This is a genomic window from Streptomyces shenzhenensis (genome assembly GCF_003688995.1).
GTDB lineage: Bacteria > Actinomycetota > Actinomycetes > Streptomycetales > Streptomycetaceae > Streptomyces > Streptomyces shenzhenensis_A.
In genome coordinates, this window is the sequence record NZ_PENI01000001.1 from 515345 (window position 1) to 571849 (window position 56505).

Genomic DNA, 56505 nt, shown 5'->3' on the forward strand with positions numbered 1-56505 from the left:
CGTAGAGCGCCTCGCTCAGCGTGCCGGGAAGCACGGCACCCTCGGGAAGTTCGGCCTCGGACTCTCTGGACATCAGTTGGTTCACCCTCTGAAGGGTAGGCCGACCGACCGGTCAACTGCCCCTCGATCAACAAAACTTCAGCCCGTCAGGCGAAGATATTCTGACCACTGGGCGCATAGCTGTCGACAAAGGTGGGTAAACTCGCCCGTCCGCCGACCGTGTCGATCATGAACCCGGTGGTTTCTCCCTCCACGGATACCACGTCCGGCCTCCGCCGGGCCGGGAACGTCCACCCACCGAAACCTCCGCCCCGGGCGCCGCGGCGCCGGTAGCCTGCGCCTACGTGACCGACTCCACCCCGGATTTCCTTCAGGCCACCCGTTCCGCCTACGACACCATCGCCCGGGACTACACGGCCCACGTGCCGGACGGGCTCGGGGAGAGCCCGCTGGATGTGGCCCAGCTCACCGCCTTCGCCGAGCTGGTGCGGGCGAACGGCCCCGCCCCGGTCGCCGACCTCGGCAGCGGCCCCGGATACGTCACCGCGCGGCTGCACGCGCTGGGCGTGCCGGTGTTCGGGATCGACGTCTCCCCGCGCATGGTCGCGCTCGCCCGGGCGGCGCACCCCGGCATCCGCTTCCACGTCGGCTCGATGACACGCCTGGACCTGCCGGACGAGACCCTCGGCGGCGCGCTCGCGCTCTACTCGACCATCCATGTGCCCGACGACCACCTGCCGGCCGTGTTCGCGGAGGTCCACCGCACGCTGGTGCCCGGCGGCCAGGTGCTGCTGGGCTTCCAGTCGGGCGCGGCGGACGGCCGTACGCGGCTCACCGAGCGGTACGGCCACGAGATCTCACTCGATTACCACTGGCGCACCCCGGAGACCGTCTGCGGTCTGCTCACCGCCGCCGGGCTGGAGCCCCGCGCCCGCCTCGTACGCGAGCCCGAGGCCGAGCAGAGACTCCCCCGGGCGTTCGTCCTCGCCCGCAAGCCGGCACCTGCGTAGCCCGCACGCTCCGTCCGGCTCAGCGCACCGGGAAGCCGAAGGAGCGGCCCTGTTCCTTGAGCCGGGGGAGGATCCGGCGCAGGGCGTCGACGGTCTGGGAGCGGTCACCGCCCGCGTCGTGGAAGAGGAGTGTCGGCCCGTTGGGCAGTTCCCGCTCGACGGTGGCGACGATGGCGTCCGCGCCCGGCCGCTCGAAGTCCTTGGTGTCCACGTTCCAGCCGAGCGGGCGCATGCCCCGGGAGGCGGCCAGTTTGCGGCTGTAGGGGGTGAAGGCTCCGCCGGGTGCCCGGTAGTACATCGGCCGTACGCCCCCGGACGCCTCGGTGATCATGCGTTCGGCGTCGAGCATCTGCTGCGACTGGTACGCCTGGGGCTTGGTGTCCATGGTGGTGTCGTGCGACACCGTGTGGTCGCACAGCCGGTGACCGGCCGCCACCACCTTCTTCACGAGGTCCGGGTGGGCCTGTGCCTGCGTCCCCACCATGCAGAACGTGGCCTTCGCCCCGTACTCCCGCAGCACGTCCAGCATCTGAGGGGTCCACACGGGGTCGGGGCCGTCGTCGATGGTGATGTTGACGCCGTTCTCCCCCTTGTCCGAGGAGTGCGCGATGGTCACGTCCACCGGCGTGACCTCGCTGACCGGTGCGGCCGACGCGGCGGCATGCGGTGACGGGCTGCCGACGGCTCCGGCCTGCGCGGTCCACACCGAGGCACCGGCGGCCAGCACCGTCACCCCGAACGCCGCGCCGACCATCTTGCCGTACCAACCCCGCTTGGCGCCGTGCCGTGTCATCCCCGCCCCGCTCTCCCGCAGTTCCTCGCCGGTCCTGGTCGCCTCCGGCCACATGACAGGACGAGGGGCGGTGGCCAGGGGATGCGTCTGTTACCGAGCGCGGACACTTCCGGGGGAGTTCGCGGACAACTCGACCGGGCTGAGCGGCTCTTAGGGCACCGTCGCCGTACAAACTGGGGTCACCTGTGGTGGGGCGGGCCGGTGCGTGGGGCGTCTCCCCATGGCGCGGTCCAGGACAGCCGCGAGCGCGGGCGATCTCGGGCCGGAGCAGTTTCGTGCCACCGGGCGTTCTTCTCCCGGTGGCGGGCTGCCAATGGCGGCGTGTTCACGATCAGGCGGGTGAGACGCCGGGTGCGATCGTCGTGGGCTTCGTACTGCTCGATCAGCAGATCGAGCGCGCGCCGCGTGGCGACCCAGGCCGCGTCACGCAGGCGCTCACCGGACTCGACGCCGATAGTGACGAACCCGGTGCGGCCGGCGCCGCCGGTTCACGGCAGCCCTCACGGTGATTTCTGCCTCCGGGACTGCATGTACACGGCCCTCGCATGGGCACAGGCCACGGCGACCGAGGCGAAGCCCGGAGGCGCCAGCTCGGCACAGCCGGGATGCGCCCAGTACGCCCAGCCCGGCCCGCTGGCGGCCTCCTCATGACCGAGGTGGACGGCGGCGCCCAGGCCGGTGGTCGTCTCCTCGCAGACACGGCACATGTGAACGATCACTGCCCTCCGGCACGGCGGGCCGGCACGAGTACGGCTTTCGCCTGCGGCCCCGGGCCGAGCAGCAGGGCCGCCGTGGCCCGCATCGTGGCAACGTCCGGCGGGGTTTGTTCCTGCCCTGCCGCGGCAGGCGGGCGGGCTGTAGCTTTCACGTGTCGGCGCTCCCTCAAAGCGTTGGCCACGGTCGCGGGGGTCCGGCATTTCCGGAAGCTCCATCGAATCGTTCGGGGCAGAACCGGGAGAGGAGCCGCGCAGGGGGCCAGGGAGGGGCCACACTCGAAGGGAGAGGGGGCCGACGGATGAAGGATGCACGGCGACGGCAGTTCGGGGCGTACTTGGCACGGCTGAGGCACGATGCTCATAAGAGTCAGAGGCAGCTTGCCGCCATGCTGTGCATCGTCTCGGACACGCAGTCACTCACGCGGAACGACGTCTCCCGATGGGAGCGCGGAGGACGCATTCCGGATTCCTGGCTCCCGTTCATCGCGGAAGTCCTGGGAGCTCCTGCCGTAGAGCTGGAACGGGCCGCTGCCTACGCCCGAGGTGAGTTGGAAGCAACTCCGTTCGGGGCCGCCGTGGTCCTCGCGGAGCTGATCCCGCCCGGTGATGCACTCACACCACTGCCCACCCCGATCGGCCGCCGCGTCGGCGGCGATGACGTGGCACGCCTCGCCGCCCGCGTGCACGGCTTCCGGCTCGCTGACGACGTACTGGCCGGGGGCGACCTCTTGGCGCCCGTATTCCGGGAACTCAATGCGGCAATGCGGCTGTACCGCGAGAGCACACACACGGAAGCCGTCGCCGGCGCACTGCTGACCCAGGTCGGCGAACTGGCCCAGATCGCTGGATGGATCGCCAGCGACGCCGGGCAGCACGCACAGGCTGAGCGCGCGTATCGCATCGGGATCGAAGCGGCACGGCAGGCGGATGATCCCCCGCTGGTGGCGAACCTCGCAGGAAGCCTTGCCTACCAACTCAGCAATACCGGACACGAGCGCGCCGGGCTTGATCTCGCCCGTGCTGCCGTGGACGAAGCCGGGCGGGACGCCCCCGCCAAGACGCGTGCGTTGTTCTTTGACCGCGTGGCGTGGGCTCATACGCGCGCCGGAGAGGCGCAGCCCGCCATGCAGGCACTCGGGCAGGCGCACGACGCACTCGCAGAAGCCGACGACAGGGCGCCTCAGTGGGCGTACTGGGTGAGCAGGGAAGAGCTTGAGGTGATGGACGCCCGGGTCTTCACCGAACTGCACCGTCCGTTGCGCGCGGTTCCGTTGTTGGCCGACGTTCTGAGTCGGTACGACGCCACGCACGCACGAGAGGTCGTCTTGTACCGCTCATGGCTTGCCGTGGCCCTTGCCGACGCCAACGAACCGGAGCAGGCAGCCGAGGAAGCCCGACGTGTCGTCTCCGCGTCGGTGAACATGTCGAGCGACCGCACCGCGTCACGGGCTCGTGTCGTACTTCATCGGCTCCGGGATTTTGCGGGAGTGCCCGAGGTTCGCAACTTGCTTCACGATCACGGACATCTGCTCAGCGCATAGGGGCGGCTGCGGCGCGGCCGTTGCTGTCTGAGCGGAACTTCCCGCTGTGCAAGGCCTATCCGGCAGCCGCCACCTCGTGTGCGGTGTCCGCGAGCCATGACGGGGCGTCCCGGTCGATGGCGCGCAGCGTGGACCGCAGGCGGACGCGGGTCCGGGACGACGTGACCGCGCGCAAGATCGGTTCGAGCCGCAGCAGCGGCGCTTCGGCCTCCCGCCACACTCGGAGCTGCACCAGAGCGGTCAGCTCCGCAAGCACGTTGCCGAACTCCCGGCGGCCCCCGTCGCGAGAGGCCGCCGAACTGCGCCGGAGGTGCGGCAGCGCCGCGCGCGGGTCTCCGAGGCTCAGCAGCGTTTCCCCGGTGTGCAGGCCCACTTCGGTGGTGTCGATCCACCACGTGAATGCGGGGTCGTTGGCCTGTATCGAGTCCTGGAGCCCCCCTGTGGCCCGCTCCAGGGCGGAAAGGGCGCGCGTCCGGTCTCCGGCCTGCGCGAGGCTGCGCGCGCGCCGTACGCGGGCCATGAGCGCCACGCGGCCGGGCACCTCGCGGCCGGTCAGCATCTCGTCCGTGATCGCCATCGCCTCACCGGCACGGCCGGTGTGCACGTCGATCATGGCGATCAGGTCCAGGATGAACCACTCCAGCGGGCCGTCCCCGGCAAGACGGGCCAGGGTGTGCGCCTCCGCGAGCGTGGCGCGTGCCTCGCGGAACCGGGCGGCGTCGTGGAGCAGCCACCCGGCCACTTCCCCGATCTCCGCCACCTGGGCGAGGTGCTGCTTGTCCTCACCCGTGATCCGGCCCCGTTCGGCCTCCCACACCCGCACGGCGGCGTCCGCCACGTGATCCCCGCCGTGGCGGTTGTCGTGGGCGAGCAGCCACCCCACGGCGTCCTGCACGTAGGTGTCCGGCTCCCGGTCCGGGCACCCTGGCTGCTCTGCTTCCCCCCGGGCCCGCGCGGCTCCCCGCTCCAGGCCGTCCAGCGGCACCCCGAGCACCTGCGCGAGTGGCGGTAACCACGCATCCGGGATGCGCCCGCCGCGCTCCCACCGGGAGACTTCGTTGCGCGTCAGTGTGGCGATACCGGCGGTGACGCACAGCCGGAGCGCCAGCGAGCGCTGCGAGAGGCCCGCGCTCTTGCGCAGACCCGCCAGGTGAGCGCCGAACTGGGCGCGTCTCGCTTGGTCGTTCATGCAGTGCCTCCCAGCTACCACGCTACCCGCGCCGGCCCCTCCCCTGGCCCCCTGAACGGCCCCTCCCCCCGAACAGGAACACCGGTTACCTGAACGCACAGCGCCCCGGCGACCGTGCGACCGGCCCCGGGGCTTGGCCGATCTGAAAGAGCAGACCGACATGCGGCAACTCACAACCTGGGCTCGGTCTACAGGGCACCCCGGGTACAGCGAGACCCTGCCGAGAGAACCCGAGAGCGCCGCCACCGCCCGTCGCCTGGTCCGCGCCTCCCTCTCTGTCTGGGAGTTGGACGAGCTGGCCGACGACACGGCCGTCATCGTCTCCGAGCTGGTGGCCAACGCGGTCCAGCACGCCCGGCGGGAGTCCATTCGGATCACGATCGAGCGGCCCGGCGCGGCGCTGGTGCGCATCGGCGTCGTGGACTTCTCCAGGGTGCGGCCGAAGCGCAGGATGCCGGGCCCCGGGGACGTGAACGGGCGCGGCCTGGCACTCGTGGACGAACTGGCGCAGGACTGGGGTACCGAGCTGCTGCCGTGGGGCAAGCGGGTCTGGGCAGAGCTGCACGGGAAGGACGAGGGATGAGCACGCGCGCAGTGATCCGGCACGAGACGCGCACCACACCTTCCGTGAGGTCATCTCAAGGCTTGTCGGACGTTCGCCACTCGTTGACGGCACCCCGTCGTGCGGGAGTTCTCCGTGCGGGTCGGGGTAGGGAAGCAGGGCCCGGTTGTACGGTTCTCGTCGGCCGGAGGGCCGGGACGGCGCCGGGGAAGGGAGGGCGAGCCATGACGCTGGAGCGGGCTGCTGCGGGCACGGTGGAGGCGGTCGTCGGGTACGACGGCCGGCTGCTGCTGGTGCGACGGCCGGACGGCTGGGGGCTGCCCTCGGGCACCCCCGAACCGGCCGAGACGGCCGAGGCCACCGCGGCGCGCGTCGTCCACGAACTGACCGGTTACCTCGTGGACGGCTCCCAGACGCTGGAGCCGGAGGACACGGTGTCGGCCGTGGTGTGCCAGTTGCTGGCCGAGGCCCCGTCGGACGGCGCCCGTCTCCCACCGGAAGAGATCCGCTGGACCCCCTTCACAGACACCGCGGACGCCGCCCTCTCCGCGGTTGTCCGCAACTACCTGGCCGGACACACACCCGTGTGACGACTCCGGGCACGACGGTGGGCAGTCGCGCGGCCTCACGGGATCAACGTGCCCCTTCGACCTGGAGCGCTTCGCCGACCTGGGCGCCGCCCTGATGTACGCGGGTAGCGCCGTCCCGCAACTGGACACCGTCGTACGGGACGGCCCCACGGCACGGTCTTCATCGGATCCGAAGCGTAACTGGGCGTATTCCGAGGGCATTTCCATAGAGCGGAGCCAGTGTCACTCGACCCTGACCGGTCGCGTGATCTCATCCACAAGCTGGCCAGAGAACTGTGAGGCGTTCGGTGATCGCTCCCGACAATTGGCGGAAGTCTTCCTACAGCGGCAGCGGCGACGGCAACGCCTGTGTGGAGATAGCCCAGACACCCTTCAGCACCTCGGTGCGCGACTCCAAGACCCCCACCAGAGCCGCCCTCACCTTCCCCGCCCGCGCCTTCAGGGCATTCATCGAGGACTTGAAGGAACATCCCCACCGCTGACCTGCGTGGAAGTCGCCGACCTGGACACCCACATGGCCGTCCGCGACTCCAAGACACCCGCCCGAGCCGTCCTCACCTTCCCCACCCCCGCCTTCGCCGCCTTCGTCGAGGGCTTGAAGGCCGTCGCTGACCCCCGTGAAGCAACCACACCTCACCTGGGCCTGGCCAGCGCCGCGAGTTCCGCGTTGGCGCGTTCCCTGACCAGGGTGAGGACGCGGCCCGCGGCGGCCAGGTCCTCGGCGGGGATCCCGCCCCAGATGCGGGCGGTGATGGGCGCGGTCTCCGCGCTGACCGCGGGGACCAGTTCGCGCCCCGCGTCCGTGGGGCGAAGATGCGCGCCGTCCGCGACGAGCAGCTGCTTGGCGAGCAGTTCGTCGAGCGTGGCGCGGATGTCGGCCGGATCGGCCTTGAGGGCGACCCGGACCTGGGCGATGAGATCGTCCGGCGTCTGCGGGGCGTCGGCGGTGACGGCGGCGCGCAACGCCATCTGCTGCTGAAATGTGACGCCGTGCCGGGCCAGGACGTGCTCCAGGACGCCGCGGGCGGCGTAGTGGGCCAGGCCGAGGGCGCGGGCGTCGGCGAGCGGTGCGGCGGTGGATGCGGTGGAAGTCATGGCGTTGTCCCCTGAGTGCTCTCGTCGTTCGGTACGGATGGCGCGAGAGGTGCGTCGAGCAGGGTCGTCAGCTCGTCGGTGAACGCGCGTGCCCGCGGGGCGTCGAGGCCGCCGAGCGGCTCCAGCAGTTGCTGAAGCAGTTCCTGGACCACCGCGATGGCCTGCCGCGTGACGGTCCGGCCCCGTTCGGTGAGGGCGAGCTGTACGGCGCGCGGGTCACGGGGATCGCGGGTGCGCTCGATGAGACCGGCCGACTCCAGGGCGCGCGCCAGCTTGGAGACGTACAGCGCCTCCAGGCCGGTGTGGTCGGCGAGCCGGCGCTGACTGGGCCGTTCCCCGGCGCGCTGCATGCCGTACAGGGACGCGACCACTGAGTACTGGGCGTGGGTCAGGCCCAGCGGAGCCACCGCGCGATCGACCGCGACGCGCCACTTGTTGGCGAGCCGCCACACCAGAAATCCGGGCGTGGGACCCGGCGAACCCTTGCTCATGCCAAATAGAGTACATAGCTACTATGTACATGGCTACTATTTTGCGACAGTGCCGGAAGGCGGCCTGCGTACGCGACCACCTGGACGGCGCACCCGGGCATGACGACTCCGGGCACGCCCCATGCCTCAGGCCAGGGCCACCGCTGTCAGGCGGTGGATGTCTTTTGCTGTGTCTGTCACGCCGGACAGGAAGCCCTGGGCCCGGGGGGAGGCGTGGTCCGTGAGCCAGGTGGGGTCGATGTCGCAGACGGCGATGCGGACACCGGTGCCGGCCAGCGCCAGCGGGAGGGTGTGGACCACCGTGGACGGGAAGCTCAGGACCGTGCGGCCGATCGGGCCGCGCCGGGCGATCAGCTCCAGCGGGAGGTCGGGCCGGACGATCTCCAGGCCGGTCTCCGCGGCGAGCCGGTGCAGCTTCTCCGTGCTCTCGCGGCGGTGCGCGAAGTAGCGGGCGGCACCGTGCGCCTTGGCGAGGCCCCGCACGGCCTCCAGGTAGCGGTCGCCGTCCACGACGCCGGTCTCCACCAGTGACGTCCCGACCATGTCGGCGCCCTTGGTGATGCGCGGCGGGCCGAACCGGGACCGGGTCCAGCCGAAGTCGTTGGTGGTGACCGCGACCCCGTCCGGGATCTCCTCGACCGGCATGGACGAGAACACCTCCACCCGGCGGCCGGCCCGCGGCGTCAGCCGGCGCCGGGCCGAGGAGGAGACCGGCGCGAACAGCAGGTCGCGCGGCCCGGGCCGGCCGCCCTTGCGGTGCCAGCGCACCAGCCGCTCGCCGCGCGCGAGCTGGGCGACAAACTCCATCGTCGCGGTGCCGTCGTCGACGACCACGAGGTCCCGGGCCCGGGTGATGGTCAGCAGCAGCTGTACGTAACGGGAGAACGGGTCCCCCATGACGATCCGGTCCGCCCGGCGCAGCGCCCCGGCGAGCCCGCCGATGGTCTGGAAGGGCGCGGTCGTACCGCCCCGCGCCTCCTCCCAGCGCACCTCGTACCCCTCGTCCCGGGCCAGGTCCGCCATGCGCCGCAGTTGTCCGCGGGTCATCGGGTCGGTCGGGGACAGCACGACGACCGTCAGTTCCGCGGCGGCCTGTGGCGCGGAGCCGTCCACGGTGCGCCGTGCCTGGGGCGGCACGGCCGGGATGGGCGCCGGCGCGCCCGCGCCGGACGCCGGTGCCCCGGGCACTCCGCGCAGGGCATGGGTGTGCGCCCACTCCAGTACGTTCAGCAGTTGTACCGGGCTCTCCACGAAGGCGAGGGTGCGAAGGCTGGGGCCGGCGTTACCGGCGCGGCGGTTCATCGACGTACGACCGTCCCGTGAGGCGTTCGGCTGGGAACCAAGGCGGACTCGGGCGGGGTCAGACCGTGACCGGCTCGCCGGCCGCAGCGGCGATCTCCGCCTCGGCCACGGCACCGGCGACCCGGCGCAGCTTCTTCATGGGGCCGAGCTCGGAGTCGTAGACCTTCTTGACACCGTCGCCGAGCGACGCCTCGATGATCCGGATGTCGCGCACCAGGCGCACGAGGCCCTGCGGCTCCACCGAGGCGGCCTGGTCCGAACCCCACATGGCGCGGTCCAGGGTGATGTGGCGCTCGACGAACGTGGCGCCGAGGGCGACGGCGGCCAGCGTGGTCTGCAGACCGGTCTCGTGGCCGGAGTAGCCGATCGGGACGTTCGGGTACTCCTGCTGCAGCGTGTTGATCACGCGCAGGTTCAGCTCCTCGGCCTTGGCCGGGTAGGTGGAGGTGGCGTGGCAGAGCAGGATGTTGTCGCTGCCGAGGACCTCGACGGCGTGCCGGATCTGCTTCGGGGTCGACATACCGGTGGAGAGGATGACCGTGCGGCCGGTGGCGCGCAGGGCGCGCAGCAGCTCGTCGTCCGTGAGGGAGGCGGAGGCGACCTTGTGGGCCGGGACGTCGAACTTCTCCAGGAAGGCGACCGCCTCGGTGTCCCACGGGGACGCGAACCAGTCGATGCCCTTCTCCTTGCAGTACTCGTCGATCTTGCGGTAGTCGTCCTCACCGAACTCGACGCGGTGGCGGTAGTCGATGTAGGTCATCCGGCCCCAGGGCGTGTCGCGCTCGATGTCCCACTGGTCGCGCGGGGTGCAGATCTCCGGGGTGCGCTTCTGGAACTTGACGGCGTCGCAGCCGGCCTCGGCGGCGACGTCGATCAGCTTGAAGGCGTTGTCGAGGTCACCGTTGTGGTTGATGCCGATCTCGCCGGTGATGTAGACGGGGCGGCCGGGGCCGGCCTCACGCGAACCGAAGCTACGGATGCGGGAGTTGGTGCTCATCAGGGGATGTCCTTACTTGGTGAGGGAATCGAGAGAGGGGCCGAGGATCCAGCTGGCGATCTCTCGGATGGCGCCGTCACCGCCGGCGACGGTGGTGACCGCGCGTGCGGCGCCGCGCACGACGTCGTGGGCGCTCGCGACCGCCACGGGCCAGCCCACGAGGGCGAAGCACGGGAGGTCATTGACGTCGTTGCCGACGTAGAGCACGCGCTCGGGCGCGATGCCCTGCTCCTCGCACCACTGCTTGAGGGCGAGGTCCTTCCGGTCGATGCCGTGCAGCACCGGGATCTGCAGCTTCCGGGCTCGGGCCGCGACGACCGGGTTCTGCTCCGTGGACAGGATCAGCATCTTCAGGCCGCTCCTGCGGAGCGCGGCGATGCCGAGTCCGTCCCCGCGGTGCACGGTGACGAATTCCCGTCCGTCGGCGTCGATCTGCACCCGGTCGTCGGTCTGGGTGCCGTCGAAGTCGAGGACGACCGCGTCGATGTCCTCGGCCGCGGGGAGGTGGGCGGGGGAATCCGCGGCAGAGGTGCCGACGGGGGTCCCCCCTGCTTGAGCGGAGTCGAAATCCTGGGGGAGCTCCGCGTCGAAGAGCGGGGCGAGGGCCCGGGCGCGGGCAAGGTCGTGCGGGTCGTCGATCTCCAGCACCCGGGCCGGGTCGGTGCGGACCAGTTCGGTGTGGCCGAAGAAGCGGTGCCGGTGCTCGCGGAACCCGGCGGCGTCCATGGCGTACGCGGCGCCGGTCTCCAGCAGGTCTTGGGGGCGGTCCTGGCGGCGCGGGCGGAACGACTTGTCGTGGTTGACGCCGTAACCGCCCTCGGTGGCGGTGGAGTGGGTGACGCGGGTGGCCCCGCCGGCCGTCTGCTCGCGGGCGGGCTCCACGGCGACCGGGTCGTCGCCCGCGTCCCGCCAGATGAAGCCGTGGAAGGGGGCCACCGTCACCGCGGTGTCGGCGCCGTTCTCGACGACGGCCGCCGCGACCCCGTCCACGTCCTCGCGGAACAGGAACGGGCTGGTGCACTGTACGAGCAGGACGACGTCCACGGCGGTGCCGTGCAGCGCCTCGTGGGCGTCCATCGCGTGCAGCACGGCGGCCTCGGAGGTGGCGGTGTCGCCGGCGATGGCGGCGGGCCGCAGCACGACCTCGGCGCCGGCCTGCCGGGCGGCCGCCGCGATGGCCTGGTCGTCGGTGGACACGACGACGTCGGTGACCAACCGGGAGGACCGGCACGCGTGCACCGCGCGGGCCACCAGCGGTACCCCGCCGACGGGCGCGAGGTTCTTGGCGGGCACGCCCTTGGAGCCGCCGCGCGCGGGGATCACGGCGAGCACGCGGCGCACCGAAGTACCCTGGCCCGCTGGGGAGTTGGACATGGGCTCTCCTCCTTGACGCGGGATCCGGTCGCTCACAGCTCTCCCATTCGTCGGATCACAGGTGCCACCCGCTGGACGCCGTGGCGGTAGGCGCCGCGCGCCGCCCGGCGCACGATCTGGCGGACCGGGCCCGGCGCCTTGTCGGCGGCGGGCGCGCCGGGCAGCGGGGTGCCGTCCGGGCCGAGGTGGTGGCGGGCGAGGATCCCCGGCAGATAGCCGGGCGCGGTCTCGCTCGTGTAGTAGGGGTTCAGCGGCGGCAGTCCGCCGGGCCGGTCCAGCAGCCGGGTGATGCGGTGCCGGGCGGCGTCGAAGGCCGTGTCGTAGGTGCCGTCGGCGGCGACGCCCTGCCGGGCCACCCACTCGGGCTCGGGCTCGGGACGGTGGCCGGCGTCCAGCTGGTCCCAGGAGGCGAGGCAGCCGGAGCCGACGAAGTGGTGGTTGCCGAGCATCTCGCGGACCCCGAGGTCGGTCAGGACGACCGTGGGGATGCGGCGGTGCAGTGACTCCAGCGCGGCCGTCGAGCTGATGGTGACCAGCAGGTCGGTGCGGTCGAGGACCTCGCCCATGTGCCCGTACACCAGGCGGAAGTTGGCGGGCAGTTCACGGCTCTGCGCCAGCTTCTGGTAGGGCAGTTCCTCGATGTGCGTGGTGTGCTCGCCCGGCCGGGAGCGCAGCTTCAGCAGCACCTCGCGGTCGGGGAACGCCCGCGCGTGCCGGATCAGCCGGTCGAGCAGGTACGTACGGTCCTTGCGGCTCACCGGGACCGAGGGCTGGGCCGCGAACACGACGGTGTAGGGCCTGCCGTCCGGCTCCGTGGCGGGCGCGGGCTCGCCGGCGTAGGGCGTGCCGCCGAGGAACGGCAGCGCCACCTCGGTCACGCAGGAGGCGTCGGCGCCCACGCCCTCGTACACGGCACGGAAGCGGTCCGCGTCCTGACGGGAGTTGGCGAGGACGAGGTCGGCGCCGTGCCGCAGCAGCAGGCCGTCGGCGAGCTTCTCGTAGACGACGCCGACATAGCCGGTGACGACGACGGGCCGCTCGGCGCGGTCCGCCCAGACCCGCCGCAGGCCGTGCAGCATGGCCTGCACGCCGCCGCCCACGAGGGCGAGGACGAGGACGTCGTACGACTTGTCGTTCATGGCGCGCAGGAACTCGACGGCGGTCACCTCGCGCAGGGAGTCGGCGTGCACGCCGACCTCACGCAGCTGGCGGGCGGTGGGGGTGGCGCGACCTCGCAGCAGATAGCCGTCGAGGCGGATGCCCGACCCGGTGGGCTCGGCGGCGCCGCCCGCGATGCGGCTCGCGGTGAGGGCGCCCCATTTCCACCGGGTGTCGGAATCCGCGAGCACGGCGACCCGCAGGGACTTCGTTGCACTTACTGGCACGCCGAAGACGCTAGGAAGCCATTCCTAGGTTCCGCCCAACCCGAATACAACAAACGGTTAACAGCACATCGACGGATGGCGAATCAGGCCGGGAACCGGCGGGAAAAAGTCCCGGTTCACGGCTTCGACACACGTCGTTCACCTGATATCAAGGCGGCGGTCAAGACGAATCACGGGCCTCGTCCTAACGTCCCCTGTGTGGTCAAGCTCTCCGTCATCGTGCCGTTCTACAACGTCCAGCAATACGTGCCGGACACGCTCAGAAGCCTGCGTGCGAACGCCCGTGAGGACTTCGAATTCATTCTCGTCGACGACTGCTCCACCGACGGGACGCCAGAGATCCTCGCGCGCGCGGAGCGCGAACTGCCAGGCGCGGTACATGTCAGACACGAGAAGAACGGGGGTCTGGCGACCGCGCGCAACACCGGCATCGACCGGGCCCGCGGCACGTATCTGACGTTCCTGGACGGCGACGACTGGCTCGCCCCCGGCTACTACCCCCGGCTCGTCGCCACCATGGACGAACTGGGCTGCGACTTCCTGCGTACCGACCATGTGCAGTGCACGGCGCGGGCGCGCACGGTGCACCGGGTACCGCACGGCCGGCGCAACGTGGTGCTGCGCCCGCGCGACGCCATCCTGCCCACCCACCGGACCACGTCCGTCGACTACGCCTACGCCTGGGCGGGCGTGTACCACCGTCGGCTGGTCGACCGCGGCCTGCTGCACTTCACCGACGGGCTGCGCACGGCCGAGGACCGGCCGTGGATCTGGAAGCTGCACCGGGAGGCGGAGTCGTTCGCGGTGACCAGCCTGCTCGGCGTCTTCTACCGGCGCGGGGTGGCCTCGTCGCTGACGCAGATCGGGGACGCCCGGCAGCTCGACTTCATCCGCGCGTTCGACCAGGTGATCGAGGACACGGCCCAGGACGCCGAGGCGGCGGCGCTGCTGCCGAAGGCCGTGCGCACCTACTGCGCCATCATTTCCCATCATCTCGGTTCCATCGAAAGGTTCGAGGCTCCCGTGGCCCGGAAACTGAAGGTAATGAGCGCGGCCGCACTGCGGCGGATGCCGCAGGACCTGCTCGACGACGCGCTGGCCTCGATGGACGCCGAGCGGGCCACCCGACTGCGCCGGCTGCGCCGCCGTTCCGCGTCGGGCGCGGAGGTGGCGGCGTGACCACGCAGATCTTCATGGTGTCGACGCTGTACGGCACCGCGACGCTGGCCGCCGCCCTGGACGCGGGCTGCTTCACGGCGGCCGACCGGCGCATCCTGCTGGTGGCCAACAACGCGGCGACGCCGGAGACGACACCGGCCGTGGACGAGATGCCCGGGTTCGAGCTGCTGCGCGGCCGGTTCGACGACGTGCTGTCGTGGAACGAGGCCATCTCCCCCTTCCATCCCGCGGGCTGGGCGCCGCGCCTGGAGGACCTCCCCCTGTGGGAGCGGTATCTGCGGCTGGCCTGGCGGCTGGGGGACGACGATGTGGCCTTCGCCATGGAGTCGATCCAGGTCAATCCGTCGCTCGGCGTGGCGCAGATCTTCACCGACGCTCCGGTCACCGTCTACGCGGACGGGCTGATGAGCTACGGCCCCACCCGCTCCAAGATCGACCCGCTGGTCGGCACGCGCGTGGAGCGGCTGCTCCACCTCGACCTGGTGCCCGGGCTGAAGCCGCTGCTGCTGAGCGAGTTCGACGTCCCGCCGGAGCTGGTGCCGACCGCGGCGTTCACCAAGGTGCTGGCGGAACTGACAGAACTGGCAGCCACCAGCGCCGGACTGCCGGATGTCGAGGAGCCCGCCCTCCTGCTGGGCCAGTACCTGTCGGCGCTGGGCATCCTCTCCGCGGACGAGGAGGAGCACCTGCACGTCCGGATGCTGAAGGGCGCCGCCGGCCTCGGTCACACCCGGATGGTGTTCAAGCCGCATCCCACGGCACCGGCCCGGTTCGCCCGCACCCTGGAGCAGGAGGCCGAGAAGCTGGGCGTGGAGCTCACGGTCCTGGACACGCCGGTCCTGGCCGAGGTGCTGTACCAGCGGATGCGCCCGGCTCTGGTCGTCGGCTGCTTCTCCACGGCCCTGTTCACCGCGTCCGCGCTGTACGGCCTGCCGGTGGCCCGCGTGGGCACCGACACCCTGCTGGACCGGCTGACGCCGTACGAGAACAGCAACCGCGTCCCCGTCACCATCGTGGACGCGCTGCTGCCGGAACCGTCCGACGCCTCGGCGGTCACCGAGGGGCGGCGCGGCATGGACGCCGACGCGCTGGGCCGGCTGGTGCGGGCCGTCGGCTTCGCGATGCAGCCCAAGGTGCTGCCCGAGCTGCGGCCGGCGGCCGAGGAATATCTGCGCGGCAGCCTGAACGCCCATACCTGGCGGTACTTCAAGAGGCGGCGGCTCACCTCCCTGGGGCTGCCCGGTGGCATCCCGGAACGCCTGTCGTTCCTGCCGCGGAACGCCACCGCGCGCAAGATGGTGCGACGGGCGCGGGCGATCCGGCGCTCGATCAAACGATGAGGTGATCCCGCCACCGCAGCGGGCGGGCGGCGGCCGCACGGCCGTGCCGTCCTGCGGTGCACCGCACCCTCGCCGATCACCCGCGCGAGGGCAATTGTTCATCCGGCGTCCATCGAAGCGATGCCTGCGAAGCGTCGTGCTGGTGGACATTCGGCCTCCGATCTGAGAACGGTGGAATGCATGACGAACCCCCTGGCGGGGCTGTTCAGGGCACGGCGGAAAGAGGCCGCCACACCCGCCCTGTACGCCCGTGGCATGCGCCTGTGCGGTGAGCACCTCGCGGCACGGGGCGACACGTCCACTCCCCGGCAGGCCCGGCTCGACCAGGCGATCGGAGCCTTCGCGGCCTCCCTCGACAATCCGTCGGCCGATTCCTTCGACGCGCTGCTCCGGGTCGGCGAGCACGCGCTGAAGGCCGACGGCGACAGCGGACTGGGCCTCGCGCTGGCCGTCGCGGACACCTCGACCCGGATCAGGCAGCGGTCCAAGGGAGCCTGGCGGCTGCGCGGCCTGGCCCTGGACGGGCTCGGCCGCGACCCCGAGGCGCTGGAGAGCTACGAGCGCTACCTCTCGCTGCTGCAGAACACCGACGCGGCGGCGGAGGTCGCCCGCAGGGTCGACACCCTGCGGCGCCGACGGGCGTGCCTCGAAGCGGCCGCCGCGCTCTTCCCCGAGGACGGCTCCGCACTGCGCGGCCTGCCCGGACGGCCCACCGCGGCCGTCGAGCCGGAGTTCGCCGCCTACGTGCGGGCCCAGGTGGCCCGGCACGGCGCGGGCGATCCCGCCGTACGGCGGCTGGTGGCGCTGTACAGCGGCTACCGGCGGCTCGTCGAGCGGTCCGGGATGTCCGACCCGTTGCTCGGCGGCAGCACGCCGATCGGCGTCGGCGACCTGCGGGGCCTCGTCGCGGGGCGGACGGTGTGCCTGGTCTCGGACACCGGGGCGCTCGCCGGGAGCACGCTGGGCGCCGAGATCGACCGCTACGACCTGGTCGTGCGCTGCGACACGTTCCGAGTCCGCGCGGCGGACACCGGCGAGCGCACCGGCCTGCACGCCGTCTCGCTGCGGGGCGACACCCCGTGGGAGGGACCCGCCTGGACGCAGTCGGCCGGTGTCCGGCTCGTGTTCGGGGACCCGGCCGGGAACTGGCGCCGCGCCGTGCGGCAGCGGCTGGTGCCCGGGGCGCAGGAGCACATCGGCGACGCCTCCCTGCGCCGGCCCCTGGACGACCCGGCCCTGCTGGGCGAGGACGGCTGGGGCACGGGCACCACCACCGCCTTCACCGTGCTGAGGCTCCTGGACTTCCTGGACGTCAGCCCCCGCCTGGATCTCATCGGCTTCAGCGGACCCGGCCGGCTGCGGCCGCCGGAGGCCGAGTGGGTCATGGACCGCGCCACGCACGTCGACGACAGCAAGATGAGGATCGCCCTGCGATGACCGACTCCGCCCCGGACGACCGGAGCTCCATAACCGGCAAGCGCCGGATCGCCTTCGCCGTCCACACCGACGAGGACCGCCTGCCGGCCCTCTGCGTGCTGATCCGCAGCCTGGTGCTGACCAACCCGGAGGTGTGCGAGGACGTCGTGGTCCTGCACCCCGGGCTGGCCGACGCGTCGTTCGACGCGCTGCGCCGGCTCCACCCGCGCGTCGTCACCCGCCGGGCGGAGAGCAGCATGGACGTCCTCCGCCTGGAGGGCTACGACACGGTCGTCGCGCTCAGCCCGGCCATGGTCGTCCTGGGCGACCTCGGCGAGCTGTTGCGGATGCGCCACGGTGTCGGGGTCGTCCCGCAGCTGCTGAGGGACGGTGAGGGCGGTCAGCGGCGCGCCGTGCTGCCGGACGGTGTCATGGTCGTCCAGCGGGCCGACGTGGACGACACCGTGCAGGCCCGGCTCACCGCCGTCACCGGCCGCGGCTCCGCCGCCGCCCTCGACGGCGTCCTGACCCCGGTCGACGCGCGGTTCGACTTCCTCACCAGCCGGCTCCACGGCGACGTACCGGTGCCCGCGCAGGTCGCCGTTCTGCACTTCACCGGCCCGTTCGACGAGCCGGGGTACGGTCCGGCCACCGCGGCCCGGCACCGGTTCGAGATGAGCGACGACGAGTTCCGGGCCGCCTACTGCGACCTGCCCGGCGGCAAGCACCCCGAGCTCCTGGCGCACTGCGCGCCGCCCCTGCTCGACGTGCGTCCCTCCCTCGGTCTGGCCCGCACGGTCGCCGACGTCCACCGCCGGCAGGGCCGCTACGCGGAGGCCGTCGACGCGCTCGCCCCGGTCGTCGCGGACCGGCTGGACGCGCCGCGCTGCCAGGAGACGCTCGGTGTCTGCCTGATGGCCCTGTCGCGCTACGACGAGGCCGAGGCGCATCTGCTGCTGGCGGCCGCGTCACCCGATGTCGCCCCGCGCGCCTTCGCCCAGCTCGCCCGCCTGGCCTGGCTGTGCGGCCGGGAGGAGGACGCGCACGCCTACGCCCGTGACGGCCTGGAGGCCGACCCCACCGACGCCGGGTGCCACAGCTGGTACGTCCGTACCCGTCCGCAGGGGCCGACGCCGCAGGAGCCGACCGGGGCGGCGGAGCAACTGGCGCATGTGGCGCTGTTCGCCGAGGGCCAGGAGAACGCGGGGGACAAGGTCCTGCCCGAGGCCGTGCGGATGTGCTTCGACACCGACACGGGCCCGCGCCGCTGGTACCAGCAGCCGGTGCACCGGCTGGTCGACGAGGCGGCGCTCGAGCAGCTGAACGCGCGGCGCGGGGTGATCGTGGGCGGCGGCGGGCTGTTCCTGCCGGACACCTCCCCCAACGGCAACAGCCACTGGCAGTGGAACGTCCCGGACGACGTCCTGGCCCGGCTCACCGCGCCGCTCGCGGTGTTCGCGGTCGGCTACAACGTGTTCGACGGTCAGCTCTACCGCCGTCAGCGGTTCGCCGAGAGCCTGCGGATCCTCGTGGAACGGTCGGCGTTCTTCGGGCTGCGCAACCACGGCTCGATCGAGCGGGTCCGCGAGCTGCTCCCCGCCGAGCTGCGCGACCGGGTGCGCTACCAGCCCTGCCCGACCACGGTGGCGCGGCACCTCGTCCCGGGCTGGTCCGACCCGGCGGAGCGGGCCGACACCGTCCTGGTCAACTGCGCGTACGACCGCGCGGGGCTGCGGTTCGGCCATGACTACGGCCATTTCCTCGCCCAGCTGGCCGGCACCCTGCGGGAGCTGCGGGACCGGGCGGACGTGCGGTACGCGGCCCATATGCCCGCCGACGAGAAGTTCGTGCACGACCTGCGCCGGAAGCACGGCCTCAGCCTGCCCGTCGAGCGGTTGTACGACCTGTCGAACGACGAGACCCGCGAGCTGTACCGCCGCTCACGACTGGTGATCGGGATGCGCGGGCACGCGGGGATGATCCCGTTCGGCTGCGGAACCCCGATCCTCAGCCTCGTCTCCCATCCGAAGCTCGCCTACTTCCTGTCCGACATCGACCGTCAGGAGTGGGGGCTGTCCGTGCACGACCGGGAGCTGGGCCCGCGGCTGGCCGAGCGCGCGGCCGCGATCCTCGACGACCACGCAGCCGCCGTGGCGGACGTACACAGCGCGCAGGACATGCTGTGGAAGACCACCCAGGCGAACCTCGACGAACTCCGGACCACCTTCGGCAGGGCGTAGGACACCAAGTCTTCACCTCGACGGCGAACGGAATTAACTCATCCGCATCCCGGTCGACACCGGTCTCACCAGGGTGGGTACTTAGCCTGTCCACAGCCAGTTCCGAACTTCACTCCTCGAATGGGAGAGGCCCGCGTGCCCAAACTGTCCGTCGTCGTCCCCATGCACAATGTGGGAGCCTTCGCCAATAGCACGCTGCGAAGTCTCGCCAACAACGCGGACCCCGACTTCGAGTTCCTTCTCGTCGACGACTGCTCCACGGACTCCACACCGTGGATCATCGACCGCTGGGCGGAGCGGCTGCCCAACGCCAAGGTGATCCGGCACGAGAAGAACGTGGGCATTGCACAGGCACGCAACAGCGGTATCGACGTGGCGGCCGGCGAGTACATCGCGTTCCTCGACGGCGACGACTGGTACGGACCGGGCCACCTGACCGAACTGGTCTCCGCGATCGAGGAGCTGGGCTGCGACTTCGCCCGCACCGACCATGTCCAGGCGACCGGCACCAAGCGGGTCCTGCGGCGTCCGCCGGCTCCCGAGCGCAACACCGTGATGGATCCGCGCGACGGAATAGCCCCGCCCCACATGGAGACGATGGTCGACTATCCCTTCGTCTGGGCGGGGATCTACCACCGGCGCCTGTTCGACGACGGCGGGATGCGGTTCGTGACCGAACTCCGCACGGCCGAGGACCGGTTGTGGATCTGGCGCCTGCATCTGAAGGCCAAGTCGTACGCGTCCCTCGGACTGCACGGGGTGTTCTACCGGCGGGGAGTCACGACCTCGCTCACCCAGGTCAAGGACGCCCGCCAGCTGGACTTCATCCCGGCCTACGACATGCTGCTGCAGGACGTGCTGGACGACCCGGAGACCGAACGTTTCCTCCCCAAGGCCGTACGGACCTACTGCGCCATGATCGCCTTCCATATCGGCAAGGTGAACGAGTACGAGCCCTCGGCGGCCAAGCGGCTCCGGCACGAGGCACGGGCCGCGCTCCTGCGCATGCCCGAGCAGGTGCTGGAGGAGACCCTCGCCACCATCGACAGCACTCGGAGCAGGTTGCTCAGACGCCTGCGCGACGGGCGGAAGGCTGCCTGATCCATGTACCGCAAAACCCAGATCTTCCAGGTCTCGACCCTGTACGGGGCGGCCACCCTGGCCGCGGCGCTCGACGCGGACCTGTTCGGACCGCACGACGGGGTCCGGCGCATCCTGCTCGTCTCCAACAACGCCGCGATACCGGAGACCGCGCTGCGCCTCGACGAGATGTACGGATACGAGCGCATCGCCCGCCGGTTCGACTCGGTGGTCAGCTGGAACGAGACCATCCGCCCCTACCACCCCAGTGTCTGGGGCCCGCGCAGCGAGGACACGGCGATCTGGCAGCGGGCGTTCCGGCTCGCCTGGGGCCTGGGCGCACGGGAACCGGTCGAGGTGGCGGTCGAGTCGATCCAGGTCAACCCGGGCCGTGCGCTGGCGGCGGTCTTCTCGGAAAGCGCCGTCCACGTGTACGCCGACGGTCTCATGAGCTACGGACCGACCCGGGAGCGGCTGCCCCTGACCATCGGGCAGCGCATCCGGCGGCTGCTGCACCTGGACCTGATCCCCGGCCTGCGGCCGATGCTGCTGTCGGAGTTCGACGTCCGGCCCGAGATCGTCCCGGACGGGGCGTTCCGCGGTGTGCTCGACGAGATCGCGCGGGACGCCGCGGACGACCCGCGGCTGGCGTCCGTCCTGGAAGAGAAGCCGACGGCGGTGCTCCTCGGCCAGTACCTGGCGGCGATCAACATCCTGAGCCCGGAGGAGGAGGAAGACCTCCACGTCCGCATGCTCACCGGGGCGGCGCGCGCCGGGCACCGGTCCGTGGTCTTCAAGCCCCACCCCACGGCCCCCGCCAGCTACTCGGCGGCGCTGAGCAAGGCGGCGGAGGATGCGGGCGTCCGGCTCACCGTGCTGAACTCGCCGCTGCTGGCGGAGACCCTGTACCAGCACTGCGCTCCCGGACTCGTCGTCGGCTGTTTCTCCACGGCGATGACCACCGCCTCCGCCTACTACGACGTGCCCGTCGCCCGGGTCGGAACCGCGCTGGTGATGCGGCGTCTCAAGCCGTACCCGAACAGCAACCGCGTGCCGCTGGCCATCGTCGACCATCTGGTGCCCGACCTGGAGCGCGGGCAGAGCCCCGCCCTCGTCGGTACGGCACCCGAGACGCTGTCGCCCCTGGTCCGCGCCATGGGTTTCTGCATGCAGCCCGAGATGTACGCGGACCTGCGGGAGCCGACGGTCGCCTGGCTGCAGAGCCATGCGGCCGACAGCCCCGACTACTACTTCCCCGAACTGCGCCTTGCCGAGCTGGGCCTTCCCGGCCACCCGCGGGCACGTGCGAAGGTCAGGGTGCACCAGGCCAAGAAGGTGGTGCGCAAGGCGGTACGGCGCGGCGCCCGGGGGTGACCGCACAGGTCCACCGCGGGTGAAGTGCCCATGAAAGCGGGGGCGCTCGGTCAGCCGTATTCCGGCGCCGGCGCCCCGGCAGCAGAACTCAATCGGTATCTCGGGATCCAACGACAGACCTCCGGCGCGGGAGACACCAGCCCGTCCCCAGCCGCGAGCCGTATCAGTTCCACTCGACGTCCGACGAATTGAGGTCTCCGGTCATGAACAGCAGTTCCCTGCTCACCAGTTCAGCCTCCCGGCGCTTGCTGCGCCCGATAGCCGATCTCATCGACCAGCGCATCGAGCGGCGGATCCGCTCGTCGGCGGCCCGGGACGCCGCGGAGCGGGAGAAGCTCCGTGACGCCGTCGAGTCGATGAAGCGCCGGCAGCTCACCGTCGACCTGCTGCTCGACGAGCGTGGCCGCGGCCTCTCCCGGATCGTGAGCCCCGGTCCCCTGAACCGCCTGCAGTCGGAAGTCGCGGAGCTGGCCGGGAACAAGGAGGCCGCCGTCCGCAATGTCGCCACCGCGTTCCGGCTGCTGGTCGCGCTGGAGTCGCTGGGGGTCGGCCGGATCGCCGGCGGCACCATGAACATCTGCGGCAAGCTCGGGACGATTCCCCTGCTGGACCCGCCGAACGACGAGATCCTCGAGATCGGCACGCTCTACGGCATGTTCTCCGCGGGGCTGATCCGGATGATGGAGCGCGACGGCCGCAGCCCGAGCGTGACCATCGTCGACCCGTTCGCCGGCGTGCAGGTCCAGCCCGGCAACCCCGAGCGCCCCGACCCCTCAGGCGCGCCGGTCGACGAACGCGCCGTCCGCACCAACCTCGCCCTGGCCGGCCCGGCGGGCGTGGCGGCCCGGATCCAGCGGGGCTACTCCGAGGACCCCGGCACCCGCGCGGCCGTCTCGGACCGCCGCTACGGCGTGATCGTCGTCGACGGCGACCACTCGGCCGAGGGCGTCGCCAAGGATCTCGCCTGGGCGGAGGAGATCGCCGCTCCGGGCGCGATCATCGTCCTCGACGACTTCGGCGACCCCAAGTGGCCGGGCATCAAGGAGGCGTTGGACAAGCACCTCACGGGCGACACCCGCTTCACCTACCTCGGCAAGGCGTCGCTCTCGGCGTTCCTGCGGGCCTCCTGACGGCCGTCGGTCCTGTCCTCGCACCGCCCCTCGAACGTACGCCGCCCGTTTGCCCGTTGATTCGCCCAGGTGCGGGGTGCGCGCTCCGTCATCCCGGGGACAGCCATACGGCGAACCGAGATGTGCCGCGCCCATCGGGTAGGCGTGCAAGACCATGGCGTTCCCCTCTCCCTCTCTCGCCTCGTCCGGCCCCGTTCCCCTCACCCCCGCCCCCGCCCGCACGCCCCGGCCCGACCGCGCCGATCCCGGCGGTCGCCGGGATCGGCTGGCCGCCCTGGACGGGCTGCGGCTGCTGGCCGCGCTGATGGTCTGCCTGTACCACTTCGCCGGTCGCGGCGGCGACATCTCCCGGTCCTGGGGCCGGTCGCCGTCCCGGATCTTCCCGGATCTGTCCCAGGCGGCCGTCTACGGCTGTCTCGGCGTGCAGTTCTTCTTCGTCATCAGCGGCTTCGTGATCTGCATGAGCAGCTGGGGCCGCAGCCCGGGGGACTTCTTCCGGTCCCGCGTCGCCCGTCTCTACCCGGCGTACTGGGCGGCCGTGCTCCTGGTCGCCGGTGCCGCCTTCGTCCTGCCCACCGTCCTGCAGCCGCTGCGGCTCGACCAGATCCTGGTCAACCTGACGATGTTCCAGATGCCGACGGGCGTGCCCCGGGTGCTGGGCGTGTGCTGGACGCTGTGGGCCGAGGTCCGCTTCTACGCCCTGTTCGCGCTGTGCGTGGTGCTGCGGGGCGTCACCTACCGCCGGCTGGTGCTGTTCTGCTGCGTGTGGACGCTGGCCGCGGTGGTCTGCAAGGGCGCGGGCAACGAGCTGACCGCTCAGCTGGTCATGCCGGAGCACGCGCCGTTCTTCGTCGGCGGGCTCGCGCTGTACCTGATCCACCGCTGCGGCGGGAACCCGACCCTGTGGGGCATCGTGTGCGTCTCCTGGCTGCTCGGCCAGGAGACCGTGACGACCGGGCTGTGGCGTCCGGGCGCCGTCGGCGACTTCCACCGCAACCCGTACCTGATCCTGCTGCTGCTCACGCTCGGCTTCGCCGCGGTGGCGGCCGTGGCGCTGGGCTGGACGCGATGGGCCTCGTGGCCCTGGCTGACCACGGCCGGCGCTCTGACGTACCCCTTCTATCTGGTCCATGAGCACCTGGGCTGGTGTGTCATCCGGGTCCTGCACCGCGGCCTCGGCCTGCCGCCGTGGCCGACGCTCGCGGTCACGGTGCTCGGGATGCTGGGCCTCGCCTGGCTGATCCACCGCTGTGTGGAGCGCCCCCTCGGACCACGGCTCAAGAAGGGGGGCACCGCCCGCAGCGACGCTCGACCGCTGCCGTACCGCACCTCGCTGCCCGTGATCACGAGCGCCGGCCCCTCCTGACCGTGGGCGGCCGGGTCCGGGGCGCGCGCCCGGCTAACTGCTCGCCAGGGACAGCTTCACCGCGAAGCCGAGGAACAGCGCACCCGCTGCCGAGGTCGCCGTCGCCGAGAGCCGCTTGCGGCGGCGGAAGGCGGCCGACAGCTTCGTGCCACCGAATATCAGGGCGCTGAGGTAGAGGAAGCTGGCCAGCTGGGCGAAGGCGCCGAGGACAACAAAGGACAGGGCCGGGTAGGCGTAGCCCGGGTCGACGAACTGGACGAAGAAGGCGACGAAGAACAGGATCGCCTTCGGGTTGAACAGGCTGACGACCAGGGCGCGGCGGAACGGCCGCTCCCCGGCGGCCGGGGCCGGCGCCGTCTCCGCCGCTGCCTGTTCCCGCCGGGCCCGCCACATGCCCCACGCGGCCCGCAGCATGCCGACCGCCAGCCAGGTCAGATAGCCGGCGCCCGCGTACTTCACGATGCCGAAGAGCACGGCGTTCGCCTTGAGCAGCGAGGCGACCCCCGCCGCGGACAGCGTCATCAGCACGGTGTCCCCGCACCACACCCCGGCCGCGGCGGTGTACCCCGCCCGGATCCCGCGGCGGGCGGCCACCGAGAGCACGTACAGGGAGTTGGGGCCGGGCAGCAGGACGATCAGGACAAGGCCCGCCAGATAGGTGGGGAGGTCGATGACACCGAACATGAAAAGGAGTGTCGCACGGAGGTACGACATTTCCTCCCCCCGGTCGGCCGCCGGTCCGGCATGGCTCAAAAGGTGTCCGACGGGACGTAGGTGCCCCACACCTCCCGCAGCGCGCCGCACACCTCGCCGACCGTCGCCCGGGCCCGCAGCGCCTCCTTCATCGGGTACAGGACGTTGTCCTCGCCCTCGGCCGCCTTCCGCAGCGCGGCCAGCGCCGAGTCCACCGCGCCGCGGTCCCGCCCGGCCCGGAGCGCCGCGAGCCGCTCGGCCTGCCGCGCCTCGATGGCGGGGTCGACGCGGAGTGGTTCGTAGGGTTCCTCCTCGTCGAGCTGGAACCGGTTGACGCCGACGACGACCCGGTCGCCGGCATCGGTCTCCTGGGCGATGCGGTAGGCGTTGCGTTCGATCTCGCCCTTCTGGAAGCCGCGTTCGATGGCCGCGACCGCGCCGCCCAGGTCCTCGACCTTCCGCATCAGGTCCAGGGTGGCGGCCTCCAGGTCGTCGGTGAGCCGCTCGACGGCGTACGAGCCGGCGAGGGGGTCGACGGTCGCGGTCACGTCCGTCTCGTAGGCCAGTACCTGCTGGGTGCGCAGGGCCAGGCGGGCGGACTTGTCGGTGGGCAGGGCGATGGCCTCGTCGAAGGCGTTGGTGTGCAGCGACTGGGTGCCGCCCAGCACGGCGGCCAGTGCCTGGACGGCGACCCGGACCAGGTTGACCTCCGGCTGCTGCGCGGTCAGCTGCACCCCGGCCGTCTGGGTGTGGAAGCGCAGCATCCACGACCGGGGGTCCCGGGCGCCGAAGTCCTCCTTCATCACCCGCGCCCAGATCCGCCGCGCGGCCCGGAACTTGGCGGCCTCCTCCAGCAGCGTGGTCCGGGCGACGAAGAAGAACGACAGGCGTGGCGCGAAGTCGTCGACGTCCATGCCGGACGCGACCGCGGCCCGTACGTACTCGATGCCGTCGGCCAGCGTGAAGGCGATCTCCTGCGCGGGTGAGGCGCCGGCCTCGGCCATGTGGTAGCCGGAGATCGAGATGGTGTTCCACTTCGGCAGCCCGGCCCGGCAGTAGCGGAAGATGTCCGCGGTAAGCCGCAGCGACGGCTTGGGCGGGAAGATGTACGTGCCCCGCGCGATGTACTCCTTGAGCACGTCGTTCTGGACCGTGCCGGTCAGCCGGTCGGCGCTGACCCCCTGTTCCTCGGCCACCAGCTGGTACAGCAGCAACAGCAGGGCCGCCGGGGCGTTGATCGTCATCGAGGTGGAGACCTCGTCCAGCGGGATCCCGCCGAACAGGACCCGCATGTCGTCGATCGAGTCGATGGCCACCCCGACCTTGCCGACCTCGCCGTGCGCGATCGGCGCGTCGGAGTCGTGGCCCATCTGGGTGGGCAGGTCGAAGGCGACGGACAGGCCCGTGGTGCCGTGCGCGATCAGCTGCCGGTAGCGGGCGTTGGACTCGGCCGCCGTGCCGAAGCCGGCGTACTGGCGCATCGTCCAGGGACGCCCGGTGTACATCGTCGGGTATACGCCCCGGGTGAACGGGTACGCGCCGGGTTCGCCCAGCTCGACGGCCGGGTCCCAGCCCGCCTGAGCGGCGGGCCCGTAGACCGGCTCGATGGGCAGTCCGGACTCCGACTCACGCGCCATGGGGTGCCTCCGCGGTACGTCGCCTACTCCCCACCATGCCTCCTAGTTCGACGGCGGTCACCCGGGGAAACATCCCAGGCATGAGGCTCAGGGGGATCGAACGGATCGCTGGGCGGCCCGCCGCCGCGCTCGCCTCGGCCGCCGCGCTCACCGTGCTCGCCGCGCTCTGCGGGTGCACCGTGCAGCCCGCGGACGCGGACGGGAAGAACCGCTCGCCGGTGCACATCCGGCTGCCCGGCACCCGGCCGGCCGACCGGCCCGCGCCCGGCGGCGGCCCGACGACGGCCCGGCCCGCGCCCGCGGCGCCCCGCGTCCTGTGGTCCCGCGGCGACACCGGACCGGAGGTGCGCGAACTGCAGGCCCGGCTGCGCCAGGTCGCCTGGCTCCTCGACGGTCCGACGGGGACGTACGACGACCTGACGGAGGAGGCGGTCAAGGGCTTCCAGGGCAAGCGCGGGCTGTCGCGGACCGGGCGGACGGACACGGTCACCTGGCAGCGGCTGCTCGGCATGACGCACCGGCCGGGCACCTGGGACCTGTATCTGATGGGCGGTCAGCCGGCCGCCGCGCCCGACCCGCGCTGTCTGACCGGCCGGGTGCTGTGCATCGACAAGACCAGCAGGACACTGCGCTGGATGATCGACGGGCGCACGGTGTCGACGATGGCGGTGCGGTTCGGCTCGCAGTACACCCCGACCCGCGAGGGTGTGTTCCACATCTACTGGAAGTCACGGCACCATGTGTCGACGCTCTACGACTCCCCCATGCCGTACGCCATGTTCTTCAGCGGCGGCCAAGCGGTGCACTACTCGTACGACTTCGCGGCCCGGGGCTACGCGGGCGGCTCGCACGGCTGTGTCAACGTGCGTGACGAGGCGGCCGTCGCGTCGCTGTTCGCGCAGGTGCGGACGGGCGACAAGGTCGTCGTCTCCTGGTGAGGCGCCCCTCGCCGGGGCGGCTCCGCTCGCCGGAGACGGGGCGCGGGCGGGACCGGGGGAACGGATCCCGCCCGCGCCGAGGTGCACGAGCCCTGGGTACGGGGGGAACCCCGGCTCGGTGCGACGGCCGATGACCAGTCGGCTCGTTCTGTACTGCGTCACCGTCGCCGAAAGTGTCACACCCGGCTCGCCGGCCCGTTCCCGCGCCGCGAAGACGCAGGTCGAAGCGGAGGGCCGGGGCTGGGTCAGAGCGCGGTGTACGTCGGGCTCGGCGAGGAGCCCGGGGACCGGGCGGGGCTGCCGGACCGCTGCGGGGCGAAAGCGGACGGGACGGACACGGCGCCGCCGTCCTGACGGTGGTCGTTGCCGCGGCCCCGGTCCGAGTCACCGTCGTCGTCACCGCGGTGGCGGCCGTGGTTGCCGTGGTGACCGTGACCGGCCCGGTCACCCTGGTCGTCCTGATCGCCCTGATCGTCCTGGCCGGCCTTGTCCCCGCTGCCGCCGTTACCGCCGTTACCGCCGTCGCCGTCGCCTCCGTTCGCTTTTCCGCCCGCGGCACCCCGGGTGCCGCCCGTGCTCGCCAGGACGCCCTTGCAGTACGTCCATACGCGCGTGGGGCCGCCCGCCGCCTGCTCCAGGAGGCGCTCGCGGCCGCGGCCGAGTTCCTTGCCGTCCCGGAGGTCACGGCAGGCCGCGGATGCGCCCGGCCACGGCCCGGGGGCGCGCCCGCGGGAGCCGGTGGAACCGGTGGCGCCGCCCGGGGCCGGATCGGTGCCGGTCCGCTCGTGCGCGGAGCCGGTGGCGGGACCGCCGCTCGCGGGGGCGCTCGGCGCCGGCGGGCCCGACGTACCGCCCTGTGCGGCGTCCGCGGAGGGTGAGGCGAGCGGGAGTTCGGGGGTCCCGGCGGCGGTGACGGAGGCGGCGGGCCCGGGAACGTTGTCACCGAAGGGCACCGGGAGGACTCCGGTGCCTGCGGCCACCGCGACTCCGCCGACCGTGCCCACGGCCAGCGCGGCGGCGAGCGCCAGCCGCGCGGGGCGGGCCCAGCGGGGACGGCCGCGGGCGGGGGCCGGACGGCCGCCGAGGCGGACAAGGCCCGCGTCGGACGGCCGGGACGCCGCCCCGGTGCGTCGCGCCTGCGAACCGTCGCCGTGCGCCACGGCGGTCTGCTCGGCAGCGGCCTCGCGGGCCTTGCGGAAGGCCGCCAGCGCACCCTCCTCACCGGGGAGTTCGACCCCGGCCGGGGTGGCCTCGACGGACAGCGCGCCCAGTGTCCTGGCGAGTCGTTCGGCCTGACCGCGGGCGGACGCGTCGACGGCTTCGAGTGACTCACCGCGCAGCAGACGTTCCGCCGTTTCCCGGTTCAGCCACTTGTACTGCTCGTCGGCCATCACATGTCCTTCTGCGTCCGCGAACGCGTATGCGTCACAGTGGCGGACGTCACGGCACGGCCACGCGGTTCTCGCTGGGCCGGCAGGCCGCCGAGCCCGTCGGCCGATTCCGGATCCTCGGCGAGCAGCTCGGCGAGCCGTTTCAGACCGCGGTGCGCGGCGGTGCGGACGGCGCCCGCCCGCTTGCCGAGCGTCTCGGCGGCGGTCTTGGCGTCGAGTCCGACGACCACGCGCAGCACGACCGCCTCGGCCTGGTCCTGCGGGAGCCGCGCGATGAGCGAGAGGGCGCTGTCGGTGGCCAGGGCCTCGATGGCCTCGCCCGCGGTGTCGGACTCGGCGGCCCGGGCGGTCAGTTCGGTCTCGTCGCCGCCTATCACGGGGCGGCGGCCCCGCATGCGTATGTGGTCGAGGGCGCGGTTGCGGGCGATACGGGCGGCCCAGCCGCGGAAGCGGTCCGCGTCACCGCTGAAGCGTTCGAGGTCGCGGGCTATCTGCAGCCAGGCCTCGGACGCGACGTCCTCGGCGTCCGGATCCCCGACCAGCGTCCGTACGTACCCCAGCAGCCGCGGATGCACCGCGCGGTAGACGGTCCGGAACGCGGTCTCGTCCCCGTCCTGTGCCGCGCGCACCGCGGCGGTCAACTCCGCGTCGTCCCCCAGCACCCGTGGTGCCCTTCCTCGCGCCTGAGCCGGCGCCGCTCGCGCGGACCGGGTGCGCGCCGTCGTGGTTCCTCAATCGGTGGTTGCGGTGTTCGAGGCCGCTGATGGTTGCGGTGGTCATGCGCCCGCCGCGCCTCGGCGCGAAAGGCACGTTACGGCTTGAAACCGCTCCCGTCCATGTCCGTACAAGATGCAACTAACTCGTGACGCGGAGCGGTGTGACAGAAAAAGCACCCATGACGCTGAAGGAAGTACGGGCCGCCGCGCGGCCCGTGCCGCGCGACGGCCGGGGCCTCTCCTGTGGGGGGTGGCGGCCCCGGCCGTTGCCTCGGCAAGGAACGCCCGGGCGGGCCGGATCACCGCCCGGCCCCGGGCTCCTCGGCCGCCGTCGTCGCCGCGGCCAGCCGGCCGGCGCAGTACGCCGCCACCTTCTCCGCACCGCCCGCTGCCGTCACGAGCCGCTGCCAGGCCGTCGAGTTCAGCGCCTTGCCCCGGTCCTTGACCTGCTCGTACGCGCGGCAGTGGGCGAGGGTGTCCTTGGCCGTGGCCGGGCGGTCCGGACGGGCGTGGGCCGCCGCGGACTCCGTGGCCGCCGGGTCCGTGGGAGCGGGGCTCGCGGGTGCCTGACTCGTGGCGGGCCGGGGACCGGACGGCTCCGGGGCCGGTACGGAGGCCGGCCGTTCAGAGGTGTCCGCCGTCGGGTGCGGGGCCGGCTGCTCGTCGCCGCGGTGCGCCGGTGCCCCGGCCGAGGCGATCGCCGCGACGGCGAGGCCGCCCAGCGTGACGCTCGCGAGGAAAGCGGACAGCGAGGCCGTCACCGAGAACCGGGCGCGGCGCGGCGCGCGGGGCCGCCAGTCGTCCCGGCGCCGGGTGCGCGCCCGGTGCGCCCCCGCGTCCCTCGCGGCGCGGAACGCGGCGACGGCCCGCCGCTCGGCCTCCGGGTCGAGGCCGGCGCCGTCCGGCCGGAGCGCGGTGCCGAACCGCGCCTCCAGGGCTGTGCCGGGGTCCGCCGGCCGCGGGCCGGGCACCGGGCCGCCGGGGTGCGCGCGCCGACGGCCGGGCGGCCCGTCGTCGCTGTGCCGTTCACCCATGTCCGTTCCCCGTCCTGGCCCGGTCCGCCGGCTCCACCGACTTCATACGTGCCGCGCCCGCCGCCGTTCATGTCGAATCCCCCAGCGTGCCCGGGCCCTCATCCGTCACACCGCCGTCCGCACCGTGGACCGCCGGTAACCCGCCGTCCAGTTGCCGGGCGAGGCGTTTCAGTCCGCGGTACGCGGCCGTGCGCACCGCGCCGGGCCGCTTGCCGAGGACGCGCGCGGCGGCGGGGCCGTCGAGACCGACGACGACCCGCAGCAGCACGGCCTCGGCCTGGTCGCGCGGCAGCCCCCGGACCAGGGCGAGGGCGCGTTCGGTGGAGAGGGCCTCCAGCGCCTGGTCGTACGTGCTGTGCGGCCCGGGCAGCTCCAGCACGTCCTGTTCAAGACCCGTGGCCCGGGGCCGCACCCGCTGCCTGCGCAGATGGTCGAGGGCCCGGTGCCGGGCGATGGTCGCGGTCCAGCCGCGGAACCCGGCGCCGTCGCCCTTGAACCGGCCCAGGTCCCGGGCGATCTCCAGCCAGGCGTCGGAGGCCACGTCCTCCGCGTCGTCGCCGACGAGGCCGCGCAGATAGCCGAGCAGGCCCGGCTGCACCATCCGGTAGGCCACGGCGAAGGCGGTCTCGTCGCCGTCCTGGGCCCGCGCGACGGCCGCGCCCAGCTCGCCGTCGTGCGCCTGCAGGCGGCGACGTTCCCCTCCCTGGCCCAAGAACCGTCCTCGTCCGTACGAGCCGTGCCCCTGCTCGTGCCGCTGCTCGTCCTCGCAGCGCATCGGCACCGTGCGGCACGGCGACCCGCGTCCCCACGATGATCAGCGCCGCAGCTCACAGATGTGTCACAGGGCACGGCCGCCCCCGGACGCCACCGCCTCCCCCGGCGTCCGGGGGCGGCCGTCAGGGCGCCGACGCCGTCGCGTCCCGGCACAGCAGCCGCAGCGAGCCCTGCCCGGCGAAGCAGCGCCGCGCCTCCTCGACGGGGTCCCACAGCCGGCCGTCGGGCGTACGGATCCAGTGGTCACCGCCGCTCGCCCACCACTCGGCGCCGGACTGCCGGACGATCACCTCGCCGGCGTAGGCGCCGAAGCCGCGCAGCACGTCCTGCACGGCGGCGTCCGGTGCGCCCTCGCGCCGTATGTCGTCGATCATCCGGTCCACCCGCCACAGACTCTGCGCCGAGTAGTCGAGCCGTACCCGCGCGCCCTCGCGCATCGTCGCCACCACGTCCGCCGCCCATCGCACGGGCTTCGCCGCGGCCTGGGGCCTGGTCTGCTGCTCTTCTGTCACCTGCTGCGCTGTCACATAGGCAAGAGCGCGGCCGGCGTGGCTTTCGTCACCCGGATCCGGGCCGCGCCCGCAACGCGCGCAGGACCGCCCCACCTCCCCCGCACGACGGTCACAGCACCGGCCCGGGAGCCCGGCCCTGCCGGTTCCCGCCGCCGGGCGGTCTCAGGCCCGGCCGCGGGCCCGGCGCGAGACCACCGCGGCCAGCACCCGGCGCCCCTCTGTCGTCACGTCCAGGGCCCGCCGCAGCCCGCCCGCCCCGCGCTCGGCGAGCAGTTCCAGGACGGTGACCTGACGCCGCAGCTCGGCGGCGACCAGCGGCGACATGCCCTCCGTACGGCGCTCGCCGGTCGTCCTCCCGGCGCGCACGGCGGCCAGCGGCCGAGGACGGAGGGCGAGCGCGGCGTCGTGCGTGCCGGTGCCGCCCTCGGCGGGTTCGAGGAGCCGGTGGACGCGCAGTGCGGCGACCGAGCAGGCGTCGGCCCACACCCGTACCGCGGCGCCGGTGCGCTCGGCCGGGGCCGCGTCGAGCATCCGGTGGGCGAGCCGCGCGGCCTCGTCCTCGCCCGGGTCCTGCGGGCGGAGGGCGGCGCGCGCCTTCTCCAGGCTCGCGCCCCAGTCGCCGCCGCCGTCCACGAGGCTCCCCCACAGCGGGCGCAGCGCCTCGTCGTCACCGCCGAGCAACGGTACGCAACGATCCAGACAAGCCAGCCCGCTGGCGGTCAGCCCGCGTTCATCGGCCTGTGCGATCAGGTTCACCAGGCTCATTCGCGCCTCCCTCGCCGGGGCGCCGACCTGTACGGAGCCCGTACCTCCCCTTACTGCGCGGGAGGGCGCCGGAGTGTCACAGGGGTGGCGCACCCAGCAGCGCGAGCAGCCGGAAGAGCAGGTTTTCGGCCAGCTCGTCGGGGTCGGCGGTCAGCACGTCGAGCACCGACTCGGCGGTGACCGTGTGCCCGGCCTCGGCGGCCCAGACGACCGCGCGCTCGGCGGCGTCACGGGGTTCCAGGAAGTAGTCCTCCAGGGTGAGGCCCTCCCGGTCGGCGCCGAGCCGGCCGGCCATCGCGGTGCGCGCCAGACACGTCGTCCAGCCGCCGCTGTCCGGCGCCGCCGCCTCGACGACCACGCAGGCGCTGTCCATGACGTACCCGAACAGCGCGGGCGCGCCGGTCTGCGCGGCCAGCGCGTTCATGCTCCCGATCTCGCCCTCGGACCCCGGGTACTCCCACACCTGCCGGCCGTCGGGCCCGGCGGCCCGCCGGATCAGGCCCTCGGCACCGGCCAGCGCGTCCAGTTCGGCGAGCGGCCGCTCGGCCCGGCCCACGACGAAATACCCCCAGTAGCCCATGTCCGTCCCCCTGCCCGTTCGGCTGACTGTTCGACTCGGCTCCGGGCGAATACACCACAGCCGCGCGGAGGTCCGCAGCCGTATGCCGAAACGGGCGTCCGGGGTGCGGGTCAGCCCAGCCGGTCGGCCAGCTTCTTGAAGTCGGCCCAGGAGAGCGCCGGCGTGCCGGGGTCCCACAGCTTCTGGACGGTGGCCCGCAGCGGCATCCGGATCCCGGCCGCCACCTGGTCCTGGGTCTGGGCGCTCGGGATGTCGCTCCAGACGGCGAAGGAGCCGCCGAGGATCTGCCCGTCGTACCGGGCGGGCACGGCGGTCGTACCGCGCAGCACCCGCGGGTTCCACTGCTCGTAGATCCGCTGCCCGGTGGGGTACACGAAGGTCTGCGGCTGGCCGAGGACGTAGTACAGGAACTCGTCGTTGTAGTTGATGACCTTGCGTCCCTCGCCCAGGTACTCCGCCGGTGGCCGGGCGCCGATCTCCTTGCCCGTCCAGTAGGCGACCTCCAGGTCCTTGGCGGGCGGCACGGAGGTCCCCCGGTAGAAGCCGTCGTTCCAGGCCCGCATCGTGCGGCCGTGGGCGCGGACGGTGTCGGCGCGGGCGTTGAGCCAGCCGGTCGCCAGGTCGGCGACGGTGCCGCGGGAGCCGTACGTCTTCCGGGCGGCGGCGGCCAGCTGCGGATAGGACGCGGCCGGGTCGGACACCGCGAGCGCGCGGTACTCGTCGCCGCCGAGGTGCCAGTACGAGCCCGGGAACACACCGGTGAACTCGTTGAGCAGATCGTCGACGAGGCGCGCCGCGGCGGGCTTGGAGATGTCGACGGCACCGCGCGAGGCGACGCCCTGCGCGTTGCGCAGCTGAAGATCGGGGTGGGCGGCGATGACCGCACCGAGGTGCCCGGGCGAGTCGATCTCGGGGACGACGGCGATGTGCCGGCTGGCCGCGAGGTCGACGATCCTCTTGACCTGTGCCTGGGTGAGATGGTCCGCGGAGACGATCTCCGGATGGGTCCTGGACTCGATCCGGAAGCTCTGGTCGTCGGAGAAGTGCAGCCCCAGCTCGTTGTACTTGAGGTCCGCCAGCTCGCGTATCCGGTCCTCTATCCAGGTCTCGCTGTACGGCTTGCGCGCTATGTCCAGCATGAATCCGCGCCGCGGCTTGGCGGGCTCGTCACGTACGACGCCCTCCGGGGCGGTGCCGCCGCCGTGGACCTCCTGTTTGAGGGTGCGGGTGCCGTAGAAGACGCCCGCGTCGGCGGGTCCATTGATGGTCACACCGCCGCCCCGCACGGTCATGGTGTACGACTCCGGGTTCCCGGTCCTGTCGCCGCTCAGCTCCAGCCGCAGGTCCCCGGCGCGCCGGTCGTGCTGCTCACCGGCGTACGCGAGGCCCAGCTCACCGGCTATCAGGCGGCCCTCGTCCGCCAGGGCCGGGTCGCCCACCACGACCCGCTCACCCCTGGCCGGGCGCCAGCCGGGGCCGCGCTCGGGGGTGTGCGAGCGCACGGCGGGAATGGTGCGGGGGGCCTGGGACAGCGGGTAGGTGCGGCTGGGTGACGGGCTCGGGGCCGCCTGATCGGGCGCCGCGCCCACCGCGGTGTCGCCCGCGGACTGGCGTGCGGCTCCGGTGGGCCGCGCTCCGGTGCCGCCGTCCCCGGCGGCCCAGACACCCAGTCCGACACCGAGTGCGACCGTGCAGACGAACGCACCGCCGACCGCCGCGCGCCGCCGCCTGACCTGCTGCGCCGGCGTCCGGCGCCTGTGCTGGCTCACACTGCCAAGCTAAGGCCAATGCCGAAGCAATGCGTCCATGAACGGTTCCGAAACTCCGCCGTCCGGGTGAAATTCGGGCATCCGTCGGACACGCCATGACCACTCTCGATAACGTGACGACACATCCCTCACAGCATCCGCTGCCGCCCCATATGTGACGCGAGGACCCACGCTGCCTGCGCACCGTCTCCCGTACCCGTCCGGGTTCTCCGGCGGAGCGACCATACCGGCGCTCCCCGGGCAGACCCGCGTCCCGCCGTCCTCCGGCCGGCTGGCGGGCTTCAACGCCGCGACCGCCGACGAGGCCCACGAGGCGCTCCTCGGCTGTCTGCACAGCCCGCGCTGGGCCGCGCGCCTCGCCGCCCACCGCCCCTACCCCGACCTGGACGCCCTGCTGGCCGCGGCGGACGAGGCGGCCTACGACCTGACCCCGGCCGAGCTGGCGGAGGCCCTGGCCGGCGAGACCCTGCCGACCCTCCCGGCGGGCACGTACTCCGCGGCCCACACGGCCCTCAGCGCCGCGCACGCCGCCTATGAGGCCCGCTTCGGCCACGTCTTCGTCATCCATCTGGGCGGCACCGCGCCCGGCGAGGCCCTGGACCGCACCCTCGAAGGCATCCGCTCCCGTCTGACGAACGACCCGGACGAGGAACGCGTGGTGACGGCGGACGAGCTCCGCCGTCTGGCGAGAGGCCGGTTGGTGACCCACCTACGCGGCGCGGGGAACGGCGCGTAGCGGGCGTGGGGAACTGTGGCCGAACGAAGCCCGCTGCGGCCCGGCAGCGCCCCCAAGGGGCGCGGGGAACTGCGCGACAAGCCACGGCCGACCCGCACCCGGCACCACCGAGAAGCCCCCACCCCACTGGCCGCCGACCCCCCAGATAGCCCATCCGGTGCCATTTTGATCACACAAGCAGGCCCCCCCGCGGAGCGCCTCAGGCGCATGGCTACCATGCTGGGGGCCGGTGGACCGTACCCGGCCGGGCCCGACCGACACCGAAGCCGGCGCGGCCCTCAGTCCCCGCTCCCGGAGGGTTCTTCCGTGCCGGCTGGAACGCTGTACCGCGGCCGGGAAGGAATGTGGTCCTGGGTGGCTCACCGAGTCACCGGCGTCCTCATCTTCTTCTTCCTGTTCGTTCATGTGCTGGACACCGCTCTCGTGCGTGTCTCCCCCGAGGACTACGACAAGGTCGTAGCCACGTACAAGACGCCGATCGTCGCGCTGCTGGAGTACGGCCTCGTCGCCGCCATCCTCTTCCACGCGCTCAACGGCCTGCGCGTCATCGCCGTCGACTTCTGGTCGAAGGGCCCGCGCTACCAGAAGCAGATGCTGTGGACCGTCGTCGGCGTCTGGGTCGTCCTGATGGTCGGCTCGGTCTACCCGGTCCTCGGCCACGCCGCTCGTGTCCTGTTCGGGAGCTGACGCCGATGTCCACGACTGAAACCACCGCTTCCGGGATCGGCCCCGTCGAGGGCGAGTCCCTGTACGGCGTCGACCACCCCGCGCCCCTCATCGAGGCGCCGCGCCAGCGCACCAAGAAGACCCCGCGGACCACCCGCGGCAACTTCGAGATGGCCGCCTGGCTGTTCATGCGCCTGTCCGGCATCGTGCTGGTCGTCCTGGTCCTCGGCCACCTGCTCATCCAGCTGTTCCTGGACGGCGGCGTCTCCAAGATCGGCTTCGCCTTCGTGGCCGGCCGCTGGGCCAACCCGTTCTGGCAGGTCTGGGACCTCGCCATGCTCTGGCTCGCGATGCTGCACGGCGCGAACGGCCTGCGTACGGTCATCAACGACTACGCGGAACGCGCGAACACCCGGCTGTGGCTCAAGGGCCTGCTCTACACCGCCACGGTGTTCACCATCCTGCTGGGCACGCTGGTGATCTTCACCTTCGACCCGAACATCCGCTAGGCACGGGGCTGCGAGAAACATGAAGATCCACAAGTACGACACCGTCATCGTCGGCGCCGGCGGCGCGGGCATGCGCGCGGCCATCGAGTCCACGAAGCGCAGCCGCACCGCGGTGCTCACCAAGCTCTACCCCACCCGCTCCCACACGGGCGCCGCGCAGGGCGGCATGGCCGCCGCGCTGGCCAACGTGGAGGAGGACAACTGGGAGTGGCACACCTTCGACACGATCAAGGGCGGTGACTACCTGGTCGACCAGGACGCCGCGGAGATCCTGGCGAAGGAGGCCATCGACTCCGTCCTCGACCTGGAGAAGATGGGCCTGCCGTTCAACCGCACCCCGAACGGCACGATCGACCAGCGCCGCTTCGGCGGTCACTCCCGCAACCACGGTGAGGCCCCGGTCCGCCGCTCCTGCTACGCGGCCGACCGCACCGGCCACATGATCCTCCAGACGCTGTACCAGAACTGCGTCAAGGAGGGCGTGGAGTTCTTCAACGAGTTCTACGTCCTCGACCAGCTGATCACCGAGGTCGACGGCGTCAAGAAGTCGGCCGGTGTCGTGGCGTACGAGCTGGCGACCGGCGAGATCCATGTCTTCCAGGCGAAGGCCGTGATCTACGCGTCCGGCGGCTGCGGCAAGTTCTTCAAGGTGACGTCGAACGCGCACACCCTGACCGGCGACGGCCAGGCGGCGGTCTACCGGCGCGGGCTGCCGCTTGAGGACATGGAGTTCTTCCAGTTCCACCCGACCGGCATCTGGCGCATGGGCATCCTGCTCACCGAGGGCGCCCGCGGTGAGGGCGGCATCCTGCGCAACAAGGACGGCGAGCGCTTCATGGAGAAGTACGCGCCGGTGATGAAGGACCTGGCGTCCCGTGACGTCGTGTCCCGCTCCATCTACACGGAGATCCGCGAGGGCCGCGGCTGCGGTCCCGAGGGCGACCACGTCTACCTCGACCTCACGCACCTGCCGCCGGAGCAGCTGGACGCCAAGCTGCCCGACATCACGGAGTTCGCCCGGACCTACCTCGGCATCGAGCCGTACACGGACCCGATCCCGATCCAGCCGACCGCGCACTACGCCATGGGCGGCATCCCGACCAACGTCGAGGGCGAGGTCCTGTCGGACAACACCACCGTCGTGCCGGGCCTGTACGCGGCCGGCGAGGTCGCCTGCGTGTCGGTGCACGGCGCCAACCGCCTGGGCACCAACTCCCTGCTGGACATCAATGTGTTCGGCCGCCGGGCGGGCATCGCGGCGGCGGAGTACAGCCGGCGGGCGGAGTTCGTCGAGCTGCCGGAGAACCCGGAGTCCCTCGTCGTCGAGCAGATCGAGCAGCTACGCACGGCCACGGGCACCGAGCGGGTGGCGACCCTGCGCCGCGAACTGCAGGAGACCATGGACGCCAACGTCATGGTGTTCCGCACCGAGCAGACCATCAAGACGGCGGTCGAGAAGATCGCGGAGCTGCGCGAGCGCTACCGGAACGTTTCGATCCAGGACAAGGGCAAGCGGTTCAACACGGACCTGCTGGAGGCCATCGAGCTGGGCAACCTGCTGGAGCTGGCCGAGGTCATGGCGGTGTCCGCGCTGGCCCGCAAGGAGTCCCGCGGCGGCCACTACCGCGAGGACTACCCGAACCGCGACGACGTCAACTTCATGCGCCACACCATGGCGTACCGCGAGGTGGGCGACGACGGCACCGAGTCCGTCCGTCTCGACTACAAGCCGGTCGTCCAGACCCGCTACCAGCCGATGGAGCGTAAGTACTGATGGCAACCCCTGTTCTGGACAAGGTGGAGGCGGAGGCCTCGGCCTCTCCCTACATCACGGTCACCTTCCGCGTCCGCCGCTTCAACCCGGAGGTCTCGGCGGAGTCCACATGGGAGGACTTCCCGCTGGAGATCGACCCGAAGGAGCGGGTCCTCGACGGTCTCCACAAGATCAAGTGGGATGTGGACGGCACGCTCACGTTCCGCCGCTCCTGCGCCCATGGCATCTGCGGCTCGGACGCGATGCGGATCAACGGCAAGAACCGCCTCGCCTGCAAGACGCTGATCAAGGACATCAACCCCGAGAAGCCGATCACGATCGAGCCCATCAAGGGCCTCACGGTCCTCAAGGACCTGGTCGTGGACATGGAGCCGTTCTTCCAGGCGTACCGGGACGTCATGCCCTTCCTCATCACGAAGGACACGAACGAGCCGACGCGCGAGCGGCTGCAGTCCGCCGAGGACCGCGCCCGCTTCGACGACACCACGAAGTGCATCCTGTGCGCCGCGTGCACGTCGTCCTGCCCGGTGTTCTGGAACGACGGCCAGTACTTCGGCCCGGCGGCGATCGTCAACGCGCACCGCTTCATCTTCGACTCGCGTGACGAGGCCGGCGAGCAGCGGCTGGAGATCCTCAACGACCGCGACGGCGTCTGGCGCTGCCGCACCACCTTCAACTGCACGGACGCCTGCCCGCGCGGCATCGAGGTGACGAAGGCGATCCAGGAGGTGAAGCGAGCGCTGATCACGCGCCGCTTCTGAACCCCACCCCACACAAGGTCACCAGGCCCCGCCTCCCCCAGGAAGCGGGGCCTCCACCTTGCACCCGCTGCGCGGGCACGGGAGTTGCCTGCATACTCGGGAGACGGCCCGACCGGGGGGAGGCGAGGTGACGGGCGGACGGAAGGTGCGCGTCGGGCGACTGGGCCTGTGGGGCGCGGTATGGGGGATACGGCGGGTGCTGCTGCTCAGCGACCCGATCCTCGGACCCTACGGCAGGGGGCGCCCGGGCAGTTACTACCACGTGTGCGAGCACCGGGACTGCACGGCGGACGTCTTCCTGTCCACGTCGTCCGACGGGAAGACGTGCTACGCCGGACACCCCACCGTGGCGGCGGCCGTGCTGCAGAGCACCCCACGTCCCGCCCGCGCGAGCGGACCGCTGTACATCCACGCCTGCCTCGACTGCCTGGGCCCACCCACCCGGCTGCCCGAGGCGGAAGCCCCGGAGTGCGACCGCCACCGACCGCCCAGGACGATGACGCTGCTGGCGGAGCCGTGAGGACGGGCCGTCGTGTTCGGTGACCTGGTCAAGGCCGGTACGAAGGCCATGGGCGGCGCCCGCTTCGGACTCCTGAACGTCCTGCCGGGCGCCCTGGTGGTGACGGTGACCACGGTGCTCGTCCGGGCCCACGCCTACGACCTGGACCACCCCGTGGACCTGGGCGCCGTGCTCGCGGGGGCCGGCCCGGCGGCGGTCGTCGCCTTCGCGCTGGCCGCCCTGGTGGGCGGCATCCTGCTGCGCCCCTTCGAACGAGTCCTGGTGCAGCAGCTCGAAGGGTACTGGGATCCGCCGTCGCCCTTGGCCCGCCTGCGCGGGGCCGCCGTGGAACTGCACCGGCGGCGCCGGGACAACGCGGCGGCCCGGCTGCTGCTCGCCGAACAGAAACAGCTCAGGTACGGGCCCGGGGCGACCAGCCTGGCCTCGCTGGTCGCCCTCGAGCGCCGCATGGACCGGCAGGCGCGCGGCAAGGAGCGGGACGAGCGGATCCGCGGTGGCTATCCCGACGACCGGCACCTCGTCACACCGCCGCGGGAACGCCGGGTCACCGATCTGATGCCCACCCGGCTGGGGAATGCGCTGCGCCGCGCCGAGCGCACCGCGGGCGGCCGTTACGGTCTGGAGTCGCTGTTCGTATACCCGCGCATCTACCCGTACCTCTCCGAGCGGCTGGCGGAGGCGATGGCCCGTCAGCTGGAACTGCTGGCCGCCACCGCCTCATTGAGCGTCTGCTTCGGCCTGCTGTGCGCGATCACACTGCCGCTGCTCGGCCGGCTCGACATCTGGTCGCTGACGCCCCTGGCCGCCGCGGTCCTGTCGGTGCTGGCCTACCGGGGCGCCGTGGTCACCGCCGGCTACACCGGCGTGGTGTTCGGCACGGTCTTCGATCTGCACCGCTTCGACCTCGCCGCCGCACTGCACTACGAGCTGCCGAAGAACCCGGCCGAGGAGTACGTGCTGAACAGGCAGTTGTCGAGCTATCTGGGCGACCCGGACGCCCACCCCCTGGCGCAGGACCCCGGTCTCGGCGACCGCCCCTTCAGGCACCCCGGGGCCGCGCCTCCGGCAGCCGGGCCGCCCGTCCCTCCGGCCGGGGACGACGGCGGGTCAGCGTGAGCGTATGGCGACGGTGCCGCCGACACCGATCACGTTCAGCTGGATCCTGCGGGGCAGCTCGGTGCGGGCCTCGTCGGCATAGATGTCCGTGGTGGCGTAGACCCGCACCTGGTCGGCGAAGTGCACCGCCAGCGCATTGGTCACGTCTCCCTTCACCACGGCACAGCGGTGGTCCAGTTCGATGGCCACGCTGCCGAACAGCAGGGTGACGTCGAGTTCGAGCACCTCGACGGTCGTGTCCAGCACGGTCTCGGACTGGAAGGGCACATCGGCCAGCCGCAGCCGGACGTCCCCGAGGTACGAGGCGACGGTGATCCGGCGCAACCCGGTCCCCGGCTCGGTGACGAGTTCGGGGCGCAGGGGCAGGACGACGCTGCGGTAGTGCCGGAGCGGTCCGTCGTTCCCGGTACCGGTCGCCACCGGCACGCCGCCCAGGGCGATCGCCGCGCCCAGCAGCACGATGAGCCCCGGCCAGAACCGCCCCGCCCCGCCCAGCCAGCCGGCCGCGTACGCCGCCCACAGGGCGCCGACCAGGATGAGCGCCAGGGGAGCGGCCAGCAGGCCCCGGGGCACCGCGGCCCGCAGCAGGAGCAGCAGCCCCAGGCCGAGCAGTACATAGGGCAGCAGGACCAGCGTCCAGCGCCCGCCCGAGCGCACGGCGTCCGGGCCGCCGAGCAGCCATGCCGTGCCCACGACCACGACCAGCAGCCCGAACGCGACCCGCACCCGGCCCATGGGCTCCCCCCTACGGCGACCTGGCCGGAAGGGTAACCGACGGCCCCACCCGACCGGAGAACCGGTCACCCCCGCCGGACCCGGTCAGCTGCCGGGGCGTCGATCGATCGCCGGTCGACCGACGGCAATGCCGGACGCCGGCCGGCGCGTGCTTGCGGGCCCTCGGAGCAACGCCGACCGTCTCGCCTCATCGGGTGATCGGGGGGTGGGGGGTCGGGACGGTGGGCGGTGGGGTGGGGGTGGGGTCGGTAATTTGACGATATGTCAGATGGAGAGTCGTACGAGCTGCTCGGGTTTGACCATGTGCTGCTGCCCGTCGGGGATCTCGGCGAGGCCGTCGGGTTCTACGAACGGGCCGGGTTCGCCGTGGGGTTCCGGTTCGACGAGGGCGGGATCACGCAGCTGAAGGTCGGCGGCGAGACGCCCGGGATCCTGCTGCGGGTCGAGGAGGGGTGCGGGCACCGGCCGCCGCCGTGGTCCGCGCCGCGGATCTGGCTGGAGGTGCCGGACGCGCGCGTGGCGGCGCGGGCGTTCGCCGACGCCGGGATCGGCACGCTCGACGAGCCGTTCGCCGTGGCCACGGGGTGGGCCGTGGAGATCGCCGACCCCTGGGGGAACGTCATCGGGTTCACGGACTACTCGAAGCGGCCGGAACTCGGCCGACGGGCCTGACGGGCCGGTCGTTAGGCTCGTGTCCGTGTCCGCGAACAACGAGCCCGTGACGGGCGACCCGGCCGGCTCCACCAGCAAGGCGGAGCAGACCCGCGCGCTGATCCTGGAGACGGCGATGCGGCTGTTCCAGGAGCGTGGCTACGACCGCACGACCATGCGGGCCATCGCCAAGGAGGCCGGGGTCTCCGTCGGCAACGCGTACTACTACTTCGACGGCAAGGAGCACCTGATCCAGGGCTTCTACGACCGGATCGCCGCCGAGCACCGGGTGGCGGTCCGGGAGGTCCTGGACCGGGAGACCGACCTGGAGGCGCGGCTCGCGGGCGTGCTGCGGGCCTGGCTGGACGTCGCGCGGCCGTACCACGAGTTCGCGGTGCAGTTCTTCAAGAACGCGGCCGATCCGGACAGCCCGCTCAGCCCGTTCTCCGCGGAGAGCGAGCACGCGCGCGAGGCGGCCATCGGCGTCCACCGGGAGGTGCTGGCCGGCTCGAGGACCAAGGTCCCGGAGGAACTGCGGGACGCGCTCCCCGAGTTGATGTGGCTCTCCCAGATGGGGCTGGTGCTGTACTGGATCTTCGACCGCACCGAGGGCCGTGAGCGCAGCCACCGGCTCGCCGAGCGGGGCGCACGCCTGACCGCGCGGGGCGTGTCGCTGGCCCGGTTCCGGGTGCTGGGGCCCCTGGTGCACGAGGTCCACGAACTGTTCACCGACTTCCTGCCCGGCATGACCAGAGCCCTGCCCGACCCCGCGAAAAGACCGACCCCCTAGGGCCCGGGACCCGCGAGGCCGGGCGCGCCCTTCCGGAGTTTCTCGGGCGGAAGCCGCTCCACGGAGGCGTCACCGCCGATTGCCGACTCCCCGGGCCGGGCACGCCCTCGCCGGGGCGCCCGCAGGCGCCGACGCCCTCGGCCGCCTTCCGGTCGCGCCCACCGGGCCCCGCCCGCGCCCGCCGGCCCGGCATCCGCGCCGGGCCCGCGCCCCGATCCGTACGGCAGGTGTCCCCGCCCAGGCGCGGTGCCCGGGCGGGGGTTGTGGTCAGTTGACCGCGTCCACCTCGTGGTCGGCCAGTTCCACGTCGTACACCAGCGGACCGTCGCCGACGACGACATGCCGTGCGCGGGAGCCGTACGAGGCGGAGGTCGCCGCCAGGAGGTAGGTGCCCGGCCCGGGGACCGCCACGATGTACGAGCCGTCGGCCAGCGAGTCGACGCGGTCGAGCTGGCGGCCGCCCTTCGTCATCAGCGTCACGGACGCCCCGTGGACCGCATCGCCGTCGACGGAGCGGATGAAGCCGTGCACGACCGACGCGGGGCCGACGGCCGCGGGCGGCTCCGCGGCCTGCTCCTCCGCCGGCTCCACCGCCAGGTGCGGCAGCCGCTTGTCCAGCCACTCCGGCAGCCACCAGTTCGACCGGCCCAGCAGATGCATCGCCGCCGGCACCAGGGCCGTACGCAGGATGAACGCGTCCAGCGCGACCGCGGCGGCGAGCCCCACGCCCGCCATCGCCGCGCTCGGGTCGCCGCTCAGCACGAAGGCCAGGAAGACGCACACCATGATCAGGGCCGCCGAGTTGATCACCCGGCTGGTCTCGGCCAGGCCGACCCGCACCGCGCGCGCGTTGTCCTTGGTGTGCACCCACTCCTCGTGCATCCGGCTCACCAGGAACACCTGGTAGTCCATGGAGAGGCCGAAGAGCAGGGACAGCATGATGACCGGCAGGAAGGCGTTGATCGGGCCCTCCTTGCCGAGGGCCAGCAGGTCCAGGCCCCAGCCCCACTGGAAGACCGCGACCAGGACACCGAAGGAGGCCGCCGCGGCGAACAGGTTCATCACCGCGGCCGTCAGCGGCACCACCAGGGAGCGGAAGGCGATCAGGAGCAGCAGGAAGCCAAGCCCGATGATGGTCGCGACGAAGAGCGGCAGCCGGTCGCCGGTGACCGCCGCGAAGTCCTTCGAGACCGCGGTCACCCCGCCGACGTGGGCCTGCGCGCCCGCCTGAGGGATCACCCGGTCGCGCAGGGTGTCGATGAGGTCGTCCGTCTCCTTCGACTGCGGTGAGGTGGTCGGCACGACCTGGATGACGGTGACGCCCCGCGCGGGCGGCAGCGCGACCGCCTGGGCCACCCCTGAGGTCGTCTCGATGCCCTTGACCAGGGCCGTCGTGTCACCGCCCGAGGCGACCACCTGGAGGGGTCCGTTGAAGCCGGGGCCGAAGCCCTCGGCGAGCAGGTCGTAGGCCTTCCTGGTCGTCGTCGACGCCTGGTCGTTGCCCTGGTCGGTCGCGCCGAGCCGCAGCGACAGCACCGGCAGGGCGAGGACGGCCATGGCGACGACCGCGAGCGCGGCGACGGTACGGGGCCGCCGCTGCACCCCGCCCGACCAGCGGGCCGCGAGGCCGCTCGCCCGCTCCGGCTCGGGCCCCTGCTCGGCGAGGAGGCGGCGCTGGCGGCGGCTGAGCACCCGCGGGCCGAGGAAGCCGAGGAACGCCGGCAGCAGCGTCGTCGCGGCGAGCACGCTCAGCACGACCGTCAGCGAGGTGCCGATCACCACGCCGTCCAGGAAGCGCAGGTTCGTCACCAGCATGCCGGCCAGCGCGATGCACACCGTGCCGCCCGCGAACAGCACCGCGCGGCCCGAGGTGTTGAGGGCGGTGACCGCGGCCTCCTCGGGGTCGGTGCCGCGCAGGATGCCGCGCCGGTGCCGGGTGACGATGAACAGCGCGTAGTCGATGCCGACGCCCAGCCCGATCAGGGTCGCAAGGAGCGGGGCCAGGTCGGGGACGTCGGTGGCATGGCTGATCAGCTGGGTGGAGAACAGGCCGGTGCCGACGCCGAAGACGGCGATGCCGATGGGCAGCAGCATCCCGAAGAGCGAGCCGAAGGCCAGGAAGAGCACGACGGCCGCCGCGACGAGCCCGACCACCTCCGCGAGACCGGTCGGCGGCTCCTGCACCCGCTGGATCGCCTGCCCGCCCAACTCGACCTGGAGTCCGCCGCGTTCCGCACCCTGCGCGGTGTCGACGACGTCCTGGACCAGTTCCTTGGGTACGGAGTTGGCCGGCTCGGTGAAGGTGACCTGCGCGTACGCGATCCGTCCGTCGCGGCTCACCTGCGCGGCGCCCCGCTCACCGGTGTAGGGGCCGGTGACGGCTCCGATGCCGTCCATCCCGGCGATCTTCTCCAGCGCGGGCTCGATCCGGGACCGTACGTCCTGGTCCCTGACCGTGCCCGTGTCGACCTTCCACACCACCGTGTCGGTGTCGCCGGACGTCTCCGGGAAGGCCTTCTCCATCAGGTCGTACGCGCGCTTGGAGTCCGTGTTCGGGAGGGAGAACACGTTCGCGTAGTCCGTGCCCGCTGCCGAGGCCGTGAGGCCAAGACCGCACAGCGCCCCCACCCACACCAGCAGGACCACCAGCCGGTGCCGAAAGCACCACCGTGCCAATGCCGCCACGTTCAAGGCTCCTTCAACTGTTTCGGTCGGTCGGTCCCCCAGGTCCTGGGCACCAGGATCGGCGCCGGCACCCGTGCGTGCACACGACGCGCCCATGACTCTCAAGGAACTCCAAAGAGCGAACGAGCCCGGCTGTCAGTGGTCCCGCCGATACTGGGTGCATGACGACGGCTCCAGGCACCGTGCTGGTCGTGGAGGACGAACCGAGCATCGCGGACGTCCTCGCCATCGCCCTGCGCTACCACGGCTTCGAGGTGATGATCGCGGGCACCGTCCGCGAGGCGCTGGCCGCCGCCGGGCGCACCCGGCCCGACGTGGCCCTCCTCGACGTCATGCTGCCCGACGGGGATGGCCGCGCGCTGGGCCGTGAACTGCGCGCCGGGCGGCCCGACCTGGCGCTGGTCTTCCTCACGGCACGGGACTCGCCCGCGGAGATCGTCGGCGCCCTCGGCTTCGGCGACGACTACATCACCAAGCCGTTCAACATCGACGAGGTGGTCGCCCGGATCGGCGCGGTGCTGCGCCGTACCCGCCCCGCGGACGTCATCCCGCAGCGCCCGCCGCTGCGCTACGGCGACCTGGAGCTGGACGAGACGACGTACTCGGTGCGCCGCGCGGGCCGCACGGTCGAGCTGACCCCCACCGAGTACGCGCTGCTGCGGTTCCTGGTGCGCAACGGCGGCCGGATCGTGCCGAAGGAGCAACTCCTGCGCCACGTCTGGCAGTACGAGCACACCCCGCCCGAGTCGACCGTCGTCGAGACCTACATCAGCTATCTGCGCCGCAAGCTGGACACCCTGGGACCGCCGGTGATCACCACCCGGCGCGGTGTCGGATACGGGCTGGCATGAGGCCCCGCGGTACCCGCGGCATGCGCTCGCTGCGCGCGAAGCTGACCCTCGCGAACGTGCTGCTGCTGGCCCTCGGCATCATCGCGGCCACCGCGGTGAGCCTGATGGGCATGCGGCACTATCTGCTCCAGCAGGTCGACGCCGGGCTGGGCAAGACCCGTCAGTCGCTCTCCGCCTCAGATCTGACGCTGCGCCAGATCGACTCGCTGGCCGCGCTGGCGATCGTCCGGGACCGGTTCGTCCGGCCGCCGATGAGCGAACAGCCCCGCCCTGACTCGCTGTTCGCGGTCGTCGACGCCCGGGGCGGGGTCCGGCCCCTCGCCGGTTTCCCGCCCACCGAGAGCCAGCGCGCGCTGGCCGCCGCGATAGGCGACCCGGCGCCGCTCGCCGCCCTGCCCGGGCCGCGCGACATCACCGTCCGCGACGCCGCGTACCGGGCGATCGGCGTCCGGCTCGCCGACGGCAACTACATCCTGATCGCCAACTCGACCGACGCCCTGCACAAGGGCATATCCAAGGCGCTCCGGCTCGACCTGGCCGTGGGCACGCTGCTGCTGGCGCTGCTGGCCTGTCTGACCATGTTCAATGTGCGGCGCCGGATGCGGCCACTGGAGGACATGGTGGAGACGTCGTCGGCGATCGCGGAGGGCGACCTCGCCCGCCGGGTGCCCTCCAGCCGGGAGACCTCGCTGGAGGTCGAACAGCTGCGGCTCGCCCTCAACTCCATGCTCCACCAGGTGGAGTCGGCGTACCGGACGCGCGAGCGCAGCGCGGCCCAGCTGCGCCGTTTCGTCGCCGACGCCTCGCACGAGCTGCGCACCCCGCTGTCGGCGATCCGCGGCTACCTCCAGCTGTACGACAAGGGCATGCTGCGCGAGCCGGAGGAGCGCAAGCGCGCCTGGGACCGGATGAACGGCGAGGTGGACCGGATGGGGCGGCTCGTCGACGAGCTGCTCACCCTCGCCCGCCTCGACCAGCGGCCCGAACTGCGCCTGCGGAACGTCGACGTGAGCCGTCTGGTCCGGGACGCGGCGGCGGACCTGCGGGCCCAGCAGCCGGAGCGTCCGGTCACCGTGGCCGCGGACGGCTCCGTGCTGGTGCGCGCCGACGAGTCGGGCCTGCGGCAGGTACTGGGCAACCTGGTGGCCAACGTCCGTACGCACACGCCCGGCGATGTGCCGGTGCGGCTGGGCGTGGAGCGGGCGGACGGGCTGGTGCGGCTGTGTGTCGCGGACGAGGGTCCGGGACTGGCCGAGGAGGACGCGGCACGCATCTTCGACCGCTTCTTCCGCGCGGGCGGCGGAGCGGGCAGCGGGCTGGGGATGGCGATCGTGCAGGGCGTCGTGCGGACGCACGGCGGCGAGGTGGCGGTACGGACGGCCCCCGGGGAGGGGCTGGCCGTGACGGTCACGCTGCCGTCCGGGGCGCCCGTACCGCCGTGAGCGTCAGATCCAGTTCAGCTGCCAGAGCCGGAACACGCCGGTGCCGTCCGAGAGGTACTGGCCGCCGCCGACGTCCTCGCTGCTGACCACGTACTCCTTGCGCTGCCACAGCGGGATCAGCGGCACGTCGGTGGCGACGCCCGCCTGCACGGCGCGGAAGTCCTGGGCGACCCGGCTGCGGTCCGCGTACTGCTGGCTGTCCTGGATGAGGTTGTCGACGATCTTGTTGCTGTAGCCGGTGCTCATGGTGGAGCCGGTGCCGACGAGCGGGGCGCCGAAGGTGTCCGGGTCGGGGTAGTCGGCGACCCAGCCGACCGCCCAGGCGTCCATCTTCCCGGCCGCCCAGCGCTTCTGGAAGTCGGTCCACTCGTACCCCTTGACGTCCACCTCGAACAGGCCGCCCGCCTCCAGCTGCTTCTTCAGCGCGGCGGCCTCCTCGGCGCCCGCGCCACGTCCCTTGCCGTAGCCGAAGGTGAAGCGCACCGGCAGGCTCACCCCGGCCGCGGTGAGCAGTTCCTTCGCCTTCGCGGTGCTCTGCCTCGGGTAGGCGTCGAAGAACGACGTGGTGTGGCCGGTCAGTCCGGTCGGGATCAGCGAGTACAGCGGGTCGACCGTGCCCTCGTACACGGTGGCGGCGAGTTCCTCGCGGTTGACCAGCCAGGCCATGGCCCGGCGCACGCGCACGTCGTGCAGCGGCGAGCCCGCGCGGGTGTTGAGGTACAGGTTGCGGGTCTCGGAGCTGTCGGACTCGGTGACGCGCTGGTTCGGGTCGCTCGGGTTGAGGCCGGACAGGACCTTCGGCGGCAGTGTGCGGGTGGCCACGTCGAACTGCTTGTTCTGCCACGCCTTGTCGAGGGCCTGCGAGTCGCCGTAGTAGCGCAGCTCGATGGGGCTGCCGGTGCCCTTCAGGTTGCCCTTGTAGTGCGTGTTCGGCGTGAGCACGGCCCGCTGGTCCTTGGTGTACCCGGTCAGCTTGTAGGGGCCGGTGCCGTCGGCCCCGGAGCCGGTGCGCAGGCTGTCCGCCGGGTAGGTGTCCTTGTCGACGATCGCACCGGCGCCGGTGGCCACCTTGAACGGGAAGGTGGCGTCGGGCGAGGACAGGTGGAAGGTGACGGTGGAGGCGCTGTCGGCGCTCACCGAGCCCAGGGTGGAGAACAGCGACGCCGGACCGACATCGGAGTTGATCTTCTTGACCCGGTCGAAGGAGTACTTCACGTCCTCGGCCGTCATCGCCCGGCCGCTCGGGAAGTTGATCCCGTCGCGCAGCGTGCAGCGGTACGTCTTCAGGTCGCTGCCCACGAACGTGCAGCTCTCCGCCGCGTCCGGCACGGGCTGTACGCCGCCCGGTTCGAACGTCAGCAGTGACTGGAAGACATTGCTGAACAGGGCCCAGGAACCGGCGTCGTAGGCGCCGGCCGGGTCGAGCGACGTGACGGCGTCCGTCGTGCCGACCTTGATGGTCCTGTTCTTGTTCTCCTGCGCCGGCAGCAGTTGCCAGCCGCCTACTCCCACGACCGCCAGCACGAGCAGCGTCACGAGAATCCGCATGCGAACCGATCGCATGGTGGTGCCCTCCCCGGGCCTTCCGCGGGCCCTACCCCTGACTTGCACAAACGCCACTCCCCTGCATGGCGCGGCTCACCTAATCACACGTGTTTCGCCTGAGGGAAGAGCAATCGGGCGAGATGTGCGAGAACTTACCCTGCGACGGTTACCGCCCGGTTTCACAGGGTGTTCACAGTGGCCGGGCCGGGGGCTGCCGCCGCCTCCCCCGCACCCTCATGACCTGGGCTTCTCCAGGTGTTCACACCGGCTCACGAGGCCCTGTGGTCACATTCCCGTCGTCCGCCCGGAGGGCGGGCCCTGCGGCGTCGTGAGGGTCCCCCCTGGTCGAAGAGCTCGGGGGAGCGTGCATGGCGTCGCGGGGCTGGGGGCACCTCCCGGCCGGAGGCTGGGGGAGGGAATTTGACGACAGGGCCTAGGGTCTTTTGTTTGGATCAGGCCGGATCAGGGAGCGGGGTCTGGTGCCGTGGATCGCAAGGCGGAGGAGGGCGGCAGGGCGGAGCCCTGACAACCGACGACAACGCCGCGAGGCGCGGTGCCAGGGCCCGCGAGCCCGGCCTGATCCAAACGAGAGGCCCTAGGGGGCGGGGGGCGCCTGCGGGCGCGCTCAGGCCTGCCGGGACGCCAGCTCCACGACAGTGATGTCCGACGGCGCCCCCACCCGGGTGGGCGGACCCCAGGCGCCCGCACCGCGGCTGACGTACAGCTGGGTGTCGCCGTAGCGTTCCAGGCCCGCCACCGTCGGGTTGGCGGCCGCCGCGAGGAGGCTGCCCGGCCAGAGCTGGCCGCCGTGGGTGTGGCCGGAGAGCTGGAGGTCGACGCCGTGCCGGACGGCCTCGTGGATCTGGACGGGCTGATGGGCGAGGAGCACGCACGCGCGTGCCGGGTCGCGGTCGCCGAGTGCCCTGCCGAAGTCCGGGCCCTGGCCCTGGCTCTCGCCCTGTACGTCGTTGACTCCGGCGAGGTCGAAGCCGGGCAGTTCGGTGCGGGCGTTCTCCAGCGGGCGCAGCCCGAGCCTGCGCACCTCCTCGACCCACTGCTCGGCGCCGGAGAAGTACTCGTGGTTGCCGGTGACGAAGTACGTCCCGTGCCGGGCCGAGAGCTGCGCGAGCGGTGCCGCCGCCGGGCCGAGGTCCGGCACGCTGCCGTCCACCAGATCGCCGACGACCGCGATCAGATCGGGCTGGGTCGCGTTGATGGTGTCGACGACCCGCTGTGCGAAGCCCCGGCCGAGGACCGGGCTGAGGTGGATGTCGCTGACGACGGCGATCCGGAACCCGTGTGCCGAGCGCGGGAGCTTGGCCAGCGGGACCATGACGCGTTTCACACGCGGTCCGCGCAGCACGCCATAGGTGCCGTACCCGACGGTCGCCACGGCGGCCGTGGCCGCCGCGCCGCCGACGACCCGGGAGACGAAGAGCCGCCGGGACGGGTCCCGCGGGCCGGACTCCGGCCCGGGTTCCGGACCGGCATCCGGCCGCGGCTCCGGGGGTTCCGGTGGTTCCGGTGCCGGTACGGTGCCCGCCGGTACGGCCACCGGGACGGGGGCGGGCCGGGCTGCGCGCCGCCGCGTCAGCCGGCGCAGCAACGGCCGTACGGCCTCCCCCGCCACGACCGCCACCAGGAGGTAGAGGGCCAGCGCCATCCACAGGAAGCCGGGCCAGGCCAGGGTGCGTTGGAGCCAGAACGGCGCTCCGGAGCGCTCGGCGACCAGGGCCGCGACCATCAGGACCGGGCCCGCCACGAACACGGCCGTACCGACCCTGCGGGCGCGCCCCGGCGCCGCCGTCGTGTCGCGGACCAGGCGCCGCCAGACGTACCAGTGCAGCCCGGCCACGACGGCCAGCACGGCCAGGGCGACGAGCACTAAAACGATGACCACTCTGCTGTGTCCTCGCAGTCTTTCCGCTATGACGTCCGGCGCAGTGCGCGCAGCCCGCGCAACCCGATGCCCCCGATGACCGTCCCCCATACGAAGGAGACGACCGCCAGCAGCAGATGCACCCAGAAATAGGCCGTCGGATGCCCGTCGTCGAAGGCGAGTCCGCTGCTGTCCTTGACGAGGTTCTTGACGAAAGTGACCCAGATGACCCAGCTCCACACCCCGAAGGCGAGCAGGAACCAGGACACCGGGCGGCTGAGCTTCATACGTCCAGTATCGCCGCCTGCTGTCCGGTTCCCGGTCCGGGGTGGGACGGGCGGCGGGACTTCACGGCCCGCGAAAGGTACGTTCTCGACCGTGCCCGCACCCAATAAGACCGCCAGGCGATCCCTGCTGGTCATATCTGCCGCATTTTTGTCCATTTCGCTGACGACGCCGGTCGCCCTGGCGGCCCCGCGTCCGTCGGCCACACCCCCGGCGCAGATGTCGACGGTCGGCGGCGCCCGCCTCGGCCAGGCCGGTACACAGGTCGACCTGGGCACCGGCGCACCCGTGCTGCCCAGGGAGCTGACCGCGCGCTCCTGGATCGTCGCCGACGCCGAGAGCGGCGATGTGCTCGCCGCCCACAACGCGCACTGGCCCCTGCCCCCGGCGAGCACGCTGAAGATGCTGTTCGCCGACACCGTGCTGCCGAAGTTCCCCAAGTCGACCGAGCACAAGGTGGTCTCCTCCGACCTGGCGGGCGTCGGCGCCGGCTCCAGCGTGGTCCCGGTGCACGAGGGCGAGACCTACACCGTCCGCGACCTGTGGCTCGGCGTCTTCCTGCGCTCCGGCAACGACGCCGTGCATGTGCTGTCCGAGATGAACGGCGGCGTCGACGACACCGTCCAGGACATGCAGGCGCACGCCGCGGAGTTGCAGGCCCGCGACACGCAGGTGGTCAGCCCCGACGGCTACGACGCGCAGGGGCAGCAGTCGTCGGCGTACGACCTGACGCTCTTCGCCCGCTCCGGGCTGCAGAAGAAGGACTTCCGCGAGTACTGCTCCACGGTCCGGGCGGAGATCCCGGGCGAGACGAAGAAGGCCAAGGGCAAGACCGTCCGCGGGACCTTCGAGATCCAGAACACCAACCGGCTGCTCAGCGGCGACACCGATGTCCCGGTGTACGGCGGGATCGCGGGCGTGAAGAACGGCAACACCACCAAGGCGGGCGCGACCTTCACCGGCGTCGCGGAACGTGGCGGCAGGGTGCTGCTGGTCACCGTCATGAACCCGGAGAAGAGCGAGCGCAACGAGGTCTACAAGGAGACCGCGAAGCTCTTCGACTGGGGCTTCGCGGCGGCCGGCAAGGTGCGGCCGGTGGGTGAGCTGGTGCCGCCGAAGAGCGCGGTGCCGCCCAGCGGGCAGCCGGACGCCACGGCGTCCGCCGCGGAGGCGGGCGGCACCGCCGCGGCCGACGGCAAGGCCGGCGACGGGTCGTCCGCGAAGCCCGTGAGCGCCTCCTCCACGGACGGTTCGAGCGGCGTCGGGATCGCGCTGGCGATCACCGGCGGGCTGCTGGTGCTGCTGGCCGGCGGGGTGTTCCTGGTCAACCGCCGCTGGCCGCTGCCGGACCTGGTACGCCGCCGGACGCCCCGCCCCTGACCTCCCCCACCAGCGGCCCGAGCGGCGGCGGACCGCTGCATTCCTGGTCAACCGCCGCTGGCCGCTGCCGGACCTGGTACGCCGCCGGACGCCCCGCCCCTGACCGCCCACACCTCACACCACGTCGCGCCGGGCAAGGCCGACACCCCCCACCAGCGGCCCGAGCGGCGGCGGACCGCTGCGTTCCCGGTCAACCGCCGCCCGCCGCTGCCGGACCTGGTGCGCCGGCGGGCGCCCCGCCCGTGAGCTCCTTGCCCTTGCTCTGCGTCGCCGTCCAGGCGGCGCAGAACAGCACCAGTCTCGCGGTGAAGTTGATCCACAGCAGCAGGGCCACGGGCACGCCGAAGGCTCCGTACATGCTCTTCGTGGCGACGCCCTGGATGTAGCCGCTGAGGAGCAGCTTGAGGAGTTCGAAGCCGACCGCGCCGATCAGCGCGGCCACCAGCAGGCGGCGGCGCGGCGGATCGACTCCGGGCAGCAGGGTGAGGACGTAGAGCAGTATCAGGAGGTCGGCGAGCACGGCGACGGTGAACGCGGCGATCCGCAGCAGCAGGCTGCCCCAGCTCGCCCGGTCCAGGCCGAGCTGGTCGGAGATCCAGCCGACCAGGGCCGTGGCCACGGTCGAGAGGGCGATGGTGGCGAGCACCGCGCCCCCGAGGCCGACGAGGACGCCCGCGTCGACGGCCTTGCGCACGATCGGGTTCTCGTCGCGGTCCGGCCGCTCCCACACCGCCCGCAGACAGTCGCGCATCTGGCCGACCCAGCCGATGCCGGTGAACAGCAGCACGGCACCCGCGATGAGTCCGACGGTGCCCGCGTTCTGCACCAGGGCCTGGATGTCCAACTGCTCGGAGATGCCCGGAACCTGTTCGGCGATCTTGTTCTGGAGCTCCTGCTGCTGTGCCGTGCTCAGGGTGGCGGCGGCGATCGCGGCGGCCACCGTCAGCAGCGGGAACAGCGCGATGAAGCTGATGAACGTCATCGCCGCCGCCAACCGCGTCCATTTCACCCGGTCCAGGCGCTCGTACGCCTGCCACGCGTGCGTGGTCATGAGCCACGTGACGAGCGGTCCGATCCCGGGAAGCCGTTTCAGCCAGTCCATGATCCGACTCTGCCCTCTGCGGGGAACACCAATGTCCGGGTACCCCAGAATCGCAGGACCGTGGCGAGGGCCATGCCGATGCCGGAGCCGGACACGGTGTCGGCGCACTGCGAGGTGAGCCCGAGGCCGTAGTGGCTGACGACGATGCACAGAAGCTGGACGAGCGCGCCGGCGAGGTTCACGGCGACGAAGACGGCGTACGGGCGCGGGCCCCCGGGGCGCGCGCGGCGGTAGGTGCCGCGCGCGTTGCCCAGGTAGGCGACCGTGCAGCCCGCCACGAAGGACACGCTCTTCGCGGTGACCGGGTCGAGTCCGGCGGGGCCGCGCAGACAGCCGAAGACGGCCAGGTCGGCGGCGTAGGCGAGGAGCCCGGCGGTGGCGAAGCCGAGCAGCTCGCGCCGGGCGACGCTCACCAGTTCGCCACCGCCAGCCCGTACATGGCGAGCCAGGCCAGCCCGATCAGGGCCAGCGCCCGGTCGCGCAGGACGACGTCCTCCGGCTCGCCCGCGGTGCCGCGGTCGGCGAAGACGGCGTACCGGAGGATCGCGAGGATGAAGGCGACCATCGACAGCTGCCGCCAGGGCAGCACGCCCGGGTGCGGCGCTCCGCCCTCCTCCAGGGCCCACATGCAGTACGCGAGGACGGCGACCCCCGCGGCCAGCTGCCAGACGAAGCGGAGATAGCCGGTGGTGTACTCGGTGAGCAACGCGCGCGTGGCGCCCGATTTCCCGGCCATCTGGAGGGCCTCGGAATAGCGCTTGGCCGACACCATGAACAGCGCCCCGAACCCGGTGGTGATCAGGAACCAGCGGGACAGCGGAATGCCGAGCGCGACCCCGCCGATCATCGCGCGCATCACGAAGCCGGTGGTGACGACGGCGAGATCGGCGACCAGGACGTGCTTGAGGCGGACGCAGTACGCCAGTTGCATGCCGACGTAGGCCGCCAGGAGGGCCGCGACGAGCGGTGCGGTCAGCCAGGCCGCGGCGGCCGGCGCGAGCACGGCCAGGGCGGCTCCGACGGCGTACGCGACGGGTACGGGGACCTGCCCCGCGGCCACCGGGCGGCGGCACTTGACCGGATGGGCGCGGTCGGCCTCGGCGTCACGGGCGTCGTTGATCAGGTAGACGGCGGCGGCGCACGCGGTGAACAGCACGAAGACGAGGGCGACCTGGGTGAGCGCGTGCCGGGAGAAGAGCTGCCCCGCGGCGGCCGGCGCGGCGACGACGAGGCTGTTCTTGACCCACTGCTTGGGGCGGGTGGTCCGCAGCAGGCCGCCCAGGACGGTGCCCTTGAGCGGGGGCGCGATCGGCGCGGCGGGCGTGCGCCGCTCCGGCAGCGTGGCTTCGCCGGTGTGCACACCGTCCGTGAGGGGCGCTGTCTCAGTCACGGCCGCCCCCCTGTCATCCAGCGCGCTCCGAGTCGCGCCGTGAGCGCCCCCAGGGCCGCGCCGGCGGCGACGTCGGAGGGGTGGTGCACGCCCGCCACGAGGCGGGACAGGCACATGGCGGCGGCCGGCGGCGCGAACCCGTACCCGCCCAGCGCCCCGAACGCCACGGCGGCGGCCGTCGCGGAGGCGGCGTGCGAACTCGGGAAGGAGTACCGGCCGATGGTGCGCACGAGCGGCTCGATATGCCCCGGCCGCTCCCGGCGCACCAGGCGTTTGACGCCGGAGCCGGCGAGATGCGCGCCCGCGACGAGCGCCGTGCCGCGCAGCCAGGAGCCGCGCCGTGTGCCGTCCACGGCGGCCCCGACGAGGCCCGCCGCGAGCCACAGCGCGCCGTGCTCACCGGCCAGGGACAGGCCGCGTACGGCGGACGCGACGCGCGGATCGGCACCGCAGGCGCGGAGTGCGGAGAGGATCCGGTGGTCCATGTCGTCCATGTGGACTCACTGTTCACCCCCGCACCGCCAGAACTACGGCAATATTGAGCGACATCCCATTAATCACCCATTTCGGGGAGGCATGTGATGTTTCTTAATTAATCGCTCACATAGGGGCGATACGGTCACCGGCATGTCTGGAGCCATGGTTTCCGTCACCGGCTGGGGCCGCACCGCCCCCACCTCCGCCCGGCTGGTGCGCCCGGGAACGTACG

56 protein-coding genes and 1 pseudogene (2 of these 57 only partly in view) are annotated in these 56505 nt (G+C 72.2%); 28 read left to right on the top strand and 29 right to left on the bottom strand.

Annotated features, from left to right (window positions below; genetic code table 11):
- On the bottom strand, positions 1-73 hold the start of the coding sequence (locus CTZ28_RS02170; protein WP_121887447.1) for an amidohydrolase. 1154 nt of this gene lie to the left of the window's left edge; the window shows 73 of its 1227 coding nt (coding positions 1-73); its start codon is at positions 71-73; the stop codon falls past the left edge of the window.
- A 271-nt stretch (positions 74-344) separates the two neighbouring features.
- On the opposite strand from CTZ28_RS02170, the gene CTZ28_RS02175 reads away from it, so the two are divergent.
- Positions 345-1010 (top strand): class I SAM-dependent DNA methyltransferase, encoded by a 666-nt coding sequence (locus CTZ28_RS02175; protein WP_121887448.1) that lies wholly within the window; start codon positions 345-347, stop codon positions 1008-1010.
- Positions 1011-1029: 19 nt separating this feature from the next.
- Here CTZ28_RS02175 and CTZ28_RS02180 read toward each other — a convergent pair whose 3' ends face one another.
- Together CTZ28_RS02180 and CTZ28_RS02185 are read right to left on the bottom strand one after the other, a co-directional pair.
- Complete coding sequence (locus CTZ28_RS02180) at positions 1030-1803, bottom strand: polysaccharide deacetylase family protein (protein ID WP_183154241.1); 774 nt, start codon at positions 1801-1803, stop codon at positions 1030-1032.
- A gap of 500 nt (positions 1804-2303) precedes the next feature.
- Positions 2304-2522 (bottom strand): hypothetical protein, encoded by a 219-nt coding sequence (locus CTZ28_RS02185; RefSeq protein ID WP_121887450.1) that lies wholly within the window; start codon positions 2520-2522, stop codon positions 2304-2306.
- 296 nt (positions 2523-2818) lie between these two features.
- Here CTZ28_RS02185 and CTZ28_RS02190 point away from each other — a divergent pair, with 296 nt between their 5' ends.
- Complete coding sequence (locus tag CTZ28_RS02190; protein ID WP_121887451.1) at positions 2819-4060, top strand: helix-turn-helix domain-containing protein; 1242 nt, start codon at positions 2819-2821, stop codon at positions 4058-4060.
- 55 nt (positions 4061-4115) lie between these two features.
- Here CTZ28_RS02190 and CTZ28_RS02195 read toward each other — a convergent pair whose 3' ends face one another.
- The gene (locus CTZ28_RS02195; RefSeq protein ID WP_183154214.1) at positions 4116-5249 is read right to left on the bottom strand and encodes a helix-turn-helix domain-containing protein; all 1134 of its coding nucleotides are present in this window, start codon (positions 5247-5249) and stop codon (positions 4116-4118) included.
- A gap of 160 nt (positions 5250-5409) precedes the next feature.
- Between CTZ28_RS02195 and CTZ28_RS02200 the strand changes: the two genes are divergently transcribed.
- From CTZ28_RS02200 to CTZ28_RS47960, 4 genes and pseudogenes are all read left to right on the top strand, one after another.
- On the top strand, positions 5410-5832 hold the full coding sequence (locus CTZ28_RS02200) for an ATP-binding protein (RefSeq protein ID WP_121887453.1): 423 nt from the start codon (positions 5410-5412) through the stop codon (positions 5830-5832).
- A 203-nt stretch (positions 5833-6035) separates the two neighbouring features.
- Complete coding sequence (locus CTZ28_RS02205; RefSeq protein ID WP_121887454.1) at positions 6036-6401, top strand: NUDIX domain-containing protein; 366 nt, start codon at positions 6036-6038, stop codon at positions 6399-6401.
- Positions 6402-6688: 287 nt separating this feature from the next.
- The gene (locus tag CTZ28_RS02215) at positions 6689-6883 is read left to right on the top strand and encodes a DUF397 domain-containing protein (RefSeq protein ID WP_121887455.1); all 195 of its coding nucleotides are present in this window, start codon (positions 6689-6691) and stop codon (positions 6881-6883) included.
- Positions 6884-6888: 5 nt separating this feature from the next.
- Positions 6889-6990, top strand: a pseudogene (locus tag CTZ28_RS47960) (DUF397 domain-containing protein); the annotation flags it as partial.
- Positions 6991-7034: 44 nt separating this feature from the next.
- Here the strand turns inward: CTZ28_RS47960 and CTZ28_RS02225 are convergent.
- The 6 genes from CTZ28_RS02225 to CTZ28_RS02250 form a co-directional block, all read right to left on the bottom strand.
- The gene (locus CTZ28_RS02225; RefSeq protein ID WP_121887456.1) at positions 7035-7496 is read right to left on the bottom strand and encodes a helix-turn-helix domain-containing protein; all 462 of its coding nucleotides are present in this window, start codon (positions 7494-7496) and stop codon (positions 7035-7037) included.
- Positions 7493-7987, bottom strand: coding sequence for a MarR family winged helix-turn-helix transcriptional regulator (locus tag CTZ28_RS02230; RefSeq protein WP_121887457.1), 495 nt, complete (start codon positions 7985-7987; stop codon positions 7493-7495). Before CTZ28_RS02230 ends, CTZ28_RS02225 begins: the two co-directional genes overlap by 4 nt.
- Positions 7988-8113: 126 nt before the next feature.
- Positions 8114-9289 carry a hypothetical protein gene (locus CTZ28_RS02235; RefSeq protein WP_121887458.1) on the bottom strand — a complete coding sequence of 392 codons (1176 nt, stop codon included), beginning with the start codon at positions 9287-9289 and terminating at the stop codon, positions 8114-8116.
- 58 nt (positions 9290-9347) lie between these two features.
- Entirely contained in the window at positions 9348-10286 is a 939-nt protein-coding gene (locus CTZ28_RS02240) for an N-acetylneuraminate synthase family protein (RefSeq protein WP_121887459.1), read from the bottom strand.
- Positions 10287-10298: 12 nt separating this feature from the next.
- Entirely contained in the window at positions 10299-11660 is a 1362-nt protein-coding gene (locus CTZ28_RS02245) for an N-acylneuraminate cytidylyltransferase (RefSeq protein WP_121887460.1), read from the bottom strand.
- Between the two features lie 32 nt (positions 11661-11692).
- A complete protein-coding gene (locus CTZ28_RS02250; protein ID WP_121887461.1) occupies positions 11693-13045 on the bottom strand; it encodes a DUF6716 putative glycosyltransferase in 1353 nt (450 codons plus the stop codon).
- Between the two features lie 198 nt (positions 13046-13243).
- On the opposite strand from CTZ28_RS02250, the gene CTZ28_RS02255 reads away from it, so the two are divergent.
- The 8 genes from CTZ28_RS02255 (at position 13244) to CTZ28_RS02290 (ending at position 24170) form a co-directional block, all read left to right on the top strand.
- Complete coding sequence (locus tag CTZ28_RS02255) at positions 13244-14224, top strand: glycosyltransferase family 2 protein (RefSeq protein WP_121887462.1); 981 nt, start codon at positions 13244-13246, stop codon at positions 14222-14224.
- Entirely contained in the window at positions 14221-15564 is a 1344-nt protein-coding gene (locus CTZ28_RS02260; RefSeq protein ID WP_121887463.1) for a polysialyltransferase family glycosyltransferase, read from the top strand. Before CTZ28_RS02255 ends, CTZ28_RS02260 begins: the two co-directional genes overlap by 4 nt.
- A 180-nt stretch (positions 15565-15744) precedes the next feature.
- The gene (locus tag CTZ28_RS02265; RefSeq protein ID WP_121887464.1) at positions 15745-17001 is read left to right on the top strand and encodes a glycosyltransferase family 29 protein; all 1257 of its coding nucleotides are present in this window, start codon (positions 15745-15747) and stop codon (positions 16999-17001) included.
- A complete protein-coding gene (locus CTZ28_RS02270; protein ID WP_121887465.1) occupies positions 16998-19220 on the top strand; it encodes a polysaccharide pyruvyl transferase family protein in 2223 nt (740 codons plus the stop codon). The genes CTZ28_RS02265 and CTZ28_RS02270 overlap by 4 nt, the downstream gene beginning before the upstream one ends.
- A gap of 135 nt (positions 19221-19355) precedes the next feature.
- Positions 19356-20321 carry a glycosyltransferase family 2 protein gene (locus CTZ28_RS02275; RefSeq protein WP_121887466.1) on the top strand — a complete coding sequence of 322 codons (966 nt, stop codon included), beginning with the start codon at positions 19356-19358 and terminating at the stop codon, positions 20319-20321.
- 3 nt (positions 20322-20324) lie between these two features.
- A complete protein-coding gene (locus tag CTZ28_RS02280) occupies positions 20325-21674 on the top strand; it encodes a polysialyltransferase family glycosyltransferase (RefSeq protein WP_121887467.1) in 1350 nt (449 codons plus the stop codon).
- Between the two features lie 203 nt (positions 21675-21877).
- Positions 21878-22804 (top strand): class I SAM-dependent methyltransferase, encoded by a 927-nt coding sequence (locus CTZ28_RS02285; protein ID WP_121887468.1) that lies wholly within the window; start codon positions 21878-21880, stop codon positions 22802-22804.
- Positions 22805-22958: 154 nt separating this feature from the next.
- Positions 22959-24170 (top strand): acyltransferase family protein, encoded by a 1212-nt coding sequence (locus CTZ28_RS02290; RefSeq protein WP_183154215.1) that lies wholly within the window; start codon positions 22959-22961, stop codon positions 24168-24170.
- 33 nt (positions 24171-24203) lie between these two features.
- Here the strand turns inward: CTZ28_RS02290 and leuE are convergent, their stop codons facing one another.
- Both leuE and CTZ28_RS02300 read right to left on the bottom strand, forming a co-directional pair.
- On the bottom strand, positions 24204-24854 hold the full coding sequence (leuE, locus tag CTZ28_RS02295; RefSeq protein WP_121887469.1) for a leucine efflux protein LeuE: 651 nt from the start codon (positions 24852-24854) through the stop codon (positions 24204-24206).
- A 65-nt stretch (positions 24855-24919) separates the two neighbouring features.
- Positions 24920-26500 carry an acyl-CoA mutase large subunit family protein gene (locus tag CTZ28_RS02300; protein ID WP_121887470.1) on the bottom strand — a complete coding sequence of 527 codons (1581 nt, stop codon included), beginning with the start codon at positions 26498-26500 and terminating at the stop codon, positions 24920-24922.
- Positions 26501-26580: 80 nt separating this feature from the next.
- Here CTZ28_RS02300 and CTZ28_RS02305 point away from each other — a divergent pair, with 80 nt between their 5' ends.
- A complete protein-coding gene (locus tag CTZ28_RS02305; RefSeq protein WP_121887471.1) occupies positions 26581-27438 on the top strand; it encodes a L,D-transpeptidase family protein in 858 nt (285 codons plus the stop codon).
- Between the two features lie 245 nt (positions 27439-27683).
- On the opposite strand, the gene CTZ28_RS02310 is transcribed toward CTZ28_RS02305, so the two are convergent.
- The 8 genes from CTZ28_RS02310 to CTZ28_RS02345 all read right to left on the bottom strand — a co-directional run bounded on the left by CTZ28_RS02310 (position 27684) and on the right by CTZ28_RS02345 (position 34979).
- Positions 27684-28829, bottom strand: coding sequence for a hypothetical protein (locus CTZ28_RS02310; RefSeq protein ID WP_121887472.1), 1146 nt, complete (start codon positions 28827-28829; stop codon positions 27684-27686).
- Positions 28829-29491 carry an RNA polymerase sigma factor gene (locus tag CTZ28_RS02315; protein WP_121887473.1) on the bottom strand — a complete coding sequence of 221 codons (663 nt, stop codon included), beginning with the start codon at positions 29489-29491 and terminating at the stop codon, positions 28829-28831. Before CTZ28_RS02315 ends, CTZ28_RS02310 begins: the two co-directional genes overlap by 1 nt.
- Positions 29492-29844: 353 nt before the next feature.
- Entirely contained in the window at positions 29845-30579 is a 735-nt protein-coding gene (locus CTZ28_RS02320) for a hypothetical protein (RefSeq protein ID WP_121887474.1), read from the bottom strand.
- Between the two features lie 67 nt (positions 30580-30646).
- Entirely contained in the window at positions 30647-31291 is a 645-nt protein-coding gene (locus CTZ28_RS02325) for an RNA polymerase sigma factor (RefSeq protein WP_183154216.1), read from the bottom strand.
- A 184-nt stretch (positions 31292-31475) separates the two neighbouring features.
- A complete protein-coding gene (locus tag CTZ28_RS02330) occupies positions 31476-31865 on the bottom strand; it encodes a hypothetical protein (RefSeq protein ID WP_183154217.1) in 390 nt (129 codons plus the stop codon).
- Positions 31866-32027: 162 nt separating this feature from the next.
- Positions 32028-32630, bottom strand: coding sequence for a hypothetical protein (locus CTZ28_RS02335; protein ID WP_121887477.1), 603 nt, complete (start codon positions 32628-32630; stop codon positions 32028-32030).
- 76 nt (positions 32631-32706) lie between these two features.
- Entirely contained in the window at positions 32707-33210 is a 504-nt protein-coding gene (locus CTZ28_RS02340) for a hypothetical protein (RefSeq protein ID WP_121887478.1), read from the bottom strand.
- Between the two features lie 110 nt (positions 33211-33320).
- The gene (locus CTZ28_RS02345; RefSeq protein WP_121887479.1) at positions 33321-34979 is read right to left on the bottom strand and encodes a beta-N-acetylhexosaminidase; all 1659 of its coding nucleotides are present in this window, start codon (positions 34977-34979) and stop codon (positions 33321-33323) included.
- 154 nt (positions 34980-35133) lie between these two features.
- Between CTZ28_RS02345 and CTZ28_RS02350 the strand changes: the two genes are divergently transcribed.
- From CTZ28_RS02350 to CTZ28_RS02380, 7 genes are all read left to right on the top strand, one after another.
- The gene (locus CTZ28_RS02350; RefSeq protein ID WP_121887480.1) at positions 35134-35715 is read left to right on the top strand and encodes a 2-oxo-4-hydroxy-4-carboxy-5-ureidoimidazoline decarboxylase; all 582 of its coding nucleotides are present in this window, start codon (positions 35134-35136) and stop codon (positions 35713-35715) included.
- Between the two features lie 306 nt (positions 35716-36021).
- The gene (gene sdhC / locus CTZ28_RS02355) at positions 36022-36402 is read left to right on the top strand and encodes a succinate dehydrogenase, cytochrome b556 subunit (protein ID WP_121887481.1); all 381 of its coding nucleotides are present in this window, start codon (positions 36022-36024) and stop codon (positions 36400-36402) included.
- A 5-nt stretch (positions 36403-36407) separates the two neighbouring features.
- Positions 36408-36890, top strand: a complete 483-nt coding sequence (locus CTZ28_RS02360) for a succinate dehydrogenase hydrophobic membrane anchor subunit (RefSeq protein WP_121887482.1) — start codon at positions 36408-36410, stop codon at positions 36888-36890.
- Between the two features lie 19 nt (positions 36891-36909).
- Positions 36910-38664: a succinate dehydrogenase flavoprotein subunit gene (gene sdhA, locus CTZ28_RS02365; protein ID WP_121887483.1), complete on the top strand. Its 1755-nt coding sequence runs from the start codon at positions 36910-36912 to the stop codon at positions 38662-38664.
- Positions 38664-39425, top strand: coding sequence for a succinate dehydrogenase iron-sulfur subunit (locus CTZ28_RS02370; protein ID WP_121887484.1), 762 nt, complete (start codon positions 38664-38666; stop codon positions 39423-39425). The genes sdhA and CTZ28_RS02370 overlap by 1 nt, the downstream gene beginning before the upstream one ends.
- A 127-nt stretch (positions 39426-39552) precedes the next feature.
- On the top strand, positions 39553-39945 hold the full coding sequence (locus CTZ28_RS02375; protein WP_121887485.1) for a hypothetical protein: 393 nt from the start codon (positions 39553-39555) through the stop codon (positions 39943-39945).
- A 12-nt stretch (positions 39946-39957) separates the two neighbouring features.
- Entirely contained in the window at positions 39958-41061 is a 1104-nt protein-coding gene (locus CTZ28_RS02380) for a hypothetical protein (RefSeq protein ID WP_121887486.1), read from the top strand.
- Here CTZ28_RS02380 and CTZ28_RS02385 read toward each other — a convergent pair.
- Complete coding sequence (locus tag CTZ28_RS02385) at positions 41053-41796, bottom strand: hypothetical protein (RefSeq protein WP_121887487.1); 744 nt, start codon at positions 41794-41796, stop codon at positions 41053-41055. The two genes, CTZ28_RS02380 and CTZ28_RS02385, sit on opposite strands and share 9 nt — an antisense overlap.
- A gap of 261 nt (positions 41797-42057) precedes the next feature.
- Between CTZ28_RS02385 and CTZ28_RS02390 the strand changes: the two genes are divergently transcribed.
- Both CTZ28_RS02390 and CTZ28_RS02395 read left to right on the top strand, forming a co-directional pair.
- Positions 42058-42468: a VOC family protein gene (locus CTZ28_RS02390; RefSeq protein WP_121887488.1), complete on the top strand. Its 411-nt coding sequence runs from the start codon at positions 42058-42060 to the stop codon at positions 42466-42468.
- A gap of 25 nt (positions 42469-42493) precedes the next feature.
- Positions 42494-43237: a TetR/AcrR family transcriptional regulator gene (locus tag CTZ28_RS02395; protein ID WP_398655104.1), complete on the top strand. Its 744-nt coding sequence runs from the start codon at positions 42494-42496 to the stop codon at positions 43235-43237.
- Positions 43238-43504: 267 nt separating this feature from the next.
- On the opposite strand, the gene CTZ28_RS02400 is transcribed toward CTZ28_RS02395, so the two are convergent.
- Positions 43505-45913, bottom strand: a complete 2409-nt coding sequence (locus tag CTZ28_RS02400) for an MMPL family transporter (protein WP_121887489.1) — start codon at positions 45911-45913, stop codon at positions 43505-43507.
- 170 nt (positions 45914-46083) lie between these two features.
- Between CTZ28_RS02400 and CTZ28_RS02405 the strand changes: the two genes are divergently transcribed.
- Both CTZ28_RS02405 and CTZ28_RS02410 read left to right on the top strand, forming a co-directional pair.
- Positions 46084-46773, top strand: coding sequence for a response regulator transcription factor (locus tag CTZ28_RS02405; RefSeq protein WP_121887490.1), 690 nt, complete (start codon positions 46084-46086; stop codon positions 46771-46773).
- The gene (locus tag CTZ28_RS02410; protein WP_121887491.1) at positions 46770-48215 is read left to right on the top strand and encodes a sensor histidine kinase; all 1446 of its coding nucleotides are present in this window, start codon (positions 46770-46772) and stop codon (positions 48213-48215) included. Before CTZ28_RS02405 ends, CTZ28_RS02410 begins: the two co-directional genes overlap by 4 nt.
- A gap of 3 nt (positions 48216-48218) precedes the next feature.
- On the opposite strand, the gene CTZ28_RS02415 is transcribed toward CTZ28_RS02410, so the two are convergent.
- The 3 genes from CTZ28_RS02415 to CTZ28_RS02430 form a co-directional block, all read right to left on the bottom strand.
- Positions 48219-49763, bottom strand: a complete 1545-nt coding sequence (locus tag CTZ28_RS02415) for an ABC transporter substrate-binding protein (RefSeq protein WP_259471426.1) — start codon at positions 49761-49763, stop codon at positions 48219-48221.
- 622 nt (positions 49764-50385) lie between these two features.
- Complete coding sequence (locus tag CTZ28_RS02425; RefSeq protein WP_121887494.1) at positions 50386-51660, bottom strand: metallophosphoesterase; 1275 nt, start codon at positions 51658-51660, stop codon at positions 50386-50388.
- 26 nt (positions 51661-51686) lie between these two features.
- Positions 51687-51926: an SCO4848 family membrane protein gene (locus tag CTZ28_RS02430; protein WP_121887630.1), complete on the bottom strand. Its 240-nt coding sequence runs from the start codon at positions 51924-51926 to the stop codon at positions 51687-51689.
- 91 nt (positions 51927-52017) lie between these two features.
- On the opposite strand from CTZ28_RS02430, the gene CTZ28_RS02435 reads away from it, so the two are divergent.
- Positions 52018-53304, top strand: coding sequence for a D-alanyl-D-alanine carboxypeptidase family protein (locus CTZ28_RS02435; RefSeq protein ID WP_398655108.1), 1287 nt, complete (start codon positions 52018-52020; stop codon positions 53302-53304).
- Between the two features lie 190 nt (positions 53305-53494).
- Here CTZ28_RS02435 and CTZ28_RS02440 read toward each other — a convergent pair whose 3' ends face one another.
- The 4 genes from CTZ28_RS02440 to CTZ28_RS02455 are packed head-to-tail and all read right to left on the bottom strand — an operon-like array spanning position 53495 to position 56290.
- Positions 53495-54406 carry a YihY/virulence factor BrkB family protein gene (locus CTZ28_RS02440; protein WP_121887496.1) on the bottom strand — a complete coding sequence of 304 codons (912 nt, stop codon included), beginning with the start codon at positions 54404-54406 and terminating at the stop codon, positions 53495-53497.
- Positions 54394-54819, bottom strand: coding sequence for a GtrA family protein (locus CTZ28_RS02445; protein WP_121887497.1), 426 nt, complete (start codon positions 54817-54819; stop codon positions 54394-54396). The genes CTZ28_RS02440 and CTZ28_RS02445 overlap by 13 nt, the downstream gene beginning before the upstream one ends.
- Positions 54816-55745, bottom strand: a complete 930-nt coding sequence (locus CTZ28_RS02450) for a decaprenyl-phosphate phosphoribosyltransferase (protein ID WP_383086266.1) — start codon at positions 55743-55745, stop codon at positions 54816-54818. Before CTZ28_RS02450 ends, CTZ28_RS02445 begins: the two co-directional genes overlap by 4 nt.
- Positions 55746-55792: 47 nt before the next feature.
- Positions 55793-56290 (bottom strand): phosphatase PAP2 family protein, encoded by a 498-nt coding sequence (locus CTZ28_RS02455; RefSeq protein ID WP_121887498.1) that lies wholly within the window; start codon positions 56288-56290, stop codon positions 55793-55795.
- Positions 56291-56423: 133 nt separating this feature from the next.
- On the opposite strand from CTZ28_RS02455, the gene CTZ28_RS02460 reads away from it, so the two are divergent.
- Positions 56424-56505, top strand: partial view of a decaprenylphosphoryl-beta-D-ribose oxidase gene (locus CTZ28_RS02460; RefSeq protein WP_121887499.1) — the 5' portion only. The gene runs 1274 nt beyond the window's last position; only the first 82 of its 1356 coding nucleotides appear in the window; the start codon lies at positions 56424-56426; its stop codon lies beyond the right edge, outside the window.

Bases quoted from the DNA above. Each gene is read 5' to 3' on its own strand.
- CTZ28_RS02320 (WP_121887474.1), bottom strand. From the start codon at position 30,579: ATGGGTGAACGGCACAGCGACGACGGGCCGCCCGGCCGTCGGCGCGCG.
- CTZ28_RS02235 (WP_121887458.1), bottom strand. From the start codon at position 9,289: ATGAACCGCCGCGCCGGTAACGCCGGCCCCAGCCTTCGCACCCTCGCC.
- CTZ28_RS02430 (WP_121887630.1), bottom strand. From the start codon at position 51,926: ATGAAGCTCAGCCGCCCGGTGTCCTGGTTCCTGCTCGCCTTCGGGGTG.
- CTZ28_RS02440 (WP_121887496.1), bottom strand. From the start codon at position 54,406: ATGGACTGGCTGAAACGGCTTCCCGGGATCGGACCGCTCGTCACGTGG.
- CTZ28_RS02205 (WP_121887454.1), top strand. From the start codon at position 6,036: ATGACGCTGGAGCGGGCTGCTGCGGGCACGGTGGAGGCGGTCGTCGGG.
- CTZ28_RS02240 (WP_121887459.1), bottom strand. From the start codon at position 10,286: ATGAGCACCAACTCCCGCATCCGTAGCTTCGGTTCGCGTGAGGCCGGC.
- CTZ28_RS02290 (WP_183154215.1), top strand. From the start codon at position 22,959: ATGGCGTTCCCCTCTCCCTCTCTCGCCTCGTCCGGCCCCGTTCCCCTC.
- CTZ28_RS02285 (WP_121887468.1), top strand. From the start codon at position 21,878: ATGAACAGCAGTTCCCTGCTCACCAGTTCAGCCTCCCGGCGCTTGCTG.
- CTZ28_RS02310 (WP_121887472.1), bottom strand. From the start codon at position 28,829: ATGGCCGACGAGCAGTACAAGTGGCTGAACCGGGAAACGGCGGAACGT.
- CTZ28_RS02230 (WP_121887457.1), bottom strand. From the start codon at position 7,987: ATGAGCAAGGGTTCGCCGGGTCCCACGCCCGGATTTCTGGTGTGGCGG.
- CTZ28_RS02280 (WP_121887467.1), top strand. From the start codon at position 20,325: ATGTACCGCAAAACCCAGATCTTCCAGGTCTCGACCCTGTACGGGGCG.
- CTZ28_RS02340 (WP_121887478.1), bottom strand. From the start codon at position 33,210: ATGGGCTACTGGGGGTATTTCGTCGTGGGCCGGGCCGAGCGGCCGCTC.
- CTZ28_RS02415 (WP_259471426.1), bottom strand. From the start codon at position 49,763: ATGCGGATTCTCGTGACGCTGCTCGTGCTGGCGGTCGTGGGAGTAGGC.
- CTZ28_RS02245 (WP_121887460.1), bottom strand. From the start codon at position 11,660: ATGTCCAACTCCCCAGCGGGCCAGGGTACTTCGGTGCGCCGCGTGCTC.
- CTZ28_RS02455 (WP_121887498.1), bottom strand. From the start codon at position 56,290: ATGGACGACATGGACCACCGGATCCTCTCCGCACTCCGCGCCTGCGGT.
- CTZ28_RS02200 (WP_121887453.1), top strand. From the start codon at position 5,410: ATGCGGCAACTCACAACCTGGGCTCGGTCTACAGGGCACCCCGGGTAC.
- CTZ28_RS02265 (WP_121887464.1), top strand. From the start codon at position 15,745: ATGACGAACCCCCTGGCGGGGCTGTTCAGGGCACGGCGGAAAGAGGCC.
- CTZ28_RS02305 (WP_121887471.1), top strand. From the start codon at position 26,581: ATGAGGCTCAGGGGGATCGAACGGATCGCTGGGCGGCCCGCCGCCGCG.
- CTZ28_RS02225 (WP_121887456.1), bottom strand. From the start codon at position 7,496: ATGACTTCCACCGCATCCACCGCCGCACCGCTCGCCGACGCCCGCGCC.
- sdhA (WP_121887483.1), top strand. From the start codon at position 36,910: ATGAAGATCCACAAGTACGACACCGTCATCGTCGGCGCCGGCGGCGCG.
- CTZ28_RS02360 (WP_121887482.1), top strand. From the start codon at position 36,408: ATGTCCACGACTGAAACCACCGCTTCCGGGATCGGCCCCGTCGAGGGC.
- CTZ28_RS02190 (WP_121887451.1), top strand. From the start codon at position 2,819: ATGAAGGATGCACGGCGACGGCAGTTCGGGGCGTACTTGGCACGGCTG.
- CTZ28_RS02370 (WP_121887484.1), top strand. From the start codon at position 38,664: ATGGCAACCCCTGTTCTGGACAAGGTGGAGGCGGAGGCCTCGGCCTCT.
- CTZ28_RS02300 (WP_121887470.1), bottom strand. From the start codon at position 26,500: ATGGCGCGTGAGTCGGAGTCCGGACTGCCCATCGAGCCGGTCTACGGG.
- leuE (WP_121887469.1), bottom strand. From the start codon at position 24,854: ATGTTCGGTGTCATCGACCTCCCCACCTATCTGGCGGGCCTTGTCCTG.
- CTZ28_RS02385 (WP_121887487.1), bottom strand. From the start codon at position 41,796: ATGGGCCGGGTGCGGGTCGCGTTCGGGCTGCTGGTCGTGGTCGTGGGC.
- CTZ28_RS02180 (WP_183154241.1), bottom strand. From the start codon at position 1,803: ATGACACGGCACGGCGCCAAGCGGGGTTGGTACGGCAAGATGGTCGGC.
- CTZ28_RS02405 (WP_121887490.1), top strand. From the start codon at position 46,084: ATGACGACGGCTCCAGGCACCGTGCTGGTCGTGGAGGACGAACCGAGC.
- CTZ28_RS02195 (WP_183154214.1), bottom strand. From the start codon at position 5,249: ATGAACGACCAAGCGAGACGCGCCCAGTTCGGCGCTCACCTGGCGGGT.
- CTZ28_RS02390 (WP_121887488.1), top strand. From the start codon at position 42,058: ATGTCAGATGGAGAGTCGTACGAGCTGCTCGGGTTTGACCATGTGCTG.
- CTZ28_RS02335 (WP_121887477.1), bottom strand. From the start codon at position 32,630: ATGAGCCTGGTGAACCTGATCGCACAGGCCGATGAACGCGGGCTGACC.
- CTZ28_RS02410 (WP_121887491.1), top strand. From the start codon at position 46,770: ATGAGGCCCCGCGGTACCCGCGGCATGCGCTCGCTGCGCGCGAAGCTG.
- CTZ28_RS02270 (WP_121887465.1), top strand. From the start codon at position 16,998: ATGACCGACTCCGCCCCGGACGACCGGAGCTCCATAACCGGCAAGCGC.